The organism is Bradyrhizobium sp. LA6.1, assembly GCF_040547805.1.
GTDB classification, from domain to species: domain Bacteria; phylum Pseudomonadota; class Alphaproteobacteria; order Rhizobiales; family Xanthobacteraceae; genus Bradyrhizobium; species Bradyrhizobium barranii.
Map to the genome: position 1 here is coordinate 277659 of NZ_JBEPQK010000004.1, position 57121 is coordinate 334779.

General features: G+C 64.9%; 54 protein-coding genes and 1 pseudogene (2 of these 55 only partly in view). 20 read left to right on the top strand and 35 right to left on the bottom strand.

The features are described 5' to 3' along the window. Positions 1 to 38, bottom strand: partial view of a DUF1192 domain-containing protein gene (locus ABIB99_RS11905; protein WP_028148424.1) — the 5' portion only. 154 nt of this gene lie to the left of the window's left edge; the window shows 38 of its 192 coding nt (coding positions 1–38); its start codon is at positions 36 to 38; the stop codon falls past the left edge of the window. A gap of 275 nt (positions 39 to 313) precedes the next feature. Here ABIB99_RS11905 and metG point away from each other — a divergent pair, with 275 nt between their 5' ends. The 3 genes from metG to ABIB99_RS11920 all read left to right on the top strand — a co-directional run bounded on the left by metG (position 314) and on the right by ABIB99_RS11920 (position 6090). Beyond that, complete coding sequence (gene metG / locus ABIB99_RS11910; protein ID WP_354175907.1) at positions 314 to 1993, top strand: methionine--tRNA ligase; 1680 nt, start codon at positions 314 to 316, stop codon at positions 1991 to 1993. 67 nt (positions 1994 to 2060) lie between these two features. Further along, entirely contained in the window at positions 2061 to 3059 is a 999-nt protein-coding gene (locus tag ABIB99_RS11915) for an NAD(P)H-quinone oxidoreductase (protein WP_063981012.1), read from the top strand. Between the two features lie 154 nt (positions 3060 to 3213). Next, a complete protein-coding gene (locus ABIB99_RS11920) occupies positions 3214 to 6090 on the top strand; it encodes an EAL domain-containing protein (RefSeq protein WP_071916666.1) in 2877 nt (958 codons plus the stop codon). Between the two features lie 548 nt (positions 6091 to 6638). Here ABIB99_RS11920 and ABIB99_RS11925 read toward each other — a convergent pair. Together ABIB99_RS11925 and ABIB99_RS11930 are read right to left on the bottom strand one after the other, a co-directional pair. Continuing rightward, positions 6639 to 6887 (bottom strand): hypothetical protein, encoded by a 249-nt coding sequence (locus ABIB99_RS11925; protein ID WP_063981010.1) that lies wholly within the window; start codon positions 6885 to 6887, stop codon positions 6639 to 6641. A gap of 11 nt (positions 6888 to 6898) precedes the next feature. Further along, a complete protein-coding gene (locus ABIB99_RS11930; protein WP_028148420.1) occupies positions 6899 to 7156 on the bottom strand; it encodes a DUF7662 domain-containing protein in 258 nt (85 codons plus the stop codon). A 137-nt stretch (positions 7157 to 7293) separates the two neighbouring features. Here ABIB99_RS11930 and ABIB99_RS11935 point away from each other — a divergent pair. Next, positions 7294 to 8789 (top strand): annotated as a pseudogene (locus tag ABIB99_RS11935) (sensor domain-containing diguanylate cyclase). 106 nt (positions 8790 to 8895) lie between these two features. Here the strand turns inward: ABIB99_RS11935 and ABIB99_RS11940 are convergent. Next, positions 8896 to 9771 (bottom strand): UTP--glucose-1-phosphate uridylyltransferase, encoded by an 876-nt coding sequence (locus ABIB99_RS11940; protein ID WP_354175909.1) that lies wholly within the window; start codon positions 9769 to 9771, stop codon positions 8896 to 8898. Positions 9772 to 9971: 200 nt separating this feature from the next. Here ABIB99_RS11940 and ABIB99_RS11945 point away from each other — a divergent pair, with 200 nt between their 5' ends. Both ABIB99_RS11945 and ABIB99_RS11950 read left to right on the top strand, forming a co-directional pair. Continuing rightward, a complete protein-coding gene (locus ABIB99_RS11945) occupies positions 9972 to 11357 on the top strand; it encodes a lytic murein transglycosylase (protein WP_354175911.1) in 1386 nt (461 codons plus the stop codon). 171 nt (positions 11358 to 11528) lie between these two features. Then, entirely contained in the window at positions 11529 to 13208 is a 1680-nt protein-coding gene (locus ABIB99_RS11950) for an SGNH/GDSL hydrolase family protein (protein ID WP_354175912.1), read from the top strand. Positions 13209 to 13396: 188 nt separating this feature from the next. Here ABIB99_RS11950 and ABIB99_RS11955 read toward each other — a convergent pair whose 3' ends face one another. Both ABIB99_RS11955 and ABIB99_RS11960 read right to left on the bottom strand, forming a co-directional pair. Next, positions 13397 to 13771: a CsbD family protein gene (locus tag ABIB99_RS11955; protein WP_063981006.1), complete on the bottom strand. Its 375-nt coding sequence runs from the start codon at positions 13769 to 13771 to the stop codon at positions 13397 to 13399. A 138-nt stretch (positions 13772 to 13909) separates the two neighbouring features. Then, positions 13910 to 14647: an SDR family NAD(P)-dependent oxidoreductase gene (locus ABIB99_RS11960; protein ID WP_354175914.1), complete on the bottom strand. Its 738-nt coding sequence runs from the start codon at positions 14645 to 14647 to the stop codon at positions 13910 to 13912. Between the two features lie 98 nt (positions 14648 to 14745). Here ABIB99_RS11960 and ABIB99_RS11965 point away from each other — a divergent pair, with 98 nt between their 5' ends. After that, the gene (locus ABIB99_RS11965; RefSeq protein ID WP_354175915.1) at positions 14746 to 15525 is read left to right on the top strand and encodes an SDR family NAD(P)-dependent oxidoreductase; all 780 of its coding nucleotides are present in this window, start codon (positions 14746 to 14748) and stop codon (positions 15523 to 15525) included. Positions 15526 to 15638: 113 nt separating this feature from the next. After that, positions 15639 to 16526, top strand: coding sequence for a TauD/TfdA dioxygenase family protein (locus tag ABIB99_RS11970; RefSeq protein ID WP_354175916.1), 888 nt, complete (start codon positions 15639 to 15641; stop codon positions 16524 to 16526). Positions 16527 to 16701: 175 nt separating this feature from the next. On the opposite strand, the gene ABIB99_RS11975 is transcribed toward ABIB99_RS11970, so the two are convergent. After that, complete coding sequence (locus tag ABIB99_RS11975; protein WP_063981003.1) at positions 16702 to 17346, bottom strand: YqgE/AlgH family protein; 645 nt, start codon at positions 17344 to 17346, stop codon at positions 16702 to 16704. A 142-nt stretch (positions 17347 to 17488) separates the two neighbouring features. Between ABIB99_RS11975 and ABIB99_RS11980 the strand changes: the two genes are divergently transcribed. From ABIB99_RS11980 to ABIB99_RS11990, 3 genes are all read left to right on the top strand, one after another. After that, positions 17489 to 18328: a protein-disulfide reductase DsbD domain-containing protein gene (locus ABIB99_RS11980; protein ID WP_208088814.1), complete on the top strand. Its 840-nt coding sequence runs from the start codon at positions 17489 to 17491 to the stop codon at positions 18326 to 18328. 357 nt (positions 18329 to 18685) lie between these two features. Beyond that, complete coding sequence (locus tag ABIB99_RS11985) at positions 18686 to 20053, top strand: flippase (RefSeq protein WP_502917495.1); 1368 nt, start codon at positions 18686 to 18688, stop codon at positions 20051 to 20053. Positions 20054 to 20242: 189 nt separating this feature from the next. Continuing rightward, a complete protein-coding gene (locus tag ABIB99_RS11990) occupies positions 20243 to 21067 on the top strand; it encodes a sulfite exporter TauE/SafE family protein (protein WP_354175918.1) in 825 nt (274 codons plus the stop codon). Positions 21068 to 21209: 142 nt separating this feature from the next. Here ABIB99_RS11990 and ABIB99_RS11995 read toward each other — a convergent pair whose 3' ends face one another. The 12 genes from ABIB99_RS11995 to cysG form a co-directional block, all read right to left on the bottom strand. After that, positions 21210 to 21998 carry a 3-hydroxybutyrate dehydrogenase gene (locus ABIB99_RS11995; protein WP_028148408.1) on the bottom strand — a complete coding sequence of 263 codons (789 nt, stop codon included), beginning with the start codon at positions 21996 to 21998 and terminating at the stop codon, positions 21210 to 21212. A 1-nt stretch (position 21999) separates the two neighbouring features. Continuing rightward, the gene (locus ABIB99_RS12000) at positions 22000 to 23175 is read right to left on the bottom strand and encodes a DUF3734 domain-containing protein (protein ID WP_063980999.1); all 1176 of its coding nucleotides are present in this window, start codon (positions 23173 to 23175) and stop codon (positions 22000 to 22002) included. 78 nt (positions 23176 to 23253) lie between these two features. Continuing rightward, entirely contained in the window at positions 23254 to 23757 is a 504-nt protein-coding gene (locus ABIB99_RS12005) for a CAP domain-containing protein (RefSeq protein ID WP_063980998.1), read from the bottom strand. A gap of 96 nt (positions 23758 to 23853) precedes the next feature. Continuing rightward, positions 23854 to 24888 (bottom strand): sulfate/molybdate ABC transporter ATP-binding protein, encoded by a 1035-nt coding sequence (locus ABIB99_RS12010; RefSeq protein ID WP_354175920.1) that lies wholly within the window; start codon positions 24886 to 24888, stop codon positions 23854 to 23856. Continuing rightward, positions 24878 to 25789 (bottom strand): sulfate ABC transporter permease subunit CysW, encoded by a 912-nt coding sequence (gene cysW / locus ABIB99_RS12015; RefSeq protein WP_354175922.1) that lies wholly within the window; start codon positions 25787 to 25789, stop codon positions 24878 to 24880. The genes ABIB99_RS12010 and cysW overlap by 11 nt, the downstream gene beginning before the upstream one ends. Before the next feature lie 9 nt (positions 25790 to 25798). After that, positions 25799 to 26635: a sulfate ABC transporter permease subunit CysT gene (cysT, locus tag ABIB99_RS12020; RefSeq protein ID WP_071916676.1), complete on the bottom strand. Its 837-nt coding sequence runs from the start codon at positions 26633 to 26635 to the stop codon at positions 25799 to 25801. 33 nt (positions 26636 to 26668) lie between these two features. Continuing rightward, positions 26669 to 27670, bottom strand: a complete 1002-nt coding sequence (locus ABIB99_RS12025) for a sulfate ABC transporter substrate-binding protein (protein WP_028148402.1) — start codon at positions 27668 to 27670, stop codon at positions 26669 to 26671. A 124-nt stretch (positions 27671 to 27794) separates the two neighbouring features. Continuing rightward, positions 27795 to 28526, bottom strand: a complete 732-nt coding sequence (locus ABIB99_RS12030) for a phosphoadenylyl-sulfate reductase (RefSeq protein ID WP_231143916.1) — start codon at positions 28524 to 28526, stop codon at positions 27795 to 27797. After that, on the bottom strand, positions 28523 to 29038 hold the full coding sequence (locus ABIB99_RS12035) for a DUF934 domain-containing protein (protein ID WP_354175924.1): 516 nt from the start codon (positions 29036 to 29038) through the stop codon (positions 28523 to 28525). The genes ABIB99_RS12030 and ABIB99_RS12035 overlap by 4 nt, the downstream gene beginning before the upstream one ends. Further along, positions 29025 to 30680: a nitrite/sulfite reductase gene (locus ABIB99_RS12040; protein WP_063980993.1), complete on the bottom strand. Its 1656-nt coding sequence runs from the start codon at positions 30678 to 30680 to the stop codon at positions 29025 to 29027. Before ABIB99_RS12040 ends, ABIB99_RS12035 begins: the two co-directional genes overlap by 14 nt. Positions 30681 to 30710: 30 nt before the next feature. Further along, positions 30711 to 31019 carry a DUF2849 domain-containing protein gene (locus ABIB99_RS12045; protein ID WP_071916679.1) on the bottom strand — a complete coding sequence of 103 codons (309 nt, stop codon included), beginning with the start codon at positions 31017 to 31019 and terminating at the stop codon, positions 30711 to 30713. After that, complete coding sequence (gene cysG / locus ABIB99_RS12050) at positions 31016 to 32440, bottom strand: siroheme synthase CysG (protein ID WP_354175926.1); 1425 nt, start codon at positions 32438 to 32440, stop codon at positions 31016 to 31018. The genes ABIB99_RS12045 and cysG overlap by 4 nt, the downstream gene beginning before the upstream one ends. A gap of 236 nt (positions 32441 to 32676) precedes the next feature. Here cysG and cysD point away from each other — a divergent pair, with 236 nt between their 5' ends. The 3 genes from cysD to ABIB99_RS12065 all read left to right on the top strand — a co-directional run bounded on the left by cysD (position 32677) and on the right by ABIB99_RS12065 (position 37989). Continuing rightward, entirely contained in the window at positions 32677 to 33471 is a 795-nt protein-coding gene (gene cysD / locus ABIB99_RS12055; RefSeq protein ID WP_354175928.1) for a sulfate adenylyltransferase subunit CysD, read from the top strand. Between the two features lie 20 nt (positions 33472 to 33491). Beyond that, complete coding sequence (gene cysC, locus ABIB99_RS12060; protein WP_354175930.1) at positions 33492 to 35408, top strand: adenylyl-sulfate kinase; 1917 nt, start codon at positions 33492 to 33494, stop codon at positions 35406 to 35408. Between the two features lie 415 nt (positions 35409 to 35823). Next, entirely contained in the window at positions 35824 to 37989 is a 2166-nt protein-coding gene (locus ABIB99_RS12065) for a malate synthase G (protein WP_063980988.1), read from the top strand. A gap of 158 nt (positions 37990 to 38147) precedes the next feature. Here ABIB99_RS12065 and ABIB99_RS12070 read toward each other — a convergent pair whose 3' ends face one another. Next, positions 38148 to 38303 carry a Thivi_2564 family membrane protein gene (locus ABIB99_RS12070; RefSeq protein WP_011084288.1) on the bottom strand — a complete coding sequence of 52 codons (156 nt, stop codon included), beginning with the start codon at positions 38301 to 38303 and terminating at the stop codon, positions 38148 to 38150. Positions 38304 to 38575: 272 nt separating this feature from the next. On the opposite strand from ABIB99_RS12070, the gene ABIB99_RS12075 reads away from it, so the two are divergent. After that, positions 38576 to 40669, top strand: a complete 2094-nt coding sequence (locus tag ABIB99_RS12075; RefSeq protein WP_063980987.1) for a methyl-accepting chemotaxis protein — start codon at positions 38576 to 38578, stop codon at positions 40667 to 40669. 222 nt (positions 40670 to 40891) lie between these two features. Here the strand turns inward: ABIB99_RS12075 and ABIB99_RS12080 are convergent, their stop codons facing one another. Both ABIB99_RS12080 and ABIB99_RS12085 read right to left on the bottom strand, forming a co-directional pair. After that, entirely contained in the window at positions 40892 to 41545 is a 654-nt protein-coding gene (locus ABIB99_RS12080; protein ID WP_063980986.1) for a DUF2865 domain-containing protein, read from the bottom strand. 17 nt (positions 41546 to 41562) lie between these two features. After that, complete coding sequence (locus tag ABIB99_RS12085) at positions 41563 to 42345, bottom strand: L,D-transpeptidase (RefSeq protein ID WP_063986079.1); 783 nt, start codon at positions 42343 to 42345, stop codon at positions 41563 to 41565. A gap of 204 nt (positions 42346 to 42549) precedes the next feature. Here ABIB99_RS12085 and ABIB99_RS12090 point away from each other — a divergent pair, with 204 nt between their 5' ends. The 5 genes from ABIB99_RS12090 (at position 42550) to ABIB99_RS12110 (ending at position 46758) form a co-directional block, all read left to right on the top strand. Continuing rightward, complete coding sequence (locus ABIB99_RS12090) at positions 42550 to 43662, top strand: AI-2E family transporter (protein WP_063980985.1); 1113 nt, start codon at positions 42550 to 42552, stop codon at positions 43660 to 43662. Between the two features lie 75 nt (positions 43663 to 43737). Next, positions 43738 to 44109, top strand: coding sequence for an ElaB/YgaM/YqjD family protein (locus tag ABIB99_RS12095; protein ID WP_028148389.1), 372 nt, complete (start codon positions 43738 to 43740; stop codon positions 44107 to 44109). 82 nt (positions 44110 to 44191) lie between these two features. Further along, positions 44192 to 44647, top strand: a complete 456-nt coding sequence (locus tag ABIB99_RS12100; RefSeq protein ID WP_028148388.1) for a hypothetical protein — start codon at positions 44192 to 44194, stop codon at positions 44645 to 44647. A 187-nt stretch (positions 44648 to 44834) separates the two neighbouring features. Next, positions 44835 to 45977 (top strand): OpgC domain-containing protein, encoded by a 1143-nt coding sequence (locus ABIB99_RS12105; RefSeq protein ID WP_063980984.1) that lies wholly within the window; start codon positions 44835 to 44837, stop codon positions 45975 to 45977. 172 nt (positions 45978 to 46149) lie between these two features. After that, positions 46150 to 46758 (top strand): TetR/AcrR family transcriptional regulator, encoded by a 609-nt coding sequence (locus ABIB99_RS12110; protein WP_063980983.1) that lies wholly within the window; start codon positions 46150 to 46152, stop codon positions 46756 to 46758. 73 nt (positions 46759 to 46831) lie between these two features. On the opposite strand, the gene ABIB99_RS12115 is transcribed toward ABIB99_RS12110, so the two are convergent. From ABIB99_RS12115 to urtC, 13 genes are all read right to left on the bottom strand, one after another. Next, a complete protein-coding gene (locus ABIB99_RS12115) occupies positions 46832 to 48490 on the bottom strand; it encodes a CHASE domain-containing protein (RefSeq protein ID WP_063980982.1) in 1659 nt (552 codons plus the stop codon). A gap of 299 nt (positions 48491 to 48789) precedes the next feature. Beyond that, positions 48790 to 49413, bottom strand: coding sequence for an urease accessory protein UreG (gene ureG / locus ABIB99_RS12120; RefSeq protein ID WP_063980981.1), 624 nt, complete (start codon positions 49411 to 49413; stop codon positions 48790 to 48792). 39 nt (positions 49414 to 49452) lie between these two features. Then, positions 49453 to 50181: an urease accessory protein UreF gene (locus ABIB99_RS12125; RefSeq protein ID WP_084794959.1), complete on the bottom strand. Its 729-nt coding sequence runs from the start codon at positions 50179 to 50181 to the stop codon at positions 49453 to 49455. Further along, positions 50162 to 50782 (bottom strand): urease accessory protein UreE, encoded by a 621-nt coding sequence (locus ABIB99_RS12130; RefSeq protein WP_063980980.1) that lies wholly within the window; start codon positions 50780 to 50782, stop codon positions 50162 to 50164. Before ABIB99_RS12130 ends, ABIB99_RS12125 begins: the two co-directional genes overlap by 20 nt. A gap of 12 nt (positions 50783 to 50794) precedes the next feature. Next, complete coding sequence (locus ABIB99_RS12135) at positions 50795 to 51094, bottom strand: putative quinol monooxygenase (protein WP_014498210.1); 300 nt, start codon at positions 51092 to 51094, stop codon at positions 50795 to 50797. Between the two features lie 152 nt (positions 51095 to 51246). Next, entirely contained in the window at positions 51247 to 52962 is a 1716-nt protein-coding gene (gene ureC, locus ABIB99_RS12140) for an urease subunit alpha (RefSeq protein WP_071916691.1), read from the bottom strand. Positions 52963 to 52996: 34 nt separating this feature from the next. Then, positions 52997 to 53536, bottom strand: coding sequence for an HD domain-containing protein (locus tag ABIB99_RS12145; protein WP_354175932.1), 540 nt, complete (start codon positions 53534 to 53536; stop codon positions 52997 to 52999). 4 nt (positions 53537 to 53540) lie between these two features. Next, entirely contained in the window at positions 53541 to 53846 is a 306-nt protein-coding gene (locus ABIB99_RS12150; protein ID WP_007599812.1) for an urease subunit beta, read from the bottom strand. Positions 53847 to 53856: 10 nt separating this feature from the next. After that, positions 53857 to 54159, bottom strand: a complete 303-nt coding sequence (locus ABIB99_RS12155; RefSeq protein WP_007605424.1) for an urease subunit gamma — start codon at positions 54157 to 54159, stop codon at positions 53857 to 53859. A gap of 39 nt (positions 54160 to 54198) precedes the next feature. Beyond that, a complete protein-coding gene (locus ABIB99_RS12160; protein WP_063980978.1) occupies positions 54199 to 55029 on the bottom strand; it encodes an urease accessory protein UreD in 831 nt (276 codons plus the stop codon). A gap of 36 nt (positions 55030 to 55065) precedes the next feature. Further along, positions 55066 to 55761 (bottom strand): urea ABC transporter ATP-binding subunit UrtE, encoded by a 696-nt coding sequence (gene urtE, locus ABIB99_RS12165; RefSeq protein ID WP_014498215.1) that lies wholly within the window; start codon positions 55759 to 55761, stop codon positions 55066 to 55068. Between the two features lie 3 nt (positions 55762 to 55764). Continuing rightward, on the bottom strand, positions 55765 to 56526 hold the full coding sequence (gene urtD / locus ABIB99_RS12170; protein WP_014498216.1) for an urea ABC transporter ATP-binding protein UrtD: 762 nt from the start codon (positions 56524 to 56526) through the stop codon (positions 55765 to 55767). A 5-nt stretch (positions 56527 to 56531) separates the two neighbouring features. Further along, positions 56532 to 57121, bottom strand: partial view of an urea ABC transporter permease subunit UrtC gene (gene urtC, locus ABIB99_RS12175; RefSeq protein WP_063980977.1) — the 3' portion only. It continues 577 nt past the right edge of the window; 590 of the gene's 1167 nt are visible here — the last part of the coding sequence; its start codon lies off the right edge, out of view; its stop codon occupies positions 56532 to 56534.

Sequence of the window (57121 nt, forward strand, 5' to 3'; positions counted from 1 at the left end):
ACCTTCTTGCGCGGCTTGTCGTCGTCCTCGATGGCCATGTGTCCTCCCGGGCAGTCCTGTCCTGAAAGACGCCGATCTGGCGTTTTCCGAGCCGAAATGGTACCGCTCCTGCACAAGGAGAATTTGCAGTGACTTTCGCGAGCGCGCAACACCTGACGCGAATGCCCCGGCCCGACCGCAAGGAGGCTGATCGGACGGGATAAGCGCGCGTCCACGCGCGTGAGGCATGAGCCGACCCCAAGCCCTTCCGATCATGCGGGAGGGCTTTTGATTTTTCGTCGGTCGGCATCACCAAACGCGAAAGACCGCAGTCATGACCAAAATTCTCATCACCAGCGCCCTTCCCTACGTGAACGGCGTCAAGCATCTCGGCAATCTCATAGGCTCGCTCCTCCCCGCCGATGTCCATGCCCGCTTCAGGCGACAGATCGGCGACGACGTGCTCTTCATCTGCGCCACCGACGAGCACGGCACGCCGGCTGAGCTCGGCGCCGTTCGCGCCGGACAGGATGTCCGCACTTTCTGCGATGCGCAGCACGCAATCCAGGCCGACATCTACCGACGCTTCGGCCTCTCCTTCGACCATTTCGGGCGAACCAGCTCGCCACAGAACAGCGCTCTGACGCAGCACTTCTATCGCAGGCTCGACGATGCCGGATTGATCGAGGAACGTAAGTTGCCGCAGGTCTGGTCACCCACGGACGGCCGTTTCTTGCCGGACCGCTACGTGCTCGGCACCTGCCCGCATTGCGGCGACCCGTCCGCGCGCGGTGATCAATGTGACCAGTGTGGCGCGCTGCTCGATCCGCCCGAACTGATCGACCCGCGATCCGCGCTGTCGGGCGACCGGGCGCTGGAGGTCCGCGAAAGCCGCCATCTGTTCCTGCGCCAGTCGCAGCTTGTCGAAGCGTTGAGCGCGTGGATCAATAACCGTTCCGGCTGGCCCTCCTTCGTGGTGTCGACCGCGAAAGGCTGGCTGACAGCCGATCTGCGCGATCGCTGTATCACGCGCGATCTGGCCTGGGGTATCCCGGTTCCGCGACAGGGATTCGCCGACAAGGTCTTCTATGTCTGGTTCGACGCGCCGATCGGTTACATCGCCGCCACCCAGGAATGGGCCGCCGCCGCGCCGGGCCGCGACTGGCGAAAATGGTGGTGGCAGGCCGATGACGTCCGCTACGTCCAGTTCCTCGGCAAGGACAACATCCCATTCCACACCGTGAGCTTCCCGGCGACGCTGATCGGCTCGAACGAGCCCTGGAAGAGCGTGGACGTGATCAAGGGATTCCACTGGCTCAATTACGAGGGCGGCAAGTTCTCGACCAGCCGCAATCGGGGCATCTTTACCGACCAGGCTCTGGAGGAATTGCCCGCCGATCTCTGGCGCTGGTGGCTGATCGCCAACGCGCCCGAAAGCGCCGACACCGATTTCAACGTTGCCAGGTTCGTCGCCGACGTGAACAAGGATCTCGCCGACATCTTCGGCAACCTCGTCAATCGCATTGTCAGCTTCGCCCATCGGGCCTTCGACGGCCGGATTCCGGAAGGCGGCGCTCCTGACGAGGCCGAGCACCTGCTCGCACGGGAACTGGAGCAGCGTATCGCGACGCTGCGACGCCATCACGAGGCGCTCGAGTTTCGTACCGCGGCCGCCGCAACGCGTGCGATCTGGGATGTGGCGAACGCTTACCTGCAGCATGCCGCGCCGTGGACAGCCATCAAGTCCGATCGGCTTCGCGCGGCGATCGTGACGCGAACAGCCCTCAATCTGGTCCGCACCTGCGCCGTGCTGGCGTGGAGTATCGTGCCCAGCCTGTCGGAAAATGTGCTGCACGCCTTCGGTAGCGAAGATGCCGCGCCACGCTGGCCCGGTGGCCAAATCGCGGACTTGCTCGACGGCGGCGCCGGCACAGCGGTCGCGCCGATCGGTCCACTGGTCGAAAAAATCTCTCCCGAAAGAGCAAGCCATCTGGCGGCGCGGTTCGGGCCTTAATGTCGTTTCACTTCGGCGGAAAAAGGCGATATGCCATCCGCCGAATTCATTCATCCAAGGACACATCATGGACAAGCTGCCCGCGCAAATGACCGTGGTTGCCATCTCCAAGCCCGGTGGACCGGAGGTGCTGGTGCCGGAACAACGTGCCGTTCCGCAGCCCGGTCCCGACGAGATCCTGGTCAAGGTGCAGGCCGCGGGCGTCAACCGGCCCGACGTGGCGCAGCGCTCCGGCGCCTATCCGCCGCCGCCCGGCGCCAGCGACCTGCCGGGGCTCGAGATCGCGGGCGAAGTGGTGGCGGTCGGCAGCAACGCCAAACGGCACAAGATCGGCGACAAGGTGATGTCGCTGGTCGCCGGCGGCGGCTATGCGCAGTACTGCATCGCGCAGGACGCCCAGGCGATGAGCGTGCCGCCGGCGCTGTCGATCAGGGAAGCCGGCGCGCTGCCGGAAACCCTGATGACGGTCTGGCACAATGTGTTCGAGCGCGGCGGCCTGAAGGCCGGCGAGACGCTGCTGATCCATGGCGGCTCGTCCGGCATCGGCACCATGGCGATCCAGCTCGCGAAAGCGTTCGGCGCGAAAGTGTTCGTCACCGTCGGCTCGCAGGACAAGATCGATGCCTGCCTCAAGCTCGGGGCCGACCGCGCCATCAACTACAAGACCGAGGACTTCGTCGCCGTGGTCAAGGAAGAGACCGACAAGGCCGGCGTCAACCTGATCCTCGACATGGTGGCCGGCGAGTATGTCGACCGCAACTATGATGCCGCGGCGGTCGACGGCCGCATCGTGCAGATCGCAACCCTCAACGGCCCCAAGGTCAGCGTCAACATCGCCAAGGTGATGGTGAAGCGCCTGACCCATACCGGCTCGACCCTGCGCCCCCGTAGTAATGCGGACAAGGCGGCCATGGTGGCCGCAATCGAGGCGAAAGTGATGCCGCTGTTGCGCGAAGGCCGCGTCAAGCCGCTGATGGACAGCAGTTTCCCGCTGGAAAAGGCATCCGATGCGCACCGGCGCATGGAGACCTCGGCACATATTGGCAAAATTGTGTTGGAGGTCTAGGCCAACGGCCCATCAGGCAAGGCGGAAACCCTTTGATTTTCCTCGCTTTCGTGGCATCTATCGCGACGCGCCGAACCATCTTGTTCCGTTCGGAAAACGCCTTGCACTGACCATCTTGCACTGAAGAGTTTGCGTCGAACGCGGAGAACCGACCTTGCGTCTGATCAGGTGCCTCGCGCCCATAGCGCTGGGCCTCATGATTCTCGTCGCCGCATCCCAGGCGCGCGCGCTGGATGCCGTCAGCGTCCGCGGCGACGCGCCCGCGATCGACCTCACCGGCGTGCTCGAGCATCAGCGCAGTGACGCCGATCGCATCCAGGTCTCCACCGCACCCGGCACCGACGGCATCGTCCGCCGCATCGAGGTGCGCGCCCGCGAGGGCGGCCAGAACTGGGTGGTGTTCGCGCTCGCCAACAACACCGACGACCAGCTCGACCGCCTGATCGTCGCCCCGCATTACCGCATCGTCTCGTCGGGCCTGCTGTGGCCCGACCTCGGGCTGTCGCGCATCGCGACCATCACGCCCTCGATCGGCGACCGCCCGGAGCGCCAGGAGAGCGCGACGGCCGACGTGTTCCGCATCACGCTCGATCCCGGCGCCGTCGTCACCTTTGTCGCGGAACTGCGCACCGACAAGCTGCCGCAGCTCTATCTGTGGGAGCCCGAGTCCTACAAGGACAAGGTCAACTCCTTCACGCTGTACCAGGGCATCGTGATCGGCATCTCCGGGCTTTTGGCGCTCGTGCTCACCATCCTGTTCGTGGTGAAGGGCAGCATCATGTTCCCGGCCGCCGCGGCGCTGGCCTGGGCGGTGCTGGTCTATATCGGCGTCGATTTCGGCTTCTGGGGCAAGGTGCTCGACATGTCGAACAACGCCGAGCGCATCTGGCGCGCGGCGGGCGAAGCGATATTGGCGGCGACGCTGCTGGTGTTCCTGTTCGCCTATCTCAACCTCAGTCGATGGCACGTGCGCTATTCGCACATTACGGTGCTCTGGCTCGCCTTCCTGGGTTCGCTGGTGGCGCTCGCCTTGTTCGACCCGGCGGTGGCTTCCGGCATCGCCCGCATGTCGCTGGTGCTGATCGCCTTTGCTGGCTTTGCGCTGATCGTCTACCTCTCCACCCACGGCTTCGACCGCGCGGTGCTCTTGATCCCGACCTGGTTCCTGCTGGTGGTCTGGGTGGTCGCGGCCGGCATGACGGTCGCGGGCTCCGTCACCAACGACATCGTCGGCCCGGCTCTGCTCGGCGGCCTCGTGCTGATCGTGATGCTGATCGGCTTTACGGTGATGCAGCACGCCTTTGCCGGCGGCAGCGCCACCACCGGCGTCGTCTCCGACATCGAGCGGCGCGCGCTGGCGCTGGCCGGCTCCGGCGATCTGATCTGGGACTGGGACGTCTCCGCCGACAAGGTGTTCACCAGCCCCGAGACCGAAGCCCTGCTCGGCCTCAAGCGCGGCACGCTGGAAGGCCCGGCCGCCTCATGGCTTGAGGTGCTGCATCCGCTCGACCAGGACCGGTTCCGCGCCGCGCTCGACAGCGTGCTCGACCAGCGCCGCGGCCGCCTGGTGCAGGATTTCCGGCTGCGCACGCCGGACGGTCATTTCATGTGGTTCGCGCTGAAGGCGCGCCCGGTGGTCGGCTCGGACGGCGAGGTCTCGCGCGTGGTCGGCACGCTGACCGACGTCACCGAGCTGCGCAACGCGGAGGAGCGTCTGCTGCACGATTCCGTGCATGACAACCTCACCGGCCTGCCCAACCGCAAACTGTTCATGGACCGGCTCGGCGCGGTCGCGCATTTCGCCAAGACCATGCCGACGCTGCGGCCGACGCTGATGGTGATCGACCTCGACCGCTTCAAGCAGGTCAACGATTCCGTCGGCATCGCGGTCGGCGACTCGATCCTGCTGACGCTGGCCCGCCGCCTCACCCGCATCCTGAAGCCGCAGGACACGCTGGCGCGGCTTGCCGGCGACCAGTTCGGCCTGATCCTGCTCTCGGAGCAGGACCCTGCCCGCATCACCGCCTTCGCCGAGACCATCCGCAAGACCATCCGCGCCCCGATCGCCTTCAACGACCGCGAGATTTTTCTCACCGCCTCGATCGGGCTCGCGCTGTCCGATCCGCAGACCCAGTTGACGGACGAGATCATCAAGGACGCCGAGCTTGCGATGTATCATTCCAAGCGGATCGGCGGCGACCGCATCGACGTCTACAAGCCGGCGATGCGCGCGCGAAAGACCGACCGCCTGACGCTGGAGAGCGAGCTGCGCCGCGCCATCGAGCGGCAGGAGCTCACGATCCTGTACCAGCCGATCGTGCGGCTGGAGGATCGTTCGATCGCCGGCTTCGAGGCGCTGGTGCGCTGGGATCATCCGAAGCTCGGACGCATGGCGCCGTCGGAATTCATCAGCATCGCGGAAGAGACCGGCCTGATCGTCGACCTCGGCATGTTCGTGCTCGACCAGACCGCAAAGCAGCTTTCGGTGTGGCAACGCGCGATGCGCTCGCGCGAGCCGATCTTCGCCTCCGTCAACGTCTCCTCGCGGCAATTGCTGCGCCACGATCTTATCCACGACATCCGCACCGTGCTGTCGCGCTCCTCGGTGGCGCGCGGCACGCTGAAGCTGGAATTGACGGAATCGCTGGTGATGGAGAACCCGGAGCACGCAGCCCAGATGCTGACGCGCATCCGCGAGCTCGGCACCGGGCTGTCGCTCGACGATTTCGGCACCGGCCATTCGTCGCTGGCCTATCTCCAGCGCTTCCCGTTCGACACCATCAAGATCGACCAGTCGTTCGTGCGCACCACCAACCGCGGCACCCGTCCGGTGATCCTGAAGTCGATCATCGCGCTCGCGCATGATCTCGGCATGGACGTGGTCGCGGAAGGCGCCGAGACCGATTCCGACGCGGTCGAGCTCTACCAGATGGGCTGCGAATACGCGCAGGGCTTCGCCTTCGGCGAGCCCATGGACGCGGACGCGGCGATGCGTCTGCTCACGGAAGTGCGGCTGGAAGCGGCGAGCTAGCGCTTATCTTCTTCCGCTCTCCTCCCGGAAAGGGTCGCTCGCAAAGCGAGCGGGGTGCCGCACCGGCGCGCTTAGCCCGGGCTTGATCCAGATCAATGGGCCCTGCTCGACCACCATGAAAGATGGCACGCAGCATTCGATCCAGAACGGCTTCGTCATCGAGGTCACTGGGCTCGCAGCTGTCGTTCTCAGAATGAGCAGACCACGCGTCTTTCTCAGGAGTCACGGATGACTCGGCACCTTTTCTACGCGATCACTCTCATCGGCACCGGAGTGTTCCTCGCCTCATCGGCCGAAGCAGTGACAGCCGCACGATGCGAGGATCGAGGCGCAAATTGCCTCGGCACATGTGCCGACTACACCGGCGGGGCCGGTGACGTTCGAGGGCGCCAGAACACATGCGTGCGCGTCTGCGACCGGCAGACGACCAGATGCCTGATACGAGCCCATGACGAACGCTGGCCCCATAATCGCCAATGAAGGCCGTGGTTCTACACTTGGGCTAACGCCCCCCGTCTCGCGCTTGCGGCGCACCGCGTCCAGCTGACCTACCCTGGCTTGCGTCGTAGCCCCGCGACCAAACAAAACCCCACCACCAGCGAGATCGCGGCAAGACCGCCCCAGACCATTCCCGCCTGTTCGAGATAAACATCCTGCGTTACCGGGTCGTAGCAGCGGCCGAGCTCGTTGAAGCAGTCGCGCCAGCGCCAGTAGCGGGCCTCGAAGGCGAGCGCGAACAGCACGCCTGTTGCAATCAGGGCTGCGCCAAAAATCCCCCTTAGCCAGCGCAGAATCATGCAGCGTCAGCTCACCTGCGCTGCTTCTTCTTGGTGAAGCGCACGCTCTGGCCGTCGGGCATCCGCGTCGCGACGAACCCCGCGGCGAGGCAGGCTTCGCGCTGGGGCATCTGGATGTCGGGGCTGCGGAGGCTGTCCCACCATGAGGCGCGATTCGCCGCCCGCGGCAGGGCCGAGCCGATGATCTCCTCGATCTGCTCGAAACTCAGCACGAATTCCGTTTGCTTCTGCCGCATCAGGTAATCCCGCAGCGCGTCGTAATCGTTCACAATCGTCCTCTCGTCCCAGCTCCGCTGCCCAAAAGCGATGCCCGCGGAAACCAATTCTTAACTCATTGTGGCAGCGCCGTCCCGGCTTAAACACTACGCAAGATTTCGGGCGCATCCACTAGTGTCGGGAGCACTCGATGCAGTCTGGATGGCGCGACGTCACGACCCGCCGGCCGTGGCGGATTTCGGCGAAGCTGCTGATCATATCGTCCGTCGTGACGGTGATCGGCTTTTCCGCCATTTGCGTCAACGTCATGCTGGACATGCGCCGCGGCGAGGAGGCCCTCGCGCGCCAGACGCTGGACAATCTGGCCACCTCCATCGAAGCAGATATCAGCCGCAACATCGAGATCTACGATCTCTCCCTGAAGGCGGTCGCCAGCAACATGCTGCTGCCGGAGATCAACGCGGTCTCGAAGCCGATCCGTCACCTGATCCTGTTCGATCACGCCACCACGGCGCGGCACTTCGGCGCCATCCAGGTGTTCGATGCCGAGGGCAGGCTGACGATCGACGCCTCCACGCTCGATCCCCTGCCGGAGAACCGGAGCGAGGAGGACTACTTCAGGGTTCATCGCGACGATCCCGACGCCGGCCTCTTCATCAGCCGTCCGATGCTTTTCCGCGGCGCCTATTCCATCGTGCTGAGCCGGCGCATCAGCGATACCGACGGCGGCTTCTTGGGGGTCGTCACCGGCTCGATCCGTTTCAGCTATTTCCACGAATTGTTCGAGCGCCTGAACCTCGATCCCGACGATACCATCACCGTGCTGACGCGCGATCGCACCATCATGATGCGGCGGCCGTTCGATCTCGACGTCATCGGCAAGAATCTCGGGACGCAGCAGAGCTGGAAGGCCGACAATCTGAAGGCCGGCGGGTCCTATGCGGGCCAGGGCCCGGTGGACGCGACGCCGCGCCTCTACGTCCGCAGCACCGGCCCGGGTCCGCTGTTCGTGGTGGCAGGCAAGCCGCTCGCCGCCGTGTTCGAGCTCTGGCAGAAGGAAGCCTACCGCATCGGCGCGGTAGTCCTGGCGCTCATCCTGTTCATGCTGGCCTCGACGCTGGTGCTCGCCCGCGAGATCGGCCGACGCGCCGATGCCGAGCGCAAGCTCGAGGAGATGGCGACGACGGATGCGCTCACCGGCCTGAAGAACCGCCGCAAGTTCGACCAGGTCATCGACGTCGAATGGCGCCGCGCGATGCGCCAGAAGACGCCGGTCGCGCTGCTGATGATCGATGCAGATCACTTCAAGGCTTACAACGACACGTTCGGCCATCAGGCCGGCGACCAGGTGCTGGTCGGCATCGCGATCTGCATTTCCGATTCGGTGCGGCGGTCCGGCGACTGCGCCGCGCCTATGGCGGCGAGGAATTCGCGGTGCTGCTGCCGAACACTTCGGCCGCCGAGGCCTTCAAGGTCGCCGAGACGATCCGCGGCAAGGTGCAGGGCTGGTCCGACGACCAGGCGGCATCGACGGTCTCCTGCGGGATTGCGGGCTTGGTTCCTACCACCGGCCTGGACTGGCCGGTCCTGGTCGCCGCCGCCGACAAGGCGCTCTATGCGGCGAAAGCCGGCGGCCGCAACCAGTCCGTGGTCGCGAGCCTTCCGAAGCTGTCGCTGGTGGCGTGAGGGGCCCCCTCCGTCATTGCGAGCGAAGCGAAGCAATCCAGACTGTCTCCGCGGAGGCAGCCTGGATTGCTTCGTCGCTTCGCTCCTCGCAATGACGAGTGGAGCGCTACTGCCCCAGATATTTCTTCATCTCCGCAATCAGCCCATCGCGCAGTTCCGGCCGCTTCAGGCCGTAGGCGATGTTGGCGCGGAGGAAGCCGGGCTTGGAGCCGCAATCATGGCGCTCGCCCTCGAACTCGACGCCGTAGAATTTCTGCGACCTGGCGAGGCCGATCATGGCGTCGGTGAGCTGGATCTCGCCGCCGGCGCCGCGCTCCTGGGTCTCCAGGATCTTGAATATCTCCGGCTGGAGGATGTAGCGGCCGGTGATGGAGAGGTTGGAGGGCGCGGTGCCCTTGGCCGGCTTCTCGATCATGCCGTCGACCTCGAACATCTTGCCGGTGCGCTTGCCGACGCCGCAGATGCCGTATTGATGGGTGAGATGGTCGGGCACCGCCTCGACCGCGATGACGTTGGATTTTTCGCCGAGCGTTGAAGCCGTCTCGATCATCTGCTTCAGGCAGCCGGTCGTGTTGAGCACGAGCTCATCGGGCAGCACCACCGCGAACGGCTCGTTGCCGACGATGTCGCGCGCGCACCAGACCGCGTGGCCGAGACCGAGCGGCGCCTGCTGGCGGGTGAAGCTGACGGCGCCGGCCTCCGGCTGGTTCTGCGCCAGGATGTCCTGCTCGGCCTTCTTGCCGCGCGCGGCGAGCGTAGCGTCGAGCTCGAACATCTTGTCGAAATGATCTTCGATGACATTTTTGTTGCGGCCGGTGACGAAGATGAAGTGCTCGATGCCGGCTTCCCTCGCCTCATCATAGACGTACTGGATCAGCGGCTTGTCGACGATGGTCAGCATTTCCTTCGGCATCGCCTTGGTGGCGGGCAGGACGCGGGTGCCGAGGCCGGCGACGGGGAATACGGCTTTGCGAATTTTCATGGGACAGATCGAATACCTGAGGACGTGAAGGGAGCAATGGTATCTTGCTAGCTTGTTTGCAGCCGCTAACAAAGGCGGATGTGGGGCCTCGCGCTCACAGAGTTGAGAAAAAGGCCGACACCAAAATTTCACCTTTGTTAAGCTATTGGCAACCGGTACCGGGCCTCCTGAAGGCGGATTTTCGGCCGGACAGGTAGGGTATGATGCAATCAGTGGCAGCGCTGGCGAAACGTGCTGGATTTGTGACCGGCGCAATCATGCTTGCGGCCGCTGTGCTGCTGCCTGTAAGCGCGCACGCCCAGGCGCAGAACGGCTTGTCGAACCTGTTCGGCGGTATTTTCTCCGGCTCGAATCCGGCGCCCTCGCAAGCCCCGCCCGGCCCCGGCGGCGCCTTGCCATGGACCGGCGAGGACGGCGCCTCCGGCCACCCGTTGATGACGGCCGCCGCGATCCGCGAGGCCGCCTCCAACTTCAACAATTGCGTCGCGGGGATGTGGCCCGATGCCGCACGGCGCAACATCACGCAGGAGAACTTCCAGCGCTTCACGGCCGGGCTGTCGCCTGATCTGCGCATCATGGATCTGATGGATTCGCAGCCGGAGTTCACCAAGTCGATCTGGGACTATCTCGACATCCTCGTGAACGACAACCGCCTCGCCAAGGGCCGCGAGGTCCTCGCCAAATACAAGGCGCAGTTCGACGCCACCGAAAAGGCCACCGGCGTCGACCGCTACATCATCGCCTCGATCTGGGGCATCGAGTCCAATTACTCGACGCAGATGGGCGACCGCAGCGTGCTGCAATCGACCGCGACGCTCGCCTGCATCGGCCGCCGCCAAGCCTATTTCAGGGACGAGTTTCTCTCCGCGCTGGAGATCCTCAACCGCGGCGATCTGAGGCCGGAGCAGATGCGCGGCTCCTGGGCCGGCGCCTTCGGCCCGACCCAGTTCATGCCGACCGCGTTCAAGCGCTTTGCCGTGGATGGCGATGGCGACGGACGGCGCGACGTCGTCGACAATCCCACCGATTTGATCGCCTCGACCGCCAACAATCTGAAGAAGGACGGCTGGCAGGCCGGCCAGACCTGGGGCTACGAGGTCGTGGTGCCGCAGGGCTTCAACTACATGCTGGCCGATCGCGCCAAGGCGATGACGATCCCGCAGTGGGAGAAGCTCGGCCTCAAGCGCCCGGCCAACCAGCCCTTCCCGCATCCGGCCGAGAAAGCCTATCTGCTGGCGCCCGCCGGGGCGCAGGGCCCGGGCTTCCTGATGCTGCAGAATTACCGCGTCATCATGAAGTACAATCCGGCCGAGGCTTATGCGCTGGCAATCGGCCATTTCGCCGACCGCCTGCGCGGCGGCCAGCCCTTCGTGCAGCCCTGGCCGCGGCAGGAGCGCGAGCTGTCCCGCACCGAACGGCTGGAACTCCAGCAGCTGCTGGTCCAGCGCGGCTTCTACAAGGGCACCCCGGACGGCCAGTTCGGCGGCCAGACCCGGGAGGCGCTGCGCAATTTCCAGGCCTCGATCGGGGTCCCCGCCGACGGATTTGCCTCCTCGGACGTGCTGGATCGCCTCCGCGGGCGGTAAAACCGCCCCGAAAGTAACCCTGAACAGGGATTTTGCCCGATCGCCTTGACGGGGACGGCTGTTCCCCGGTGTATGGCAGAAGAATCTGCAAAGAGAATCTGCCCGTTTGGCGCCTGATTCCGCTATTATATCCAGCCTGTCCCAATCCCCATTGCGCGTGCCTGAGATCGCATGTCGAAAAAGTCCCTGTTCAAGGCGCTGACCGAGACCGGCCCGCTGATCGCGCTGGGGACGGCGCTTGCGATCCTGGTCTCCGTTGCGGGACCCGCCTCGGCGCAGTTCTTCAACTTCCCCGGCTTCGGCGGCCCGCCGCAGCGGCAGGCCCCGCCACCGCGGAACGGTGGAGGCGGCGGCTGGTTCGGTGGCGACTTCTTCGCGCCATTCCAGCAGCAACAGCCGCAGGCGCCGCGCCAAGATTTTTCGCGTGCGCCGGCACCAGCCAAGCGCGACACCACGCCCGACAAGAACGTGCTGGTGATCGGCGACGCCATGGCCGACTGGCTCGCCTACGGCCTCGAAGACGCCTACACCGAGCAGCCCGACATGGGCGTGATCCGCAAGCACAAGACCACGTCCGGCCTGATCAAGTACCAGCCGAAGGGTGAGCCCGCGGACTGGGCGGCGGCAGCGAAGGGCATCCTCGAGACCGAGAAGCCTGATGTGATCGTCGTCATGCTCGGCCTCAATGACCGCATCTCGATCCGCGAGGCCGCGCCCGACAAGGCGACGGACAAGGACAAGAAGAACGACAAGGGCGCGCGCGCCAAGCCACCGGCCAAGCCGGGCGATGCTAAACCCGACACGGCCGCCAAGCCGGACGACAAGCCCGCCGACGCCGACCTGCCGCAGGACGATGCCGACAACGCCGACACGCCGGCGGTCGCAGCGCCGGAGAAGACCGCGCGCAACCCGAACGGCCTCTACGAATTCCGCGACGAGCGCTGGGTCGAACTCTACGGCAAGAAGATCGAGGAGTTGGCCAACGTCCTCAAGTCCAAGGGCGTGCCGGTGCTCTGGGTCGGCCTGCCCGCGATCCGCGGCCCCAAGGGCACTGCGGACATGCTGTTCCTGGATTCGCTCTATCGCGAAGGCGCGGCCAAGGCCGGCATCACCTATGTCGATGTCTGGGACGGCTTTGTCGACGAAGCCGGCCGCTTCCTCCAGAAGGGCCCGGACTTCGAGGGCCAGATCCGCCAGCTCCGCAGCTATGACGGCGTCTATTTCACGAAACCCGGCGCACGCAAGCTCGCCCACTATGTCGAGCGCGAGATCACGCGCCTGCTCGCCGGACGCTCCGGCCCGATTGCGCTGCCGAGCGAGCCTGCGACCCCCGACACCAGCGCCGAGCCCGGCAAGCCCGCGCCGCGGCCGCTAGCGGGACCGATCGTGCCGCTGGTTGCGGCCTCGATCTCGGCCGATCAATTGCTGGGCGGACCGGGTTCGCGTCCCGCTGCCGTGGATGCGCTCGCCGCGAAGACGATGGTGAAGGGTGAGCCGCTGGCCGCGCCCGCCGGCCGTGCCGATGATTATGCCTGGCCGCGCCGCGAAGTCGGCCGCGAGCAGGCCAAGGGTGATACGCCGATGGCTGCGACGACGCCCGACGGCAGCGCCACTCCCAGCACACCGGGTGCAGCCGCCGCGATCGCGCCGCCAAGGCTCGCGCCGAAGAAACCGCCGGTACAGCAGCAGCCGCAGCAGCCGGCCCAGGCAACGCCGGCATTCCGCGATTTCTTCGGCTTCGGCTCTCCGCAGCCACCGCCGCGTCAATTCGCACCGGCGCCGCGTAATCCCAATCCCGCGATCCCGCGCCCGCCTGGTAACGTCGGGCGATCGGCGGAGATGTTCCGGTAGTTTTTCTGAATTGAGATCTGGTGTCCCGGACGCGCTGCAGCGTGTAACGCTGCTGCGCAGAGCCGGGACCCGGCACTGCGACATTCACCAAAGAATGGGCCCCGGCTCAGCAAAGCGGCGTTACCGGACGATGCTACGCATCGCCTAGGCCGCATTGCGTCCGGGGCACGAAAAATTCGGGCGGTGGCTCAGCCGTAATAGCGCCAGCGCGGCGGCGGGCGACGGGCGGGACGCGACATCAGGAGCGCGAGTGCGAAGCCGATACCGCCGGCGATCAGCAGCGCACCGAGCGGATTGTCCTGAACCTTCTTGGCAATCGCCTGCGAACCGTCGCGCAAGGTCTCGGCCGGCTTGTCGTAGGCGTCCTTGGCGTAGCCGGCCGCAGTCTCACCGGCGTCGCGCACGGCATCCTTGGCCTGGCCGTAGAGATTCTGCACGGTGCCGGCGGCTTCCCGCGCCTTGCCTGACGCCTGTGTCTGCGCATCGCCAGCGAGATCACCGACGGCGCCTTCTGCGCGCCCAGCGAATTCCTTGGCCGATCCGACGATCCGATCCTTGTCCATGTTGCTCCTCCTCGGGGGTCAACCCAAGTAACCGATCAGGAGCAGCGCAGTTCCAAGCTTCCGCGAAAGTGTGTAGGCCGCGGATTACGCTCCCGCCTGCGCTCTTCGGGTTACGGCGGGCCAGTCGCTCCATCCGGGCTACAGGATGAGCCCGCCATCGACGACCAGCGTCTGGCCAATGATGTAGGACGACAGCGGCGAGGCCAGGAACAGCGCCGCGCCCGCCATGTCAGCCGGCGTGCCCAATCGCCGCAGCGGAATGCGTGACAGCGCGCCTTCGAGCCGCTTGGGATTGTCGGTGGTCACCTTCGTCATCTTGGTGTCGACGAGGCCGGGCGCGATACCGTTGACGCGGATACCATCCTCGGCCCAGGCCTCGCCCAGCGTCCGCGTCAATCCGACTGCGCCGGTCTTCGAGGCGTTGTAGGCGGGATTGCCCATGGTGGAATGATAGGCTGCGGTCGAGGACACCATGATCAACGCACCCTTGCTATCGCGCAGCATGGAGTGAAACCGCGTCGCGCAGGCCATCAGGCTCATCAGATTGACCTCGACGACCTTGCGGAAGCCGGCCATCTCGAACTCGCCGCGGCGATAGAGCACCGCACCCTGCGCGAGCACGAGCACATCGAGACGATCGAAGGACGGCGTGAACGCTTCCACCGCGCCGGCGTTGCCGACGTCGAGCTGCGCATAGGAAAGACCCGTGAGATCGGAGCCTTCTTGCGCCGAATATTCCGCAGGATGAGCACGCGTGCCGCAGACTGCAACTTGCGCGCCCCTGGTGCGAAAGGCTTGCGCGATGCCGTTGCCGATACCGCTGGAACCGCCGACCACCAGCACCTGCTTGCCTGAGAAATCGAGCTCGCTCGCCATCGCGGCCTCCCCTTTTGTTTTGCTTGTTTGACCTGTCTGCGGATCGATGCCAGCCTTGTCCATCTCATAACAAGAAACAAGAGACGCGAGGAAACGGCATGTCCGAATTCAAGGAGCTCAGCCGGTCAGTGAAGGGCCTGACCGTTCTCGTCACGGGTGCGGCGAGCGGCATGGGGCGCGCGACCGCGCGCGTGTTCGCCGCTGAAGGCGCGAACGTTGCCGTCACCGACTTTGACGAGCAGGGCGCGCTGTCCGTTGCCAAGGAGATTGCCGCGAACGCCGGATCCGCGAAGGCGTGGAAGCTCGATGTCGCCGATGGCGGCGAGATCAAGCGCGTGGTTGGCGATGTCGCGGCGCATTTCAGCGGGCTCGACATCATCGTCAACAATGCCGGCATCTCCGTGCGCGTCGCGATCGACGACGAGGCTTACGAAGACGCCTGGGCCAGGGGCATCGCGGTGATGCTGACGGCGCATCCGCGCATCATCCGCGCCGCGCTGCCGCACCTGCGCAAGTCGAAGAGCCCGCGCGTCGTCAACATCGCCTCGACCGAGGCGCTCGGCGCCACCGCATTGCACAGCCCCTATTCGGCGGCGAAGGGCGGCGTGGCGAGCCTCACGCGCTCGCTCGCCGTCGAGCTCGGCCGCGAGGGCATCACCGTCAACTGCATCTGCCCGGGCCCGATCCGCACCGCCATCACCGACCGCATCTCCGAAGAGCACAAGACCATCTACGCCAAGCGCCGCACTGCACTGGGTCGCTACGGCGACCCCGAGGAGGTCGCGCATATGACGCTGAGCCTGTGCCTGCCGGCTGCGTCTTTCCTCACCGGCGCGGTGATCCCTGTCGACGGCGGCTTGATGGCGCGCAACGCGTGAGAGCCATGACGCTTAAGAGATATGCGCGCCGAGCGTTGACAACGCCGGTCGCGGGAGTAGCTTTTTCACCGGCAGAGCGGGACCAACCGCTCGCGGTTCGCGGGAGAAACACCATGACGATCGCCATCCGGCAGCTTCAAAAACATTTTGTCGGCGAGGTTTCCGGCCTCGACCTGCGAAAGCCTCTCACCGAGGCCGAGGCGCGCGAGATCGAGGCAGCCATGGACAAATATGCGGTGCTGGTCTTCCACGACCAGGACATCACCGACGAGCAGCAGATGACCTTCGCGCTGAATTTCGGCCAGCGCGAGGACGCGCGCGGCGGCACCGTGACCAAGGAAAAGGACTACCGGCTCCAATCGGGCCTCAACGACGTCTCCAATCTCGGCAAGGACGGCAAGCCGCTGGCGAAGGACAGTCGCGCGCATCTGTTCAACCTCGGCAACTGCCTGTGGCATTCCGACAGCTCGTTTCGCCCGATCCCCGCAAAATTCTCGCTGCTGTCGGCGCGGGTGGTGAACCCGAAGGGCGGCAATACCGAGTTCGCCGACATGCGCGCGGCCTATGACGCGCTCGATGACGACACCAAGGCCGAGATCGAGGATCTCGTCTGCGAGCACTCGCTGATGTATTCGCGCGGATCGCTCGGCTTCACCGAGTACACCGACGACGAAAAGCAGATGTTCAAGCCGGTGCTGCAACGCCTGGTGCGCACCCATCCGGTGCATCGCCGCAAGTCGCTGTACCTCTCATCGCATGCCGGCAAGATCGTCAGCATGAGCGTCCCCGAAGGCCGGCTGCTGCTGCGCGATCTGAACGAGCATGCGACGCAAGGCGAGTTCGTCTACGTCCACAAATGGAAGCTGCATGATCTCGTGATGTGGGACAACCGCCAGACCATGCATCGCGTCCGCCGCTACGACCAGTCCCAGCCCCGCGACATGCGCCGCGCGACGGTGGCGGGGACAGAGCCGACGGTACAGCAGCAGGCGGCGGAGTAGGCGTCACACCCCGCTGGACGTGGTCATCGCCCGGCTTGACCGGGCGATCCAGTACTCCGAGACGGTTGTGATGGAATCGATAGGCCGCGGCGTACTGGATGCCCCGGTCAAGCCGGGGCACGACAGCGGAGGGTGGCGCGGGACACCGCAAACCGTCGCAGCAGCTGCTACACAGCTACGCGTGTCCCGCATCGTTCGAGAGCATGCCGGGATCGATGCCGATCTTGCGCAGCGCGCGTCCGTACTTCTCGTCGACATCGTCGCCGAAGATCAAATCCGAATCCGCATCGCAATGCAGCCAGCCATTGCTCTGGATTTCGGTCTCGAGCTGGCCCGGCGCCCAGCCGGCATAACCAAGCGCGAGGATGGCGTGCTTCGGGCCGGAGCCGTTGGCGATCGCCCGCAGGATGTCGACGGTCGCGGTGAGGCAGACGCCGTCGTCGATCCGGAGCGTCGCGTTCTCGATGTAGAAATCGCTGGAATGCAGCACGAAGCCGCGGCCGGTATCGACCGGCCCGCCACGCAGCACCTTCATGCTTTCGGCGTTCTCCGGCAGCTTGATGTGCTCGCCCTTCTTGATGATGCCGAGCTGCTGCAACAGCTCGGGGAAGTCGATGCTGCCGGCGGGATGATTGACGATGATGCCCATCGCGCCCTCGGCGGAATGCGCACAGAGATAGATCACCGAGCGCTCGAAGCGCTCATCGCCCATCACGGGCATCGCGATCAGGAGCTGGCCGTCGAGATAGCCGGCCGAGCTGGGAAGCGCGGGGGCCGCGCTGCGGGTGCTTTCGCCCGTCCTTTTGCCTGTGGGAGCCATCGGTGAAGCACTCCGGTTTCGATTCCTATCCTGATGTCGGGCCGGGCTGCTGTCAAATCAAGGCTTGCATAGACTGGATTCAGGTGCATCCATCACAAGCAATTCAATGGTTTGCCCAGGGGCGACCCTGTAAAGACGTGCCATGCTGACAAGAGTTCCCCTGCATGCGGCGTTTGGCGTCGCAACAACCCTGCTTGCGTCGTCGGTGACGCTCGCAGCCCGCGCCGACGACGCTTCGCCCTGGCAGCGCGACGGCCATTCCGCAGTGCGATTGCTGGCGGGATCGCGCAGCGGCGCCGTCCTGCTCGGCGGTATCGCCTTCCAGCTCCAGCAGGGATGGAAGACCTACTGGCGCATCCCCGGCGATTCCGGCGTTCCGCCGCGGTTCGATTTCTCCAAATCGGACAATGTCGAAGCGGTGACGGTGATGTGGCCGGCGCCGCTGAAATTCGATGACGGCGCGGGCGGGCATTCGATCGGCTATCACGGCCAGATCGTGCTGCCTCTGCGCATCGTGCCCAAGGCGCCCGACAAGCCGGTGACGCTGCGTGCCGAGATCAACTACGCCGTGTGCGAGAAGCTCTGCGTTCCCGTCGAGGCCAATGTCGAGCTCGGCTTCAACAACGTCGCCTCGACCGAGGACGCCAATCTGCGTGCCGCGCTCGACACCGTGCCGAAGCCTGCCACGATCGGTGATCCCAATCCGCTGACCATCCGCGACGTCAAACGTGACGGGCCCAAGAATGTGGTGGTCGACGTGGTCGTGCCTGACAGCCGCGGCGTCAATTTGTTCGTGGAAGGGCCAACGCTCGATTGGGCGTTGCCGATTCCGGCGCCGGTCGAGCGCAGCCCACCCGGCGTGCAGCGATTTTCCTTCGAACTCGACGGACTGCCGCCGGGCGCCAAGCCCGACGGGGCGGCGCTGAAGTTCACGCTCGTCGCGCCCGAGAAGTCGTACGAGTTCAATACGAATTTGGAGTGAGCCGGAGCTGTCGTCCCAGCGATAGTCGGTACAACGGCAAGTGAGTTGCTCTGCTGGCGCCCCACATTCCGCTGTCGTCCCAGGCGCGCGCAGCGCGAGCCCGGGACCCATAGCCACAGGGAGTGGTTTGGCGAAGACTCGGAGTTACCAGCCAGCGCAACAACTTCTCCCTGGGGTTATGGGTCCCCGCCCCCCGTGCGCAATTGCGCACTAGGCGGGGACGACGCCGGTGGCTGGAGCGGCAGCATGCCTCACCCAACCCAATCTTAACGAATGGTTGCTAATCCCCAAGGGCTACCGCATCAGGCCTGCCGCAGCATGCGGGACGCCTGATACGGACGCCCTGGGGATCTCGAATTGGCCGTGATGGATGCAGAACCCGCTACGACCGGACCTGCCGGCCTCATCGCGCGGCTGCGCGCGAAGCTGACGGGCGGGTCGAACGAAGCGTCGCTGACGCGGCGGCTGGCCGGCACCATCTTCATCATCCGGGTGATCAGCGCGGGACTTGCCTATTTCTCGCAGGTTCTGCTCGCGCGCTGGATGGGGACGTCCGACTACGGCATCTATGTCTATGTCTGGACCTGGGTGCTGCTGCTCGGCAGCATGATGGATTTCGGCATCTCCGCTTCAGCGCAAAAGATCATTCCGGAGTATCGCACCAGCGGCGAGCATGCGCTGCTGCGCGGCTTTCTCTCCGGCAGCCGCTGGCTGACCTTTGCCGCGTCCACGCTGGTGTCGCTGGCGCTCGCCGGTATCGTCAAGCTGCTCTCGCCCTGGATCGATCCAGCCGAGGTGCTGCCGCTCTATATCGGCTGCATGACGCTGCCCGCCTTCGTCGTCGCCAACACCCAAGACGGCATCGCGCGCTCGCATGACTGGATGCAGCTCGGCCTGATGCCGCAATTCATCATCCGCCAGGCGCTGATCATCGGCATCACGGCCGCTGCCTTCCTGCTCGGCTATCACCTCGGCGCGGTCGCCGCGATGGTCGCGAGCGCCGGCGCGGTGTGGATCGCGATGACCGGGCAGATGGTGGTGCTGAACCGCAAGCTCGCCGATCACATCGAGCCGGGCCCCAAGACCTACGACATCGGCGGCTGGCTCGCCGTCTCGCTGCCGATCCTGCTGGTCGAGAGCTTTTACCTGCTGCTGTCCTATACCGACGTGCTGGTGCTTCAGCAGTTCCGCCCATCGGACGAGGTCGGTGTCTATTTCGCGGTGGTGAAGACGCTCGCCCTGGTCTCGTTCATCCACTACGCGATGTCGGCGACCACAGCGCATCGCTTCGCCGAGTACAACGCGCTCGGCGACAAGGCGCGCCTGTCGGCCTATGTCGCGCATGCCATCAATTGGACGTTCTGGCCGTCGCTGGCAGCGACCATCGTGTTGCTTGCGCTCGGCAAGCCGCTGCTCTGGCTGTTCGGCCCGCAATTCACGGTCGGCTACGACATCATGTTCGTCGCCGCGATCGGCCTCGTGGTGCGCGCCGCGATTGGACCGGTCGAGCGCCTGCTCAACATGCTCGGCCAGCAGAAGATCTGCGCGCTGGCCTACGCGCTGGCCTTCGTGATGAACCTCGTACTCTGCATCGCGCTGGTGCCACGCTTCGGCGGTCACGGCGCCGCGGCCGCGACCTCGATCTCGCTGACATTCGAGACGGTGCTGCTGTTCTGGATCGTGCGCCAGCGGCTCGGCCTGCACGTGCTGGCGTTTGGCAAATAGGCGCTGCCACCCGGGTTGCCGGCCTGGAGAATGGCTGTTTCGCGCCTTGCGCGGCGGCGACTGAAACCCCCTCCCCGCCCGCCGCCTGTAGCAAGATTTTTCTTATTCAACCGAAGCGATTGCACTTCAGGGAAATTTTATTCTACGTCGTATTGCCCAACCGACGAGATAAACCTAAGATTCCCAGACATGATTGATCCGCTCTATGTCGTCTCCGGATTTGGCGTCGGCCTGCTTGTCGGGATGACCGGCGTGGGTGGCGGCTCGCTGATGACGCCGCTGCTGATCCTGCTGTTCGGCATCCACCCCTCCACCGCCGTCGGCACCGACCTGCTCTATGCCGCCGCCACCAAGACCGGCGGCAGCGTGGTGCATGGCTGGTCGCGGAGCGTGCACTGGCCCGCGGTGCTGCGGCTCGCCTGCGGCAGCATCCCGGCGAGTGCGCTAACGCTGCTCCTGCTGTGGAAGCTCGACCTCAGGAGCGATTCCGAGCGCAGCCTGGTCAACCTGGTGCTGTGCTTTGCACTGCTGCTGACCGCGACCTCGCTGATCTTCCGCAAGGCCCTCATGGAGCGCTATCGCGGCCGGCTGGAGCGTGTCGACGATCGCACCACGGCGATCGCGACCGTCGTCACCGGCATCGTGCTCGGCGTTCTGGTGTCGATCTCGTCCGTCGGTGCCGGCGCGGTCGGCGTCACCGTGCTGCTGCTGCTCTATCCGCGCCTGCCGATGGCGACCATCGTCGGCTCGGACATCGCGCATGCGGTGCCGCTGACGCTGGTCGCGGGCATCGGACATTGGGCGCTTGGCGATGTGGATTGGGCCCTGATGGGCGTGCTGCTGCTGGGCTCGCTGCCCGGCATCATCGTCGGCTGTCTCAGTGCGACGCGCGTCCCCGAGACGGTGCTGCGCCTGACGCTTGCCTGCGTGCTGTTCGTGGTCGCAGGCAAGATCATGTTCGCGGAGCTGAACCTGTCGTCCGCGATCGTGACGGCGCTGGCCTGGACGCATTAGGCCGGCCACCCGCCCTAGCTGTCATCGCCCGGCTTGACCGGGCGATCCAGTACTCCAGAGCCTAACGTTGGCGAACTCGCTCTTGCAACTTCCGCCGCGGCGTACTGGATGCCCCGGTCAAGCCGGGGCATGACACCGGTCGTTACTCCGCCGTCCAGCCGCCGTCGATCGACAGGTTGGTGCCGGTGATCTGCGCGGCATCGTCGCCGCACAGGAACAGCGCGAGCGCTGCGACCTGCTCGGAGGTGACGAACTCCTTGGTCGGCTGCGCGTCGAGCAGTACGTCGTTGATGACCTGCTCGCGCGTGAGGTTGCGCGCCTTCATCGTGTCGGGGATCTGCTTCTCCACCAGCGGCGTCCAGACATAGCCGGGGCTGATGCAGTTACAGGTGATCTTGTGGGTCGCGACCTCGAGCGCCACGGTCTTGGTCAGTCCGGCGATGCCGTGCTTGGCCGACACATACGCGGACTTGAAGGGCGAGGCGACCAGCGAGTGCGCCGACGCCGTGTTGATGATGCGGCCCCAACCCTTCTTCTTCATGCCGGGCACCGCGGCGCGGATGGCGTGGAAAGCCGAGGACAGGTTGATCGCGATGATCTGGTCCCACTTCTCGACCGGGAACTCCTCGATCGGCGAGACGAACTGGATGCCGGCATTGTTGACGAGGACGTCGACGGAGCCGAACGACTTCTCGCCGAGTGCGATCATCCCGGCGATCTCGGCGGGCTTGGTCATGTCGGCCGGCGAATACACCGCCTTCACGCCGAAGTCGGACTCGATCTTGGCGCGCTCCTTCTCGATGTCCTCCGGCGAGCCGAAGCCGTTGATGACGACATTGGCGCCGGCGGCGGCGAAGGCGCGCGCATAGGCGAGCCCGATGCCGCTGGTCGAACCGGTCACGACGGCGTTCTTGCCTGACAGACTACCCATGTTATTCGCTCCTTTTTGGCGGGGGCGCGGTGACGTCCCCCGTGAGATCGTAGGTCACCATGGTCTCGCCGGACTGCGGCCGCTCGAGCCAGTCCTTATGGCGCATCGACAGATGCACGTCGCGCACGCCGGCTTCCCAATGCTCGACCATGGCGACATGCGAGAAGTCGTAATCCTTCGACGAGGATTCGTAGTTCTTGCTGCGATAGATCAGATGCACCACGGTGACGGTGCTTTCGCGCGATACCTTCGCGAGGAATTCCACGGAAGGATCATTCTTCAGATAATCGGGCAATTTGGAAATCAGATCGCGCACGGCCCGGCGCGCATTATGGATCTGCTTGTTCTTGTCGGTGTTCATCCGCGTTCGGCTGGAGAAGCGGATGTCCTTCTCGCGCTCGGTCGCCTCGAGCAGCGAATTCGGCAGATCGCCGCGGGCGCTGAACAGATCGACCTGGAAGATCAGCATGTCGCGAGCGACCTCGGCATCGAGTACGTAGTCGAGCGGCGTGTTGGAGGCGATGCCGCCGTCCCAGTAATGCTCGCCTTCGATCACGACGGACGGAAATCCCGGCGGCAGCGCGCCGGAGGCCATGATGTGCTCGGGGCCGATGGTCTTGCCGAGCTTCTTGAACTCGTAATTGTCGAAATATTTGAAGTTGCCCGAGGTGACGCCGACGGCGCCGACCGACAGGCGCGTCTTCAGATCGTTGATGCGGTCAAAATCGACCAGGCGCTCCAGCGTCTTCTTCAGCGGCGCGGTGTCGTAATAACTCTCGGCCTGCTTGGTGCCGGGCGGCCAGAGCGGCGCGGGCGGAATGCGCGGCGTGAAGAAACCGGGCACGCCGAAGGTCGCGATCAATGCGGCACTGGTCGAATTGAACAGCTCGCGGCTGTGATCGCTCTTGCCGATCGGCTTCCACGGCACCGGCGCCGACACCATCTCCCAGAATTCCTTGAGCCGCTTGACGCGGGTCTGTCCCTCGTTGCCGGCGATGATGGCGGCGTTGACCGCGCCGATCGAGATGCCGGCGACCCATTCCGGCTCGAAGTCGAAATGGCACAGCGACTGGTAGGCGCCGGCCTGATAGGAGCCGAGCGCACCGCCGCCCTGGAGGACCAGGACGCGCTGCGCCTTCGCGGGGACTGTTGCGACTTCCGGGCTATGATCTGTCATCTGGGAACAATAGCAAAAGGCGAGCCACCGTGGCGACAGTCCGCCGCGGCGTCAATGCATCCCGGGATCAAGTCTGGCTTATCGGGGGTCCGTCGAGGCCAGAATCATGGTCCAGAACACCTTGTATTTGGTGCCGGGAGCATAGCCCGCCGCGATGCCCAGTTTTGTGACACCGCTCTTGAGCATGTTGGCCCGGTGCGGAGGCGAGTCGCGCCAGCCGGAAAACGCTTCCGCCAGCGTATGATAGCCCGCCGAAACGTTCTCGACCGCCACCGTCGCCGGATAGCCGCCCGCGCTGAGGCGCTTGGCCAGCGGGGCGCGGACGTCATGGTCCATCTTGTTGGCCGCCGCCATGGCCTGGGACTGGGATTCGGCGAGCCGCATCAGATCGGGGTCGATCACGACGGTGCCGAGGGCGTTATTCTGGCGGTATTGCGAGATCATGATCGCTGCCGCCTGCGCATCGAGCTTGGTGCCCGGGACCGACATGTCGGCATACATCGACGGCTGCTGGACCGGTGCTTCGTTGCCGGCGCAGCCGGCGAGAAGCAAAGTGATGAGTATTGCGGCCGCAGCGCGCATGTTCAGGGGCCCCCAAATGAGGGGCCGTTGTTGCATACCAACCGTGGCTGAAAGGTGAATATTGAGGAAGATTTGAGCTTTCGGCCGAGGCGCCTACTAGCCCGCAAATATCCGGTAGCGGCGCGGTTCGAGGCCGATCGTGTCGCCGGCGCGCAGTTCCCTGTCGCGGGGGGCGTCGATCTCGATGGTCTCGCCGCCGGATAGCGTCACCTCGGCCCGCTGCACGGGGCCGAAATTCCGGACGTGCTGCACAGCGCCCTCGAAGGCACCGCTTCCGGGCGGGCCGACCAGCATATCATGTCGCCGCACGAACAGTTTTGAGGCGCCAGACACCAAGCCGTCTGCTGCAAGATTGAGTGGGCGGTCGCCGAGCCTGATGACGCCGCCTTCGACCTGGACCGGCAGCTCGATGGATTCGCCGATGAAGCCGTGGACGAAGGCGGTCGCCGGGCTTTCATAGACGTCGTCGGGCGAGCCGATCTGTTCGATCCTGCCCTTGTCCATCACCACGACGCGGTTGGCGACTTCGAGCGCCTCCTCCTGGTCGTGGGTGACGAAGATCGAGGTGACATTGATCTCCTGGTGCAGCGAGCGCAGCCATCGGCGCAGCTCCTTGCGCACCTTGGCATCGAGCGCGCCGAAGGGCTCGTCGAGCAGGAGGATGCGCGGCTCGATCGCGAGCGCGCGGGCGAGTGCGATGCGCTGGCGCTGGCCGCCGGAGAGCTGGCTCGGATAGCGGTCGGCGAGCCAGTCGAGCTGCACGAGATCGAGCAGCTCCTTGACGCGCGCACGAATGGTGGACTCGTCCTTACGGCTGGCGCGCGGCTGCACGCGCAGGCCGAAGGCGACGTTCTCGAACACCGTCATGTGGCGGAACAGCGCGTAGTGCTGGAACACGAAGCCGACGTTCCGTTCGCGCGCGCCCCGCGCCAGCGCATCCTCGCCATTGAAGGAAACCTCGCCGGAATCGGGCCAGTCGAGGCCGGCGATGATGCGCAGCAGCGTGGTCTTGCCGGAGCCGGACGGACCGAGCAGCGCCAGCAGCTCGCCATTGTCGACCTTGAGATCGACGCCATCGAGGGCTTTGAAGCTACCGAACTGCTTGACGAGATTCCTGACTTCAATGGTCACTTGCGTCGTGTCCTTCGTCGAGGTGACGTTCGAGAACGGTCTTGGCGATCAACGTGATCAGGGCCAGCATCGCCAGCAGCGAGGCGATCGCAAACGCTGCGACGAACTGGTACTCGTTGTAGAGAATCTCGACCAGCAGCGGCATGGTGTTGGTCTCGCCGCGGATGTGTCCGGATACCACCGATACGGCGCCGAATTCGCCCATCGCGCGCGCGTTGCAGAGCAGGACGCCGTAGAGCATGCCCCATTTGATGTTGGGCAGGGTGACGCGGAAGAAGGTTTGCAGGCCGGAGGCGCCGAGCGAGATCGCGGCCTCCTCCTCCTGCGTGCCCTGCTCCTGCATCAGGGGGATCAGCGCGCGCGCCACGAACGGGAAGGTCACGAAGGTGGTGGCGAGCGCGATGCCGGGCACCGCGAACAGGATCTGGATATCGTGATCCCTAAGCCAGCTGCCGAAATAGCCCTGCGCGCCGAACAGCAGCACGAAGACGAGGCCCGAGATCACCGGGCTCACCGAGAACGGCAGGTCGATCAGCGTGATCAGAAAGGTCTTGCCGCGAAACTCGAACTTGGCGATGGCCCATGCCGCGACGAGGCCGAATACGAGATTGAGGCCGACCGAGATCGCCGCCACGATCAACGTCAGCTTGATCGCAGCCAGCGCTTCAGGCTCGGCAAGCGCAGAGAAATAAGCGAGAACGCCTTTCGAAAAGGCCTGCGCGAACACCAGAACCAGCGGCAGCACGACGAAGACGCTGAGGAAGATCACCGCCAGCGTGATGATGGCGATACGTATTGCGGGCGGCTCGGTGCGGAGGCTGTCGCGTGCCGCAGCGGCGTGCGCACGTGCGCGCGCATCGGTCGAAGGCAGCGAGACGGAATCTGCGATCTGCATCGTCATGATCTGCCCTCAGCGCGCCGGGATCCGGCTCTGCGCCCAGCGCTGGAGCCGGTTGACGGCGAAGATGATGACGAAGGAGACGACGAGCATGACCACGGCGATGGCGGTCGCGTCGGCATAGCGGAATTCGGACAGCCGGATCACGATCAGGAGCGGCGCGATCTCGGAGACATTAGGCAGATTGCCGGCGATGAAGATCACCGAGCCGTATTCGCCGACCGCGCGGGCGAAGGCGAGCGCGAGGCCAGTGAGCAGCGCCGGTCCGAGCGAGGGCAGGATCACGCGGATGATGGTCTGCCAGCGGCTGGCGCCGAGGCTGCCCGCGGCTTCCTCGATCTCGGGGTCGAGGTCCTGGAGCACCGGCTGCACGGTGCGCACCACGAAGGGGATGCCGATGAAGATCATGGCGACGAAGATGCCGATCGGCGTGAATGCCACCTTGATGCCGAGTGCGGCGAGCGGCGCACCCAGCCAGCCCGTCTCGGCAAACAGCGCGGTCAGCGCGACGCCGGCGACCGCCGTCGGCAGCGCGAACGGCACGTCGACGATAGCGTCGAACAACCGGCGCCCGGGGAAGCGGTAACGCACCAGCGCCCAGACGATGATGCTGCCCATGACGAGATTGACGCAGGCCGCCGCAAAGGCGAGGCCGAAGGAGACGCGCAAGGCGTTGAGGGTGCGGCGGCTGGACAGGATGTTCCAGAATTGCTCGGGGCTAAGCTCCAGCGATTTCAGGAACAGCCCGGCGAGCGGAATCAGGATGATGATGGAGAGCCAGGAAAGCGTCAGTCCCATCGTGAGACCGAAGCCCGGCAATGTCCGTCGTCGTGCTGCAACTGCGCTCACCAGGCCCCCTGCTACTCCTAAGACGGCGCCCGATCAGTTCTTGTAGATCTGATCAAAGACGCCGCCGTCGGCAAAATGTTCCTTCTGCGCCTTGGTCCAGCCGCCGAAAACGTCGTCGATCGTGAACAGTTCGACCTTGGCGAAGGAGTTTTCGTACTTCTTGGCAATCTCAGCGTCGCGCGGACGGTAGAAATTGCGCGCGGCGATTTCTTGACCTTCCTTGGTATACCAATACTGGAGGTAGGCATCGGCCGCGTTGCGGGTGCCTTTTTTATCGGCAACCTTGTCGACGATCGCGACCGGCGGCTCGGCGAGGATCGATTGCGGCGGCGCCACGATCTCGAACTTCTGCGCACCAAACTCCTTCAGGGCGAGATAGGCCTCGTTCTCCCAGGCCAGCAGCACGTCGCCGACGCCGCGCTCGACGAAGGTCACGGTGGCGCCGCGCGCACCGGTATCGAGCACCGGCACCTGCTGGTAGAGCTTTCCGATGAAGTCCTTGGCCTTGTCGGCCGAGCCGTATTTCTTTTGGGCAAAGCCCCAGGCGGCGAGATAATTCCAGCGCGCCCCGCCGGAGGTCTTCGGGTTCGGCGTGATCACCGAGACACCGGTCTTGAGCAGATCGTCCCAGTCCTTGATGCCCTTCGGATTGCCCTTGCGCACCAGAAACACGATGGTCGAGGTATAGGGCGATGAATTCTGCGGCAGACGCTTCTGCCAGTCGGTCGCGGTGAGGCCCTTGTTCGCGACGGCGTCGATGTCATAGGCGAGCGCGAGCGTCACCACATCGGCCTGCAATCCGTCGATCACGGCACGCGCCTGCGAGCCGCTGCCGCCATGCGACTGCTTAATCTCGACGCTCTTGCCGGTTTCCTTCTGATAGGCATTCGCGAACGCCTTGTTGAACTCGGCATAGAGCTCACGCGTCGGATCGTACGACACGTTCAAGAGATTGATGTCAGCGGCGAGAGCCGAGCTTGCCAACAATCCAGTCAAGAGCAGCCCTGCCGCGAGCGGAACGATACGGCGCATCATGTCCATCTCCATTTACCTCGACGACGTCATCGTCATCGATGGCACGCGGGCATAACTCGGGGCGAAACGCTCTCAAGTCAACGGAACCGGATTTTCTTGTTCGTAGCCGGACAGCTCGACTGTGCTACGAAGTCTTCATCGTGTGGATGCCGCATTCTGTCTTGGCTCGGCCGCGCCAGCGACCGGCGCGTGCATCCTCGCCCTCGGCCGTTCTGCTGGTGCAAGGCATACACCCAACCGACAGGAAACCGGACTCCACCAGCGGATGACGCGGCAATTTGGCGCGGACGAAAATGGCTTCGAGTTCCTCGCGCGAGACATTGGCGAAGGGGTTGAATTTCAACCGCGCGCCATCGTCCTCGACCACCGGAATGTCGGTGCGCGCATTGCCCTGAAAGCGCTTGCGGCCATTGAGCCACGCATCGAACGGCTTCAGCGCACGCGCCAGCGGCTCGACCTTGCGGATGCGGCAGCAGGCGTCTGGATCGGAGAACCAGAGGTCGCGGTCGGGATCTTCGCGCGACAGCGTCTCCTCGGCAGGCCTGATCGAGCGGACGTCCTTCAAGCCGAGTTCCGCGATCAGCGTGTCACGATAGGCCAGCGTCTCCTCGAACAGCCAGCCGGTGTCGAGGAAGATCACGGGGATCGCCGGATCGACGTCGGCCATGACCTTCAGCAGCGTCGCCGATTCCGTGCCGAAGGACGACACCAGCGCAAGCTTCTCGCGCCCGACCGCCTTCAACGCCGCGGCGATGACTTCCGCAGGCGAAGCATCGCGCAGCGCGCGATCGAGCTCCTCCGCCGAGGGCAGCGCAGACGCGGACACCGAAGCGACCTGGGGCGCGATTGCGTTCACCTGCCGACACCCTCGGAGTGACGCAGCTGCATGCGTCGGTGCAGCGCCGTGATGCGGCCGTCGCCGGTCGGCTGATAGAACACCGAATAGCGCTTCGCCGTCTGCATGAAGGCTTCCGCGTCGGCCTGCTTCTTGACCTCGAAGGAATCGAAGCCGGCACGCAGCATGAACACGAACTGATCGCGCAACACCTGGCCGGTGGCACGCAAATCGCCGCGATAATTATAGCGCTCGCGCAGCAGGCGCGCCTGGCTGTAGGCGCGGCCATCGCGGAAGCTCGGGAACACCAATGCGACGACGGCGATCTTGCCGAGATAGGGCACGAGCTCGGCGATATCGCGATTATTCGGCCAGATCACGCCGACCTTGCCGCCGCGCTTGAGCAGCGCGTCCGCATCGCTGAGGAAGCGCTCGGCCGGCACCAGGATGTCGCCGCCCTCGGGCAGCGGCGTGTCGACGGCAAGCTTGACGAAGCTGTCGTCGGCGATTTTTCCGCCGTTAACGAGTGGCATAGACGCGCTCCTTGAAGGGTTCGACGCCGAGGCGCTTCACCGTGTCGACGAACAGCTCCTCCGGCCGCTCGCGCAGCGCCAGATAGGCTTCCACGATGTCCTCGACGACGTCAGCGACCTCGTCAAACTTGACGCCGGGGCCGATCAGATTGCCAAGCGCGGCGCTCTCGTCGGCACGGCCGCCGATGGTGATCTGGTAGACCTCCTCGCCGTTCTTCTCGACACCGAGAATGCCGATATGGCCAACATGATGATGGCCGCAGGCATTGATGCAGCCGGAGATGTTGATATGCAGCCGCCCGATCAGATTGGCGAGCTCATGGTTGGCAAAGCGCCGCGTCAGCTCCTGCGCGATCGGGATCGAGCGCGCATTGGCCAACGAGCAATAGTCGAGCCCCGGGCAGGCGATGATGTCGGTGATCAGGTTGACGTTCGGCGTCGCCAGCCCAAGCTTGTCGAGCGCCTTCCACAGCGCCGGCAGGTCGCGCTTGGCAACATGCGGCAGCGCCAAATTCTGCTCATGACCGACGCGGATCTCGCCGAAGGAATATTTGTCGGCGAGATCGGCCAGCGCATCCATCTGCTCGGCGGTGGCATCGCCCGGAGGCGCGCCGATCGGCTTCAGCGAGATCGTGACGATGGAGTAGCCCGGGTTCTTGTGCGCGGCGACCGAGTTCTTGCGCCACGCCTCGAAATCGGGATCGGCCGCGGCCTGGCGCAGCTCGTCCGGCATGTGCGGCAGCTTCTCATAAGCCGGATAGATGAAGCGCGAGCGGATGTCCTCGATCACCTCGTCGTCGATCTGAAGCGAGGAGTTGCGGATATGCTGCCACTCCTCCTCGACCTCGCGGGAGAACTTCTCGATGCCGAGCTCGTGCACCAGGATCTTGATGCGCGCCTTGTAGATATTGTCGCGGCGTCCGTACTGGTTGTAGACGCGCAGGATCGCCTCGATATAGCTCAGGAGATCGCGGCCGTGGACGAAGTGCTTGATGGTCTTGCCGATGAACGGCGTGCGGCCGAGACCGCCGCCGACGAGCACCTCGAAGCCGGTTTCGCCCTTCTCGTTCTTGATCAGCCGCAGGCCGATGTCGTGGACCTTGATCGCAGCGCGGTCGTGATCCGACGCGGTGATCGCGATCTTGAACTTGCGCGGCAGGAACGAGAATTCCGGATGCAACGTAGTGTGCTGGCGGATCAGCTCCGACCAGATGCGGGGATCCTCGATCTCGCCCGGCGCGACGCCGGCCCACTGATCCGAGGTGACGTTGCGCATGTTGTTGCCGGAGGTCTGCATCGCGTGGATGCCGACCTCGGCAAGATCGGCCAGCGCATCCGGCAGGTCCGAAAGCTTGATCCAGTTGAACTGGATGTTCTGGCGCGTGGTGAAATGGCCGTAGCCGCGGTCATATTTGCGCGCGACATGGGCAAGCTGCCGCAACTGGTTCGACGCCAGCGTTCCGTAGGGAATCGCGACGCGGAACATGTAGGCGTGCAGTTGCAGATAGACGCCGTTCTGCAAGCGCAGCATCTTGAATTCGTCCTCGGTCAACTCGCCCGAGAGACGGCGTTGCACCTGGTCGCGGAATTCCGAGACGCGCTCGTTGACCAGCGTGCGATCGATTTCGTCGTAAGCGTACATGATTAAAGTGCCTTACAGCCCGACCTGCGATTAAACCGGCAAGTCGATGGTCACGCCATCGCGGCGGATCTGCTCGCGCAGATTTCCGGGCACGATCTTGCCGTCCTCGCCGATCTGGACCGGAGCGATATAGGGACCAATCGCGCCGACGTCATCGGCCACGGCCTCGGCGAGCAACGCTTTCGCCTCATCGGAGTTTCGCACGATCGCGGCGTCTGCGAGGTCAGCCGACCAGCCCTTGGCAGCGGTGCGGTAGACGACGACGCCATCCCAGGTACGGTTGGCGGTCACGACGGAGGAATCGCTGATTTTAAGTTTCTTTTGCAAGGGAGAGGTCATTCGGCAGCATCCAGGAGGTCAGAGATGATTTGTTTGGGTGTTTCGCGACGAAGCGAGCCGGCATGCCGGACCACGTCGCCGATGATGAGGATGGCGGGACCGCCATGGGTCCGCCGCACGAGTTCGGGCAGGTCGCGCAGCGTGCCGATCGCACCTTGTGCGTCCGGCCGCGTGACGCGGGCGAACACGCCGACCGGCGTCTCCGGCGAACGGCCGGCCGCGAACAAACCTTCGCGGATCGCGGGGGCAGCGGTCATGCCCATGTAGACCACGACGGTCATTTTGGTGTCGGTCAGCGTCGACCAGTCCACGTTCTCGGCATCGCGCGCCTTGTGCGCGGTGAGGAAGGTGATGCGGGTCGCCTCATGACGATAGGTGAGCGGCACCTCGAAATCGGCGGCGCCGCCGAGCCCGGCAGTGATGCCGGGAATGATCGAATAGGCGATACCAGCCGCGCGCAGCGCTTCCACCTCTTCGCCGCCGCGGCCGAACACGAAGGGGTCGCCGCCCTTCAGCCGCACCACGCGCTGGCCGGATTGCGCGGCCTCGATCATGCGCTTGTTGATGGCGTCCTGGCCGATGCCGGGCTTGCCGACGCGCCGGCCGACCGGAACGCGCGTGGTGTCGCGGCGGATGCGGTCGAGAATTTCGCCCGAGACCAGTTCGTCATGAAAGACGATGTCGGCATCCTGGAGCGCGCGCAGCGCCTTGATGGTGAGAAGGTCGGGGTCGCCGGGCCCGGCGCCGACCAGCGCGACCGAGCCTTCCGGCTTGTCGGCACGCGCGAATGCGGACGGATCGGAGATCGCCCTGATCGCGGCGTCGGCCTCGCCCTTGCGGCCCGCGAGCACAGACGCGCCGATCGGACCGTCGATGACGCGCTCCCAGAAGCGGCGGCGCAGCGGAAACTCGGCGATGCGCTCGTTGATGGATTTGCGGAAGCCGCCGATGAACTCGGCAAGCTCGCCGATGCGGGCCGGCAGCAGCGCCTCGATCTTCTCGCGCACGCGCCGCGCCACCACGGGCGAGGTGCCGCCGGTGCCGACCGCGACCACCACGTCGCCGCGATCGACGATCGCCGGAAAGATGAAGCTGGAATGTTCGAGATCGTCCATGACGTTGACGGGCAGGCCGAGCGCCTTGGCGCGCGCCGACATGGCAACGCCGACATCGCCCGCGCCGGCGCAAACGATGGCAATGACGCCCGAGAGATCGGCGGTGAGCGGATCGCCAGTGGCGATTTCAACCCGCGCAGCGTCTTCGGAACTGAGGCTCAGGTCCTGATTGCCGTCGATCGCATGCACGCGGATGCGCGCACCGGCAGCAGCGAGCACGCGCAGTTTGGCGCGCAAAAGCTCACCCGCGCCGATGAGGATCACCGGACCGGCCTTGAGATCGAGGAACACCGGCAAGAACCGCATGCGATACTCGCTTCCCCCACATCCGGGGTTGACTGGAATTATTTTCTATATATGTGTCGTTTCGAGCGCGCAAAGAGAAAATTTTTTCTTCTCTTCTGCACCGCAACTATAGAAAATTCGCCTCCAAACGCAAAGTGGCAGAGATGCATCTTCTCAGGACCGATTCCGGTGCAGATGGACGGGACTTCCGGGCTCCCGTTTCCGAGCAAATTCCCGTCGGGCTGACCGCCCCCAGCATGGACCATTTGGACCAGCTCGAGGCGCAGAGCATCTACATTTTTCGCGAGGCCTTTGGCCGCCTGAAGAAGATCGCCCTGCTGTGGTCGCTCGGCAAGGACTCCAACGTCATGATCTGGCTGGCGCGCAAGGCGTTCTTCGGCCGGCTGCCGTTCCCTGCCCTCCACGTCGATACCGGCAAGAAGTTTCCGGAGATGTACCGCTTCCGCGACCACTACGGAAAAGAGTGGGATCTCGATTTGCGCGTCGAGCCCTGCCCGCCGATCGATGCCGTCGATCCAACACTGCCGCCGGCCGCCCGTTCCGCCGCGCGCAAGACCGAGGGCCTCAAGATGGCACTCGGCAAATACGGTTTTGACGGCCTGATCGCCGGCATCCGCCGCGACGAAGAGGCGACGCGCGCCAAGGAGCGCGTGTTCTCGCCGCGCGGGCTCGAAGGCAATTGGGACGTGCGCGATCAGCCGCCGGAGTTCTGGGACCATTTCAACGCCTCGCCGCCGCAAGGCGCGCATTTGCGCATCCATCCGATCCTGCATTGGACCGAGGCCGACATCTGGGCCTACACCAAGCGCGAGAACATTCCGATCATCCCGCTGTATCTTGCCAAGGACGGCAAGCGCTATCGCTCGCTGGGCGATCAGGACATCACCAATCCGGTCGCGTCAACCGCGTCGACCATCGACGAGATCCTGGCCGAGCTCGAGCAGACCAAGGTGCCGGAACGCGCCGGCCGTGCGCTCGACCACGAGACCGAGGACGCCTTCGAGCGTCTGCGCGTCGCCGGCTATCTCTGATTCAAGGACGCAACGCGGCTATGAACATGATCGTCACCCCCGCTTCGCCCGCAACTCCGAACGGCACCACGCGTCCGCAGGTCCGCATCGTCATCGTCGGCCATGTCGACCACGGCAAGTCGACGCTGGTCGGGCGCCTGCTGCACGAGACCGGCAGCCTGCCCGACGGCAAGCTCGAGATGCTGAAAGCCGTCAGCGCGCGGCGCGGCATGCCGTTCGAATGGTCGTTCCTGCTCGACGCGCTCCAGACCGAGCGCGACCAGGGCATCACCATCGACACCACGCAGATCCGCTTCCGCACCAATTCGCGCGACATCGTGCTGATCGACGCGCCCGGCCATGCCGAATTCCTGCGCAACATGATCACCGGCGCCTCGCAGGCCGACGGCGCCGTGCTGATCATCGACGCGCTCGAAGGCGTGCGTGACCAGACCCGTCGGCACGGCTATCTCCTGCACCTGCTCGGCGTGAAGCAGGTCGCGATCGTCGTCAACAAGATGGACCGCGTCGATTTCTCCGCGGATCGCTTCAAGGAAATCAGCGACGAGATCTCGGCGCATCTGCAGGGCCTCGGCGTGACGCCGACGGCGGTGATCCCGATCTCGGCCCGCGACGGCGACGGCGTCGCGGAGCGCACCGACCGCATCCGCTGGTACAAGGGTCCGACCGTGGTCGAGGCGCTGGACCAGCTCGAGCCGGCGCGTCCGCTGGAAGCCCTCGCCCTGCGCCTGCCGGTGCAGGCGATCTACAAGTTCGACGACCGCCGCATCGTCGCGGGCCGCATCGAATCCGGCAGCCTCATTGCCGGCGACGAGATCGTGATCATGCCGGCCGGCAAGATCGCCAGGATCAAGACGGTTGAAAGCTGGCCGGTAACGCCGGTCGCGGGACGGCAGGGCGCGGGGCGCTCGGTCGGCATCACGCTCGATCGCGAATTGTTCATCGAGCGCGGCGACATCGTCGCGCATGTCGGCTCCGCACCGCGCGAGACCCGCCGTCTGCGCGCGCGGATCTTCTGGCTGCACGACAAGCCGCTCGCCAAGGGCGACCAGCTGCTGGTCCGCTGCGGCCCGAAGGAAAGCCGCGCCACCGTCGTCGCCATCGAGAAGGCGGTCGATCCCGGCGAGCTGTCGAGCGTCGAGAACAAGGCGATCGGCCGCAACCATGTCGGCGAGATCGACATTTCCCTTTCGAGCCCGATTGCCGCCGATCCCTACACCGAGAATCCGCGCACCGGTCGTCTCGTGATCGAAGTCTCGGGGCGCATCGCCGGCGGTGGTCTCGTGCTGTCGGTCGATGCCGGCCAGCGCGCCGTGCCGGTCGACATCGTGCCGGTGGAATCGGCGCTGCGGCCCGACGAACGCTCCGCGCGCTACCGCCACAACGGCGCCGTGGTCTGGCTCACCGGCCTGCCGGCGTCCGGCAAGTCGACGCTGGCGAAGGCGCTGGAACGTCGGCTGTTCACCAATGGCGGCTCGCCGATCCTGCTCGACGGCGACACGTTGCGCGCCGGGCTCAACAACGATCTCGGATTCTCCGCCGCCGACCGCAGCGAGAACATCCGCCGCCTCGCCGAGGTCGCGACCCATCTCGCCCGCAACGGCCACATCGCGATCGTCGCCGCCGTCTCGCCGGCCCGCGAGGACCGCGCGACCGCGCGCCGCATCGCCGACACCGCGTTCCGCGAGATCCACGTCGCGACGCCGGCAGAGGTCTGCGAGGATCGCGATCCCAAGGGCCATTACAAGAAGGCCCGCGCCGGCGCGCTGGCGTCGTTCACCGGCATCGGCAACGACTACGAGCGACCCGAGGCTGCCGAGCTCGTGATCGACACGTCGGCCCGCACGGTTGCGGACGCTGCTGACGAGATCGAACGGATGCTGAAGACCACCGGCGTGCTGTTCGACGAGCTCGTGGACCTCGCCGCGAATATTTGAGCGCGCGCTCTTTCGAGCTGGTGTGCCCACTGCCACCGCGTATGCATTGCGTTCCCTCCCCCCTTGCGGGGGAGGGTTAGGGAGAGGGTCCACACGGGGACTCTCTCCATCACTAAGAGCATTCCGCTCCGTCGAATTCAGGCACACCTTTTCCTGGGCTACCCCTCTCCCCCGCCCTCCCCCGCAAGGGGGGGAGGGAGCGCAGTTGTGCGCGTGGCGCTAAGCCGGGCTCAAGCGCTTGTAAAACGAGCTGCCTCCCACACCTCGCCTTGACATTTTGACAACTTTTGGAGGCCTTCTCACGGCCCCGATTTTGGGGCTAATAGGCCCTGAAAGCCGCCCCTTATGGGCGCATTTTGCTGCTGTCGGGTCAAAAGCAGCCAAAAAACAGCCATTTCCAACAAGAAAGCCCATCATGAAACGCGTCGACGCCCACGGATTGAAGATCGCTCCCGTCCTGTTTGACTTCATCGCCAAGGAAGCGGCCCCGAAAACGGGGATCGCGCCGGATGCGTTCTGGGCCGGGGTCGCCGCCATCATCAAGGATCTGGGGCCGAAGAACCGCGCGCTGCTGGCGGTGCGCGACACGCTGCAGGCCAAGATCGACGACTGGCACCGCGCCAACAAGGGCAAGGCGTTCGACCTCGATGCCTATACCGCGTTCCTGAAGGAGATCGGCTATCTCGTCCCGGAGCCGGCGACGCAGAAGGTCGAGACCGCCAATGTCGATGAAGAAATCGGCAAGATCTGCGGCCCGCAGCTCGTCGTGCCTCTCACCAACGCACGCTATGCGCTGAACGCGGCGAACGCGCGCTGGGGCTCGCTCTATGATGCCTTCTACGGCACCGACGCGATCCCGCACGACGCTGCCGAGAGCGGCAAAGGTTACAACAAGGCGCGCGGCGACAAGGTGATCGCCAAGGCCAAGGCGTTCCTCGATGCCGCCGTGCCGCTGGCGACCGGCAGCCACACCGACGTCACCGCCTATAGCGTCGTCGCGGGCCAGCTCGCGGTGAAGCTGAAGAGCGGCAATGCCACCGCGCTGAAGAACGCCGCGCAATTCGCGGGCTTCCAGGGTGATGCCGCCGCGCCGTCCGCGGTGCTGCTCGCCAACAACGGCCTGCACGTCGAGGTCAAGATCGACCGCAGCAGCGTGATCGGCAAGGACGATCCCGCCGGCGTCGCCGATATGATCATGGAGTCCGCGGTCTCGACCATCCTCGACATGGAAGACTCGGTCGCCGCGGTCGATGCCGAGGACAAGGTGCTGGTCTATCGCAACACGCTTGGCCTGATGAACGGCACGCTCTCGGCCGATTTCGAGAAGGGCGGCAAGACGCTGACCCGTTCGCTCAACAGTGACCGCAGCTACAAGACGCCGGACGGCAAGGGCGAAGTGAAGCTGCATGGCCGCAGCCTGCTGCTGATGCGCAATTGCGGTCACCACATGTTCACCGACGCGGTGCTGGACGAGAAGGACGAGGAAATTCCGGAAGGCCTGCTCGACGCCGCCGTCTCGGGGCTTCTTGCGATTCACGACATCAAGGGCAACTCCAAGGTCAAGAACAGCCGCACCGGATCTGCCTATATCGTCAAGCCGAAGATGCACGGCCCGGATGAGGTGTCGCTGACCTGCGAGATTTTTGACCGCGTCGAGAAGATGCTGTCGCTGCCCGAGAACACGCTCAAGGTCGGCATCATGGACGAGGAGCGGCGCACCACCGTCAACCTCAAGGCCTGCATCCAACGCGCCTCCAAGCGCATCATGTTCATCAACACCGGCTTCCTCGACCGCACCGGCGACGAGATCCACACCTCGATGGAAGCGGGTCCGATGATCCGCAAGAACGAGATGAAGGCGCAGGCCTGGATCAAGGCCTATGAGGACTGGAACGTCGACATGGGCCTGATCGACGGCCTGCCCGGCCATGCCCAGATCGGCAAGGGCATGTGGGCCGCGCCCGACAAGATGGCGGACATGCTGCAACAGAAGCTGGCGCATCCGCAGGCCGGCGCCACCACCGCCTGGGTGCCCTCGCCGACGGCGGCAACGCTGCACGCCCTGCACTATCACCAGGTCAACGTCACCGCGCGTCAGCAGGAGCTGACCAAGGGCGGTCCGCGCGCGAAGCTGTCCGACATCCTCACCATTCCGGTGTCGAAGTCGAACTGGGCGCCCGACGACGTCAAGCAGGAGATCGACAACAACTGCCAGGGCATCCTCGGCTATGTCGTGCGCTGGATCGACCAGGGCGTCGGCTGCTCCAAGGTGCCTGATATCCACGATGTCGGCCTGATGGAAGACCGCGCCACCTTGCGCATCTCCAGCCAGCATCTCGCCAACTGGCTGCATCAGGGCGTGATCACCGAGGCGCAGGTGATGGAATCGCTCAAGCGCATGGCCGTCGTGGTCGACAAGCAGAACGCCGGCGATGCGATCTACAAGCCGATGGCGCCCGCCTTCGACGGTGTCGCGTTCAAGGCGGCCTGCGACCTGATCTTCAAGGGGCGCGAGCAGCCGAACGGCTACACCGAGTACATCCTCACCGCCCGCCGCCGCGAGGCCAAGGCTGCGGGCTAGAGCCCGGTCATTCAAACACCAAAGCCCCGGCTCGCGCCGGGGCTTTTTTGTTTTCGGGCCGTAGCCCGGATGGAGCGAAGCGCAATCCGGGACCGGCGTTGCTTGGGGCAGGCCCCCGGATTTCGCTGCGCTCCATCCGGGCTACACGCCCTACCCCGCTAAAACACCGTCAGATATTTCAGCAGCGACACGACGCCGATGATGATGACGACCACACGCGCGATTTGCTTGGCGCGACCGTCCATGGGCAGCATGTTGATGAGATAGAGCACGAGAATGACGACGAGAAAGGTGACGAGTACGCCGACCAGCATCGCAAGGACCCCCCTTCAGGCAAATTGCTACGGTGTTCTAACGCCTATCTCCCGCGCAGGTTCCATCACGGCAACCCACTGCAACTTCTAGTAAATACGTACTTCTACGATCAGCCGGCCTGCCTAAAACTTTACCCTTTTCGTTTCAGATGCAGAAACCGTTTGGGTGATGCGCCGCAAACGGCATGCGATTGCCGATCTGCCTGCCCCTCCGTTTTGATGTTGCCGGGGCGTCTCGACGAACTTTGCAATGGGAATTTTAGGGGGCTTCGATGCTGAATCGTCTGACCGTGTCCGCGCTGCTGAAGGCGGTGATCGCCATCACCTCGGTCTGCGTGGTGATTGCGCTCTCGCTCACCGCCTACGCCTCCTGGGACCGCCTCAAGACCGCTAACCGCATCTCGCAGATCGCCGACGCCTCCGCCGATCTGTTCAAGGCGATGCACAATCTGCGCACCGACCGCTCGACCACGTCCCGGCTGCTGAACGCGACCGAGCCGATGGACTCCGAGATCGAGAGATATCTGCGCGCGCTGCGCGATGCCCAGATGCCGGCGATGGCCCGCGCGCTCGAGCTGCTGCCGAGCATCGACTTCCCGCAATCGGGCGCGCTGGTGCCTGAGCTCGCGCGGCTCTACAAGCTGCTGGGCGAAGAGCAGAAGCAGTTCTGGGAGGATGTTGCCAAACCGAAGGACCAGCGCCGCGCCGGCCTGACCAAGGAATACATGGAGACGACGCAGGGGCTGCTCGACGTGCTCGACAAGCTCTCGGGCGTCCTCGCCGCCACCGTCAACCACCAGGATGCCGTGATCGACCAGCTGCTGTCGATCAAGCAGAGCGCCTGGCTGCTCCGCAACACCGCGGGCGAGGCCTCACTGATCGTCTCGACCGGACTTGCGGCCGGCAAGATCTCGCCGGAGGGCCGCTACAACTATACCCAATTTGTCGGCGGTACGGCCGCGATGTGGAAAGCGCTGGAATTGTCGACCTCGGGCATGCAATTGCCGCCCGCGCTCGCCTCGGCCATGACCACGGCCAAGACCGCTTATTTCGAGCCGCAATATCTCACCCTGCGCGACCGTCTCGCGGACACCCTGGTCAAGGGTGAGAAGGCCGAGCTGACGGCCAACCAGTGGAGCCCGCTCACGGTCGGCCGTATGGCCAGTGCGGTCGCGGTGGCCGAAGCCGCGCTCGACGCCGCCCGGAGCTACACGCAGGAGCAGCGCAGTACCGCACAGCGCGCGCTGATCGTGCAGCTTGCACTCCTGGCGCTCGCCATCGGCCTCGCCGTCGGCGCGGTCATGCTGGTCAGCCGCCGCGTCATCCATCCCCTCAACACCATCCGCGACGCCATGCTCAAGGTCGCCGGCGGCGACCTCGCCGTCGACAGCGGCTATCTCGACCGCCAGGACGAGATCGGCGCGCTTGCCGGCGCGCTGGAAACCTTCAAGCAGCAGGCGACCGAGAAGCTCAAGATCGAGGCGCAGGAGCGCGAGCGCAATGTCGGCGCGGCCGCGCGCCAGCGCGCCGTCGAGACCTATGTCGGCGAGTTCGAGGGCGCGGTGCGCAAGACGCTCGGCGAACTGAGCGAGGCGTCCGGCGAGATGCGCAAGACCTCGGGTGATCTCTCCGCGGTGTCGCGCCAGACCAACGACCGCGTCCAGGTCGCCGGCAAGGCCTCCAACGACGCCTCCATGAGCGTCGACAGCGTCGCCGCCGCCGCCGAGGAGCTCTCCGCCTCGATCAACGACATCAGCCAGCAGGCGGCGCACGCCGCGGGCATTGCCAGCCGCGCCGTCAACCAGGCCCGCGAGACCGACGGCACGGTGCAAGGGCTGGCGCAGTCCGCAGGACGCATCGGCGAGGTCGTCGGCCTGATCAACACCATCGCGGCGCAGACCAATCTGCTCGCGCTCAACGCGACGATCGAGGCCGCACGTGCGGGCGAAGCCGGGCGCGGTTTCGCGGTCGTGGCCTCCGAGGTGAAATCGCTGGCGAGCCAGACCGCCAAAGCCACCGAGGAAATCTCCGGGCAGATCGCCGACATCCAGAGGGTGGCGAGCGACGCCATCAACGCGATCCAGACCATCGGTGGCATCATCGGCGAAGTGAACGAGGTCGCCACCGCGATCGCCGCCGCCGTACAGGAGCAGGGCGCGGCGACCCAGGAGATCACGCGCAGCACGCAATTTGCGGCGCAGGGCACCAGGAACGTGTCGGACAACATCACCGGCGTGAAGGCCGACGCGGATGCTGCCGCCGGTGCGGCGGACAACGTCAAGCAGGCCTCGGAAACGCTGGAAACCCAGAGCCGCCAGCTCGGCCAGCAGGTCAGCGACTTCCTGGGGAAAATCCGCGCGGCGTAGGACTGCGGATTGGATAGAAAGCTGCCGCTACACCTTCAGTGTCGTCCCGGCGAACGCCGGGACCCATAACCACAGGGAGAAGTTGTCGCGCGAGCTGCTAACCACGTGCCTTCGTCAAACCGCTTCCTGTAGTTATGGATCCCGGATCTGCGCTCCGCTTGTCCGGGACGACAGTGGAGATCGAGGCGCTAGCGCCGCAACCCACTTGAGGCCGCACCGCCCCTACTCCTTCGCGACCACCGGCACCTGGCGGAACCTGGCGCGCACCGACTCCGGCAGCGGCGAAAAATTCATCGCGACGCCACGGCGGTCGTTGGCGTTGCGGTTGGCGACCACCAGGCCATCGCTGCCCGCGACGATGTCACCCTTGCGCAAGGTCGGATCGTCCTCGACCTTGACCTGGGCAAGTCCGACCGGATCCTTGCCGTTGCACGTGCAGCCCGCGACGATCTCGTTGCGGAAGCGGAACGCGTTGGGCAGGTCGGAATAGGATTTTCCCTTGTCCGTCGTGGCGTCGTCGATGTTGCTGCCATAGACCAGCGAGGTTTCGGACGTCGGGCAGAAGCTTTTGCAGGATTTCGCCTTGCTTTCGGCGTCGTTTCCTTGCGCCGGGAAGTAGCGGCCATCGCAACCGCGCACGCAATAGGCGATGCCGCCGCCATAAGAGGCCCGCTGGCGCGGCGTGTCGTAGCGCGGCATGTCATCGGTCGGGAACGGCATGCGGATCTCCGGCGCGGAGCGCGCGCGGAAGCCGCCGAACAGCGCCGAGAAGAAGTCTTCCGCATGCGCCGACGGCGTCAACGCGAGGCCGAGCGAGGCGACGGCGAAGCACGCCGCCGCGCCACCGGCCAGTTTGCCGATCGAACGTCTCTTCATATGACCTCGCTCAACTCTCAGTTCACTGCCGACGTCGTGATGTTCAGCGCCTGCCGTCCCGAAGGCAGCGTCGTCACCGGCGGGCGCTTGCGTACGGGGTCGCCGCCCTTGTCGTATCCCTTGGCCATCAGCGGCGCGTTCTTCGGCAGCACCACCACCTTGGCGCCGACATTGACGCGGCTGAACAGGTCCGTGACGTCCTCGTTGGTCATGCGAATGCAACCGGAGGACACGAACTTGCCGATCGTGGTGGGATCGTTCGTGCCATGGATGCGGTATTCGCTCGAGCCGAGATACATCGCGCGAGCGCCGAGCGGATTGCCGGGACCGCCGGCGACGAAGCGCGGCAGATAAGGCTGACGCGCGATCATCTCGGCCGGCGGATGCCAGTCCGGCCACTCGGCCTTGCGACTGACGCTCTGCACGCCGGCCCAGGTGAAACCTTGTCGGCCGACGCCGACGCCGTAACGGATCGCGCGGCCATTGCCGAGCACGTAATAGAGGTAAGTGTTGCCGGTATCGATGACGATGGTCCCGGCCGGCTCGTTCCGGTCGAAGCTGACGATCTGCTTGCGCAGCCGGTCGGGCAGCGCGGCATCCTCGTCGGCGGCCTGCGGCGCCGCGTTGACATAACCCCGCGAATAGCTCGGGTCCTGCGGATATCCCTGCGGCTGCATCGGCGCGTAGCCGAGCGTCTGGGCCTGTGCCGCGAAGGGCACGGTCAGCAATGCTGTCGCGAAGGCAATGGCGGTGGTGGCGCGCAGCGAGAAGCGGCGACGGACTGGAGAGAACCTTGTCATGTGCTGCCCCATTGGATGTGCATCAGGTGATGCGGCTCCCAACAAACGCAGCTGGACCGACTCAAGTTCCACCGCTCGCTGCGGCGGCGAGGTCACAGTCAAGCGAGCAAAACTTCACGAAACCGCGATGGAACCGGAACGTCCGCCCGGACGTTCTACTGCCAACAATGGGCGCGCGGAGGCTTCCGTGCGGGAGGAGATATTGTGCGCGTCCTTCCCACTGAACGTCTGATTTCCGGCAATAACGAGGGCGCCCCGCTTCCCGACAGCCATGTCGAGCTGCCGCCGGTGATCCGCCGCACCGAGTTCGTCGCCTTTGCGCTCGCCGGTCTGTTCCTGATTGCCGTGGTCGCCGTGCTCTACGTCGCCAGGGCATTCTTCCTCCCGGTCGTGATGGCGGTCGTCGCCGGCACCATGTTGTCGCCGGCCGCGAGCTTTCTCGAGCGGCGGCATGTGCCGCGCGCCTTCGGCGCCGTGCTGATCGTGATCGCGGTGACGACGGTGGTCGCCTTCGTCGTCGCGCTGATTGCCGTGCCAGCGATGGAGTGGAGCTCGCGCCTGCCGGAATTGGGCGCGCAGTTGAAGGAGAAGATGCACGTCTTCGACCGGCCGCTGGCGCTGTGGAAGGAATTGCAGACGATGGTGGGCGGCTCGGAGGGGCTGCCTAGCCTTCCGCTGCCGAAAACCGAATGGGTGCAACCGACGCTGGAATTCCTGTCGCCGACCTTCGCCGAATTCCTGCTGTTCTTCGCCACGCTGATCCTGTTCATCGCGAGCTGGCGCGACCTGCGGCGGGCGCTGATCATGAATTTCGGCGATCGCGATTCGCGGCTGCGCACGCTGCGGATCCTCAACGAGATCGAGGTCCATCTCGGCAACTATCTTTTGACGGTGACGCTGATCAATGTCGGCGTGGGTATCGCAACCGGTCTCATCTGCGCCGTCACCGGCATGCCCAATCCGGCCGGGCTCGGCGCGCTTGCGGCGGCGCTCAACTTCATCCCGATCATCGGACCGGTCGCGATGTTCGTCATCCTGGTCGTGGTGGGGCTCGTCGCCTTCCCGACCATCGGCGGCGGACTGATGGCGGGGCTCGCCTTCGGCGGCATCACCTTCCTGGAAGGACACTTCGTCACGCCGACCATCATCGGGCGCAGGCTTTCCCTGAACGCGCTTGCCGTCTTCATCGCGCTGGCCTTCTGGACCTGGCTGTGGGGGCCGATGGGCGCATTCCTGTCGTCGCCGCTCCTGATCGTCGGGCTGATCCTGAAGGAGCATCTGCTGCCGGAGAATTCGCCGCAGCTGCCGCAGGCATGACCGGTTTCCCGAACGGAACTTACCCGGGCACGAAACGTTTTCCGGCTATCTCAGCCGCCAACAGCTTTGGAGCTCCTGATGTCAACCAATGGCGAAACCGGGATGAGAGACTGGACCGACAAAGCCACCAGAGAACGCCTCGAGAAGGATGTAGCAGCCGTGAAAAGCGATATCGCCGCCCTCACCGATCAGATCACCGACGCGCTCAACACCTTTGCCAATTCCACCAGCAAGCAGGCCCGCCGCGGCTATCGCCAGGCCCGCGAGAGCGTGGATTCCGCGGTCGACGACATGTCGGATCGCGGCAGCGCCATGATGGAAGCTGCGCAAGACGCCTACGGCTCGATCGAGGAAACGCTGGAAGATGCCATCACGCAGCGGCCGCTCGCGACCGTCGGACTCGCGCTCGGCATCGGCTTCCTGATCGGTGTCGCCTGGCGCCGGTAGCGTGGGCGCAGGACCTTGACGTTGTTACGGCGGCGCTGTCGCGCCGTCGCTGCCGGCTTGCGGGGATCTGAGGAGCAAGGCCATGTTACAGCGCATCATCGACGGCATCAGCGCATCGACGGGCGCGACCGTCCGCCTGACATCGCTCGCCGCGGGCGCGGCACTCGCGCTCTTCATCACCACGGGCTTTCTCTGCGCGGCCGCCTTCATCTCGGTCCTTCAGACCTACGGACCGGTGCAGGCCTGCCTCGCCGGCGCCGGCATCTTCTTCCTGCTGACGCTTGCCGCGGCGGGGAGCTATTGGGGCTACAAGCGGGAGATGCGGAAGCGCGCCCGGATCGCCGCCGAGCGCGCCGCGAAGTCGGCCGCTTCGAGCATGCTCGCCGACCCCATGCTGCTCGCGACGGGCCTCCAGATCGTTCGCGCCATCGGAATCAAGCGGCTGCTGCCGATCCTGGCGATCGGCGGCGTCGCCCTCGGAATCATGGCGAGCCGCGCCGGCGCATCCGACGAAGCCTCGGCTGAACCGGCCGAATAGCGGTCGAAGCGCTAAGATAATTTCGTCGTCGGCAGAACGGGCGAGCTTGCGGGAATTCCATCCGGCGATCATGCGCAATTTTGCGCCAGATTGGACAATTCCAGCCCCCCTCACGCAAACGCTACTCGGATAGGCGGGCGGTTGCCGCTAAAAGCAGCGCCCGTGATTCCAAAAGTCATTTTCCGCGATGAAACCGTCCGTCAAGGCGAACCTCGCCGCATTCCATCACGATGCCAGATTGTATTTGACGCTCGGCATTGCCAACTGGTCGGTGTTCGTCGACCACATCCCGAACAACGTCGTTAATCTCCTGACGCTGCGAAATTTCGGCTTCAGCGGCGCCGCTGACCTGTTCGTGTTCGTGGTGGGTTATGGCGTCGCCATCATTCACGGCAGGATGGCGCTGGAGCGCGGCTACGTCGTCGCGGCGACGCGCATCTTCCGCCGCGTCTGGCGGCTCTACGCTGCCTATGTCGTGCTCTTCGTGATCTATATCGACACCATCGCCTATGTCGCCTCGCAATCGATGGCGCCGGAGATCATCCACGAATACAACATCTCGGGCATTCTCGATCATCCGCTGCGCATCCTGGTCCGCGGCCTCGTGCTCCAGGAAGAGCCGCTGAACCTCGACCTCCTGCAACTGATGATCCCGCTGATGGCGTTCTTTCCGTTTGCGCTATGGGGTTTGTTGCGGCGGCCGAACCTGACGCTGGCGGCATCGGTCGCGCTGTACGTTGCGGCGCGCTGGTTCGACTGGAATTTCCGGGTCTATCCGGACCAGGACTGGACCTTCAATCCGCTGTGCTGGCAGATGCTGATGGTCCTCGGCGGCTGGTTCGCCGTAACAGGCGCCTCCGGACGCGCGTTGCACGGCATGTCCTGGCTGCGGATCCTCGCGGGTGCCTATCTCATCTTCGCGATGGCGGTCACCTTGATGCGGCATTCGCCCGCGCTGGCCGTCTATTTGCCGGACGTCGTCGTCAACAGCATCGCGCCGACAGACAAGGAAAACCTCGCGCCCTATCGCGTGATCCATTTCCTCGCGCTCGCCTTCCTCGCGACCCATCTCATTCCGGCCGACCACCCCGGCCTGAAGTTGCGGCCGCTTCAGGCGGTGATCACATGCGGCGAGGAATGGCTCGCGGTGTTCTGCGTTGCCGTGTTCCTGTCCTTCGCCGGCCATCTCATCCTGATCACCGGACCGAACCTCGTGGTGATGCAGATCGCGGTAAGCCTCGTTGGCTTCGCGGCGATGACGGCTGTGGCCTATTACATCTCGTGGTCGAGGCGGCAGGACCTTCCGGCCGCCCTGCGGCAGCAGGCCTAGAGCTCCGTTCCGATCTAATCGGAACGGAGCTCTAGATTCCTGTCTTGACGCGTTTTCTTCACGCGAACCGGTACCCACTTCGCTCGAGCCAAATAATCGTGCGATTCTGCTAGGCCGAGACCTGTGGCTGCGCTATGCGGGGAGCCTCTGCGTGAGGGGACCGGGCGTGGCGATGGCAAAGGGCGGGGGTGATGAGGCTGACAGCGCGCCCCGGCGCGGCCGGCCGCGATCGATCGAGACCACCAACGCCATTCTCGAAAGCGCCTATGCGCTGATGGCCGCCACCGGCCTTGCCGCCACCTCCATCGACGCCGTCGCACGCCACTCCAGCGTCTCCAAGATGACGATCTACAAATGGTGGCCGTCGCGGGAAGCGCTGCTGATCGACGCCTTCCTTCATCATGCCGCGCAGATGCTGCCGCTGCCGCCTGCGAGCTCCGGCAGCCCCGCGGCGCGCGCACGCCGCCATGCCGCGGCCTATGCCGAGGCGCTCCAGGGCGAGTTCGGCAAGGTGCAGCTCGCCGTCGTCTCCGAATGCATTTCCAAGACCGGCTCGGCGGAGCTGTTCTATGCCCGCTACCTGCAATTCCGCCGCGACGCACTGGTCGAGATGATCGCCGCTGGCCAGACGGATGGCAGCATCCTGGCGGAGGGAGCGCCCGAGTATCTCTACGACGCCATCTATGGCAGCCTGTTCTACCGCTACGTCTTCGGCATTGCACCGATCACGCCGGCCTACGCGCGCAATCTGGTCGACCTGGTGCTGCGGCCGAAGGGTTAGAGCATGATCCGGAAAAGTGCGAAGCGGTTTTCCGAAAAGATCATGCTCAAAGCAACAATCTGAAGCTCGACCTCTATCGCACCGGCCTGACCGGCGCCGAGATCTTGTCCGTGCGGTCGCGCTCGGACATGTCGACCACCGTCTCCATCGGCGCCGTCAATTCATAGACGTAGGAGGCGTCGGTGAAGTAGCGCTTGGCGGTGCCGCCGAGCGCTTCGGGCGCGACACGGTCGAGCAGGATCAGACCGAAATCGGAATCCGGGCGGCGCGTCGCCTCGCTGGTGTTGAACTCCTCCCAGCGGAAATGGAAGACCTCGTCGGTCCCCTCGCCCGTCACCGTCCAATTCGCGGTGATGTGCGGATGCTTTCCGACCAGCGACAGACCTTCGTCGGAGTGCGAGGCGAGCTCGAAGAACAGGAGCGACAGGCTCTGCGCGGCGCGCGCGCTGACCGCGATGTCGGGGCCGGTGACGGCGATGCGATCGGCATGCGGGATGGCGCGCGCCTCGAACAGGCCCTTCAGCTTGACGCCCTGCCACTGGCTCTCGCTGAGCAGCGAGACCACGTTGGACATGGCGTGGATGCGGCCGATCAGCAGTTCACGCGCAACGTCGATGTCCGAGCCGTGGCGCAGCGTGCGCGTCACGATCGACTGGATCACCGCCAGGATGTTCTTGACCCGGTGGTTGAGCTCGTCGATGACGGCGGTCAGCCGGCGCTCGAAGCCGATCCGCACCTGGATTTCCCGGCTGAGCCGCAGATTGTTGTAGGCGACATAGCCGAACAGGCCGCACACCATCGCGGTGATGGCAAAACCGATCGCCGCCACGATGATCGCCGTCTGCTCAGCGCGCCGCGCCGAATTGGTCTTGGCGTAGTAGCCGAGATGCCAGTCGCGGCCGCCAAAGCTCACCGTGCGCGTCGCCGACGGCGCCGGCCCGTCCGCTGCCGTCATGCGTGACGAGACCACGCCCTGGTCGTTGGCAACGAGCTCGCCACCTTCCCTGCGCGGATCCTTCAGCGCGACCGAGAACAACGACATGTCGTCATTGGTCAGCATCAGGGAGGCGAGCTCGTAGGAAAACGTGACGAAGCCGGCCGGCTCGGTCGCGCCCTCGGGAATGACGGGCGCGGCCACGATGATGCCGATGGGCCCGCCGCCACGCAGCAACTGAACCGGGTCCGAGGCGACCGACCTCTTCTCGACACGCGCACGCGTCAGCATGGCGCTGCGCACCTGATCCTGCTCGTAGCTGCGGCCGGGCAGCGCCTTGGTCTCGTTGCTGCGCGGTTCGAGGTCCATCAGCACGTCGATCGGCTGGGTGACCTTCGCAAGATCGATCGGCTTGTCGTCATACGTGCGAATCTGCGGATTGGGGAAGCCGGCGCTCGCGATCGCGTCCTCCGCCGGGAGAAGCTCGTTCGGCTTCAGCCGGGCGACCCACCCGGCGACCACGAAATCGGTCTTGAAGGCGTAGATGGCCGAGCGCAGCGGCTCCAGCATGTTCGGCTTGATGACCGACGGCGCACGGAACAAGCCTGAGGCGACACGCGCGAGCAGCTCGCGCTCGGTCAGCCGGTCCTGGACCAGGCTCGCGTGGACGTCGATCGCGCGCGCCAGCGCGATCCGGTCCAGTGCCAGCTCCTGGTCGTGGACGCGATAGGCCGCGAGCCCGGAGAGCAGGGCTCCGAGCAGGGCGATGAAACCGATGATAAAACCCAGCCGGACCACTTCGACTACTCAGGCGAAAACAGCAGGTCGGCAATAAACACGGAGCATATCAACGCCGCTCGAACGGCCATGTGCCGAAACAGAGTGGACCCCAGTAACGGAGATAATGAAGGAGGAGGCATCAGTACGCAACTTCGGTCGCCTGAAAAGCTTAATTCGCCCGGCCGATGGTCTGGCCATGAAGGCTTTGCTCCGGGCACCGGAGGTAGTTAATCGCCGTGTCCGAAATTTGTTCCGCGGATGCGGCTTTTGCCCCAGACGTTAACGGCGGAAAACGCCTGCGCCACGTCGTCGCGCCGTCAGCCCGCCCGTTTCAGGCCGCCTTTGGCCTCGATGAAGCCGACGATCTGGTCGAGCCCCTCGCTCTTTTTCAGGTTGGTCATGACGAAGGGGCGCGCGCCGCGCATGCGCCTGGCGTCCGTCTCCATCTTCTCCAGGGAGGCGCCGACATGGGGCGCGAGGTCGATCTTGTTGATGACCAGGAGGTCGGAGCGGGTGATACCGGGGCCGCCCTTGGACGGGATCTTGTCGCCGGCCGCCACGTCGATGACGTAGATGGTGAGGTCGGCGAGCTCCGGAGAAAAAGTGGCAGCCAGATTGTCGCCGCCGGACTCGATCAGCACGAGGTCGAGCCCGGGGAATTTTGCGCGCATGTCGGCGACCGCGGCCAGGTTCATCGAAGCGTCCTCGCGGATCGCGGTGTGCGGGCAGCCGCCGGTCTCGACGCCGGCGATGCGGTCCGGCGTCAGCGAGCCCGAGCGCACCAGGAATTCCGCATCCCATTTGGTGTAGATGTCGTTGGTGATCGCCGCAATGTCATAGCGCTCGCGCATGGTCTTGCAGAGCAGGTCCATCAGCGCGGTCTTGCCCGATCCGACCGGGCCGCCTATTCCGACGCGCAAGGGGCCGTGAGATTTCGACATGTCACTCGCTCTCTCTCGATGGATTAAAGGCCGCACCGCTCACGAGCGAAACAGCCGCGTATATTGCGTCTCGTGCCGCAGGCTGGCGAGATCGGCGCGGAAGGTCGCGCTGCCGAGGTCATCCAAGTTCGCATTCAACGCACGATTGGCGGTCGCGGCAACGGCGGCTTCCAGCTTCACCAGCACCCGCTGGCTGTCGGTCTGGCCGAGCGGAATGAGGCGGCTCGCCGCCGAAATCCAGTTCGAGACCAGCGCATGCAGGAAGGCGTGCAGCGTCGGCGCCAGCGGCACGCCGTGCACCGCGGCAACCACGCCGACGGCGACAGGATAGATCAGTGCCGTGCGACATGCCGCCACCATGGCATTCAGCCCGTCGGCATCCCACGCGGCGCGGGAGATGTCGATGAAGGCGCGGCCCTGCGAGGTCGTCTCGAGCTGCCGCTCGCGCGACGGCACGAAGGCGGCGGCGAGCTCCGCGATATCGTTCAAGGTGGTGTCCTCGCCCAATTCAGTGGCGCGATAGGCGTGGACCAGGAACGTCGCATCGCAAAAGCCGGAACCATCGCCCAGCATGGCGTCGAGCCAGTCGGCCAGCGTCGCGGTGTCAGCGATGTCGCCCGCCTCGACCGCCCATTCGATGCCGCTGGAATAGGAGAAGCCGCCGACCGGAAAGGCTGGCGACAGCCACGTCATCAGCCGGTACAGCGCCGCCGCCTCGCGCTCGGCGAGGTCACCGGCACTCACCGGCTCATTTGTGGTCATGAGCATGCTTGTGGCCGTGGTGGTGGTCGGGGTGGTCGCAATGCTCGTCGTGGTGATGGTCGTGGCCATGGTCATGCGCGGCATGATCATGGTGGTCGTGGTGATCGTGACCATGATCATGGTGATGATGGTCGTGATCGTGATGCCCGTGATCATCGTGACCATGTGCGTGGCCGCCGTCGGCGTAAGCGCCGCCCTCGGGATCGAACGGCGCCTCGATCTCGATCACGCGCGCGCCGAGACCCTTCACCATGGCCTCGATGACATGGTCGCGGCGGATGCGCAGGCTCTTGGCCATGATCTGCGTCGGCAAATGGCGATTGCCGAGATGCCAGCCGACGCGAATGAGGTGGTGCGGATCGCGGCCGCGGATCTCCAGCAGCGGCTCGGGCGCCGCGACCACTTCGACCAGCCTGCCGTCCTCCAGCACCAACGCATCACCGCCGCGCAGTGCGACGGCATTCTCCAGGTCGAGCAGGAATTCGAGGCCCCGCGTCCCCGTCATCGCCATGCGGCGGCGGTGCCGGTCGTCGAAATCGAGCACCACCGTATCCGCCGGCGTCTCCGTGAAGCCGTGCTGTCCCTTAACCTGCGTCGCCCGGATCATGCTTTTACCCCGTTACCGTGTCTCGACCTTCTCGGGCGTGATCACTTCAATCTTCGGCGGCGCCGTAAAACACTTCACCGCGACGCGGCCGAACGTCTTCATGTGCTCCATGGCGCGATGCGGCACCAGCGCCTCGGCGCTCTCCCACTGCTCGACGAACACCATCTTGGCGGGATCGGTGACGCTCTCGTGCAAATCATAGGCGATGTTGCCGGGCTCCTTCCGCGTCTCCTTGATGCAGGCGGTGGCGGCCGCAATGAATTCGGCGCGCGTCTCGGGCTTGATGGTCAAGGTGGCAACGACGTAAATCACGAGAAATCCTCCCGGCTTTTCTTCTAAGGTAAGATACCGGGCGGGACCTTAGACCAGGCGGGGTCGAACGCAAAACCGGAAAAGCCGCCCCAGGACATGCAACAAGACATGCAATCGGGACATGCGCCGGGGACATGCGTCCAGACGCTATTTCAGTACATGAAATATCGCTGCGCCATCGGCAGCACCTCGGCGGGCGCGCAGGTCAGCAGTTCGCCGTCGGCGCGCACCTCGTAGGTCTCGGGATCGACCTCGATATTGGGCGTGGCGTCGTTGTGGATCATGCTCTTCTTCGAGATCTTTCCGCGGGTGTTCTGCACCGCATAGAGCTTCTTGTCGATGCCGAGCTTTCGCGCGAGGCCGCCGGTGACCGCCGCCTTCGAGGTGAACACCACGGACGACGCGGTGCGCGCCTTGCCGAAGGCACCGAACATCGGCTGATAGTGCACCGGCTGCGGCGTCGGGATCGAGGCGTTGGGATCGCCCATGGGGGCGGCGACGATCGAGCCGCCCTTGATGATACAGTCCGGCTTGACGCCGAAGAAGGCCGGCGACCACAGCACGAGGTCGGCGAGCTTGCCCTTCTCGACCGATCCGATCAGCTTCGACACGCCGTGCGCGATCGCAGGATTGATCGTGTACTTGGCGATGTAGCGCTTGACGCGGAAGTTGTCGTTGTCCTTGCCTTTGTCCTGGTCGAGCGACCCGCGCTGCTTCTTCATCTTGTCCGCGGTCTGCCACGTCCGGATGATGACCTCGCCGAGTCGGCCCATGGCCTGCGAGTCCGAGGACATCATCGAGAGCGCGCCGAGATCGTGCAGGATATCCTCGGCCGCGATGGTCTCCTTGCGGATGCGGCTCTCCGCAAACGCGAGGTCTTCCGCGATCGAGGGATCGAGATGGTGGCACACCATCAGCATGTCCAGATGCTCGTCGATGGTGTTGCGGGTGAAGGGCCGCGTCGGGTTGGTCGAGGACGGCAGCACATTCTTCAGCCCCGCGACCTTGATGATGTCGGGGGCGTGACCGCCGCCGGCGCCCTCGGTGTGGAAGGCGTGGATGGTACGGCCCTTGAAGGCCTTGATCGTATCCTCGACGAAGCCGGATTCGTTCAGCGTGTCGGAATGCAGCATGACCTGGACGTCGTAATCGTCGGCCACCGACAGGCAGTTGTCGATCGCAGCCGGCGTGGTGCCCCAGTCCTCGTGCAGCTTCAGCGCGCAGGCGCCGCCCTTGATCATCTCGACCAGGGCAGCGGGCCGCGACGCGTTACCCTTGCCGGAGATGCCGAGATTGACCGGGAAGGCGTCGAACGACTGGATCATCCGCCCCATGTGCCACGGTCCCGGCGTGCAGGTGGTGGCGAACGTGCCGTGCGAGGGACCGGTGCCGCCGCCGAGCATCGAGGTGACGCCAGACATCAGCGCGTGCTCGATCTGCTGCGGACAGATGAAATGGATGTGGCTGTCGAAGCCGCCGGCGGTGAGGATTTTTCCTTCGCCCGCGATCACGTCGGTGCCGGGGCCGACGATGATGGTGACGCCCGGCTGGATGTCGGGATTACCAGCCTTGCCGATCGCCGAAATCATGCCGTCCTTGATCGCAACGTCGGCCTTCACGATGCCCCAGTGGTCGACGATCAGGGCATTGGTGATGACGGTGTCGGCCGCACCCTGCTTGTTGGTGACCTGCGACTGGCCCATGCCGTCGCGGATCACCTTGCCGCCGCCGAACTTCACCTCCTCGCCGTAGGTGGTGAAATCCTTCTCGACCTCGATGATGAGATCGGTGTCGGCCAACCGCACCTTGTCGCCGGTGGTCGGGCCGAACATGTCGGCATAGACGGAACGCTTTATTTTGACGGACATCACAAGCCCCGTTTGCGTTTGAATTTTTGGTTGTTCACAGCGAAGCCGTCGCTGCGCTTACGGCATCGTCGAATTTTGCATCGAGCCACGAATTGCCGCCACGGCATCCGGCGACGACCTGCTCAGCCCAGCCCGTGTAGTCGGCGAGATCGTCGCGCTCTTCGGCGGACGGGTCGGAATGAATGCGCGCGCCGATGTTGCTGATCTTGTCGGCGATCTTGATGAGTTTTGCTCCGGCAGATTTCTTCGGCGCATCGACGATCTGCCGGCGTCGCCGCTCTGGTTTGGGCAGGCTCATGTCGTCAGTGCATTCAACGACGAGAGAGGCGACGCGATCAGAGAATTTCTGTGCGAGCTCCTCGCGAGTGGTGTCGGTGTCCTCGATCACGTCGTGCAGCCACCCGGCCGCGACCAGCTCGGCATCCGCGCCATCGGTCGCCGTCGCCAGCAGGTTCGCGACCTCCGCGAGATGGTTGATGTAAGGCTCGTTCCCCCGCCCCTTGCGCGCCATGCCGTTGTGCCGGCGCGCGGCCAGCTCAGCAGCTTCGGAGACGAGGCGGACGGCGGGGAGCATGGACTCACAGCTTCCCCATCACGTCGCCGCGAAAACCGTAGATGGTCTTCTTGCCGGCCACGGCGACGAGCTGGACGTCGCGGGTCTGGCCGGGCTCGAAGCGGACGGCGGTGCCGGCGGCGATGTCGAGGCGCATGCCGCGGGCTTTCTTGCGGTCGAATTTCAGCGCCGGGTTGGTCTCGAAGAAATGGTAGTGCGAGCCGACCTGGATCGGGCGGTCGCCGGTGTTGGCCACCGTCAGCGTCACGGTCTTGCGGCCGGCATTGAGCTCGATCTCGCCGTCCTGGATGAAGAGTTCGCCGGGAATCATGCTCTCGCTCCTACCTGATCGGCTCGTGCACGGTGACGAGCTTGGTGCCGTCCGGAAAGGTCGCCTCGACCTGGATGTCGTGGATCATTTCGGGAATGCCCGGCATCACCTGGTCGCGGGTGAGAACCTGCGCGCCGGATTGCATCAGCTCGGCGACGGTACGGCCGTCGCGCGCGCCTTCGAGGATGAAGTCGGAGATGATCGCGATCGCCTCGGGATGGTTGAGCTTGACGCCGCGATCCAGCCGGCGGCGGGCGACGATCGCCGCCATCGAGATCAGGAGCTTGTCCTTTTCGCGGGGAGACAGGTTCATGCAGCATCTCTTCCGTTCAATGCATCAATTCAGCAGCCATCAACTCAGCCACAGCCGCGGCAGCGCCGCGCCGGTCCGCGCCAGCACCGCCATCATATCGGCGCGCAAGCGCGCGGCATCTTGGGCACAGAACCGCGCCATTGCAAAGCCATTCCAGGCGGAGATTCCGACCTCGCCGGCGAATGACTCCGAGGCCTCGCGGATACGCTCGATCAGCGGCTCGTCGCCGGGAACGATCAGCGCCGTGCCGATCGCGGCACCGCCCTTGGCCACCGCCGATCGCCCTAGTTTTGCACCGATATTGCCGTCGAGCCTGACGGTTTCGGCGAACACCAGCTTGCCACCACGACGCAGCCGCCAGCGATCAATGAACTCGCCCTGCTCCATCCGCTCGCCCATGGCGGTGCGGCCAAACACGACGATTTCGCAAAGCAGAAGCGAGGCGGCCTCGTCCAGCTCGATGTCGAAGCGACGATGGACCCGGGCACGATCGAACAGGATCGTCTCCTGGGGCAACCAGCCGAGGTGCGCGCCCGCGGCGACCTTCAAGGCGATATTGAGCTGCGCCGCCGCCCCGGGCGCACGATAGACCTTCTCGGCCGCAGCGGTGGTCAATGTCAGGCGCGAGCCCTGACCTGCCGCGATCTCGATGTCAAAACTGTCTCCGCCGGCAACGCCGCCAGCCGTGTTGACGAACACGCCGGAGAGCCCCTCGCCCTCCGGCGAGGGAAAGCGCACGCGCAGGGAGCCGGACTCATGCAAGACGCCCCGCCGCGTCACCCCATCGCGGGCATGGACGTCGAAGCGCACCGCGCCGCGGGCGCGGTTCGCCTCGAATACCGAAGATGTCGTCAAAGCGTCGCTGCGCATCCGTCTCCCCAGCCGGCCGCGGCAGAAATTTTCGGATTACAGCGCCATCTGGCGGCTGATTTCGGCCGGATCGAGATTGGATCGGTCGCAGGAGAATTTCACCGCGCCGCGATCCATCACCGCGAAACTGTCGCCGAGTTCGCAGGCAAAGTCGAGATATTGTTCGACCAGTACGATGGCGATGTTGCCGAGGTTACGCAGATACGAGATGGCGCGACCGATGTCCTTGATGATCGACGGCTGGATGCCTTCGGTCGGCTCGTCGAGCAGCAGCAATTTCGGCCGCATCACCAGCGCGCGGCCGATCGCGAGCTGCTGCTGTTGGCCGCCGGAGAGGTCGCCGCCGCGCCGGCCGAGCATCGATTGCAGCACCGGGAACAGCGAGAACACGTCGTCCGGAATGTGCCTGTCCTCGCGCTTGAGCGGACCGAAGCCGGTCTTGAGGTTCTCCTCGACCGTCAGCAGCGGAAATATCTCGCGGCCCTGCGGCACGAAGCCGATGCCCTTGCGCGCCCGCTCATAGGGCTTGAGGCCCGTGATGTCGCTGCCGTCGAGCACGATCGCGCCCGAAGAGATCGGGTACTGCCCGACCATGGCGCGCAGGAGCGAGGTCTTGCCGACGCCGTTGCGCCCGAGCACGCAGGTGACCTTGCCGGGCTCCGCGGCGATGGAGACGCCGCGCAGCGCCTGCGCCGCGCCGTAGAACAGGTTGATGTCCTTGACCTCAAGCATCGCTCAGCGCCCCAGATAGACTTCGATGACCCGCTCGTTGGACGAGACCTGGTCGATGGTTCCTTCCGCAAGCACGGTGCCTTCATGCAGGCAGGTGACCTTGACGCCGAGCTCGCGCACGAACGTCATGTCGTGCTCGACGACCATCACGGTGTGGGTCTTGTTGATTTCTTTCAGCAGCTCGGCGGTGAGATGGGTCTCGACGTCAGTCATGCCCGCGACGGGCTCGTCGACGAGCAGCAGCTTCGGATCCTGCGCCAGCAGCATGCCGATCTCGAGCCACTGCTTCTGACCGTGGCTGAGGCTGCCGGCGAGCCGGTTGCGGGCATCGGTGAGGCGGATCGTCTCCAGCACCTTGTCGATGCGCTCGGACTCCGCCCTGCTGCCGCGCCAGAACAGCGTGCCCTTGACGCTGTGGTCGACATTGAGCGCGAGCAGGAGGTTGTCCTGCACGGTCTGGCTCTCGAACACGGTCGGCTTCTGGAATTTGCGGCCGATGCCGAGCTCGGCGATGCGGGTCTCGTCCAGACGCGTCAAATCGGTGACGCCGTCGAACAGCACCGTGCCCTCGTCGGGCTTGGTCTTGCCGGTGATGATGTCCATCATCGTGGTCTTGCCGGCACCGTTCGGGCCGATGATGGCGCGCATCTCGCCGGGCGCGAGCGTCAGCGACAGATTGTTGATGGCGTGGAAGCCGTCGAACGAGACGTGCACGCCGTCGAGATAGAGCATCGCGGAGGTCGCGCGTGTATCCATCACGTTCATTGCGCCTACTCCGCCATCTTGGGTTCGGTGACGCCATCTTCGGCCGCGGCGCTCGCGCTGGCTGCGGTGCGTTTTTCTTTGGACGACTCCCACCAGGCATTGAAGGTGCCGACGATGCCCTTCGGCAGCAGCAGCGTCACCAGGATGAACAGCGCGCCCAGCATGAACAGCCAGTAGGGCGCGAGCATGCCCGAGGTGAAGAACGTTTTTGCATAGTTAACGACGACGGCGCCGAGTGCCGCGCCGATCAGCGTACCGCGCCCGCCGACCGCAACCCAGATCACCGCCTCGATCGAATTGCCGGGTGCGAATTCGCTCGGGTTGATGATGCCGACCTGGGGCACGTAGAGCGCACCGGCAACGCCGGCCATGCAGGCCGACAACGTGAACACGAACAGCTTGTAGGATTCGACGCGGTACCCGAGGAACCGGCTGCGCGATTCCGCGTCGCGAATTGCGATCAGAACCTTGCCGAGCTTGGAGGACACGACGGAGCGGCAGATCAGGAAGCTCAGGATGAGCGCCAGGCAGCTCAGCGCAAACAGCGCGGCACGGGTGCCCTCGGCCTGGACGTTGAAGCCGAGGATGTCCTTGA

Bases quoted from the DNA above. Each gene is read 5' to 3' on its own strand.
- ABIB99_RS11990 (WP_354175918.1), top strand. From the start codon at position 20,243: ATGATTGATCCGCTCTATGTCGTCTCCGGATTTGGCGTCGGCCTGCTT.
- ABIB99_RS11980 (WP_208088814.1), top strand. From the start codon at position 17,489: ATGCTGACAAGAGTTCCCCTGCATGCGGCGTTTGGCGTCGCAACAACC.
- ureG (WP_063980981.1), bottom strand. From the start codon at position 49,413: ATGTCGAAATCTCACGGCCCCTTGCGCGTCGGAATAGGCGGCCCGGTC.
- cysW (WP_354175922.1), bottom strand. From the start codon at position 25,789: ATGACGATGCAGATCGCAGATTCCGTCTCGCTGCCTTCGACCGATGCG.
- ABIB99_RS12075 (WP_063980987.1), top strand. From the start codon at position 38,576: ATGCTGAATCGTCTGACCGTGTCCGCGCTGCTGAAGGCGGTGATCGCC.
- ABIB99_RS12035 (WP_354175924.1), bottom strand. From the start codon at position 29,038: ATGCCACTCGTTAACGGCGGAAAAATCGCCGACGACAGCTTCGTCAAG.
- ABIB99_RS12005 (WP_063980998.1), bottom strand. From the start codon at position 23,757: ATGCGCGCTGCGGCCGCAATACTCATCACTTTGCTTCTCGCCGGCTGC.
- ABIB99_RS12000 (WP_063980999.1), bottom strand. From the start codon at position 23,175: ATGACAGATCATAGCCCGGAAGTCGCAACAGTCCCCGCGAAGGCGCAG.
- ABIB99_RS12045 (WP_071916679.1), bottom strand. From the start codon at position 31,019: ATGACCTCTCCCTTGCAAAAGAAACTTAAAATCAGCGATTCCTCCGTC.
- ABIB99_RS12155 (WP_007605424.1), bottom strand. From the start codon at position 54,159: ATGAACCTGTCTCCCCGCGAAAAGGACAAGCTCCTGATCTCGATGGCG.
- ABIB99_RS11940 (WP_354175909.1), bottom strand. From the start codon at position 9,771: ATGAAAATTCGCAAAGCCGTATTCCCCGTCGCCGGCCTCGGCACCCGC.
- ABIB99_RS11960 (WP_354175914.1), bottom strand. From the start codon at position 14,647: ATGGCGAGCGAGCTCGATTTCTCAGGCAAGCAGGTGCTGGTGGTCGGC.
- ABIB99_RS12085 (WP_063986079.1), bottom strand. From the start codon at position 42,345: ATGACAAGGTTCTCTCCAGTCCGTCGCCGCTTCTCGCTGCGCGCCACC.
- ABIB99_RS12130 (WP_063980980.1), bottom strand. From the start codon at position 50,782: ATGATCCGGGCGACGCAGGTTAAGGGACAGCACGGCTTCACGGAGACG.
- ABIB99_RS12065 (WP_063980988.1), top strand. From the start codon at position 35,824: ATGAAACGCGTCGACGCCCACGGATTGAAGATCGCTCCCGTCCTGTTT.
- ABIB99_RS11975 (WP_063981003.1), bottom strand. From the start codon at position 17,346: ATGGCTCCCACAGGCAAAAGGACGGGCGAAAGCACCCGCAGCGCGGCC.
- ABIB99_RS12110 (WP_063980983.1), top strand. From the start codon at position 46,150: ATGGCAAAGGGCGGGGGTGATGAGGCTGACAGCGCGCCCCGGCGCGGC.
- urtD (WP_014498216.1), bottom strand. From the start codon at position 56,526: ATGAACGTGATGGATACACGCGCGACCTCCGCGATGCTCTATCTCGAC.
- ABIB99_RS12160 (WP_063980978.1), bottom strand. From the start codon at position 55,029: ATGCGCAGCGACGCTTTGACGACATCTTCGGTATTCGAGGCGAACCGC.
- ABIB99_RS12145 (WP_354175932.1), bottom strand. From the start codon at position 53,536: ATGCTCCCCGCCGTCCGCCTCGTCTCCGAAGCTGCTGAGCTGGCCGCG.
- ABIB99_RS12150 (WP_007599812.1), bottom strand. From the start codon at position 53,846: ATGATTCCCGGCGAACTCTTCATCCAGGACGGCGAGATCGAGCTCAAT.
- ABIB99_RS11965 (WP_354175915.1), top strand. From the start codon at position 14,746: ATGTCCGAATTCAAGGAGCTCAGCCGGTCAGTGAAGGGCCTGACCGTT.
- ABIB99_RS11950 (WP_354175912.1), top strand. From the start codon at position 11,529: ATGTCGAAAAAGTCCCTGTTCAAGGCGCTGACCGAGACCGGCCCGCTG.
- cysC (WP_354175930.1), top strand. From the start codon at position 33,492: ATGAACATGATCGTCACCCCCGCTTCGCCCGCAACTCCGAACGGCACC.
- ABIB99_RS12125 (WP_084794959.1), bottom strand. From the start codon at position 50,181: ATGCTCATGACCACAAATGAGCCGGTGAGTGCCGGTGACCTCGCCGAG.
- ABIB99_RS11925 (WP_063981010.1), bottom strand. From the start codon at position 6,887: ATGATTCTGCGCTGGCTAAGGGGGATTTTTGGCGCAGCCCTGATTGCA.
- ureC (WP_071916691.1), bottom strand. From the start codon at position 52,962: ATGTCCGTCAAAATAAAGCGTTCCGTCTATGCCGACATGTTCGGCCCG.
- cysG (WP_354175926.1), bottom strand. From the start codon at position 32,440: ATGCGGTTCTTGCCGGTGTTCCTCGATCTCAAGGCCGGTCCGGTGATC.
- urtE (WP_014498215.1), bottom strand. From the start codon at position 55,761: ATGCTTGAGGTCAAGGACATCAACCTGTTCTACGGCGCGGCGCAGGCG.
- cysD (WP_354175928.1), top strand. From the start codon at position 32,677: ATGGACCATTTGGACCAGCTCGAGGCGCAGAGCATCTACATTTTTCGC.
- ABIB99_RS12040 (WP_063980993.1), bottom strand. From the start codon at position 30,680: ATGTACGCTTACGACGAAATCGATCGCACGCTGGTCAACGAGCGCGTC.
- ABIB99_RS12025 (WP_028148402.1), bottom strand. From the start codon at position 27,670: ATGATGCGCCGTATCGTTCCGCTCGCGGCAGGGCTGCTCTTGACTGGA.
- ABIB99_RS11995 (WP_028148408.1), bottom strand. From the start codon at position 21,998: ATGGGTAGTCTGTCAGGCAAGAACGCCGTCGTGACCGGTTCGACCAGC.
- ABIB99_RS12105 (WP_063980984.1), top strand. From the start codon at position 44,835: ATGAAACCGTCCGTCAAGGCGAACCTCGCCGCATTCCATCACGATGCC.
- ABIB99_RS12100 (WP_028148388.1), top strand. From the start codon at position 44,192: ATGTTACAGCGCATCATCGACGGCATCAGCGCATCGACGGGCGCGACC.
- ABIB99_RS12070 (WP_011084288.1), bottom strand. From the start codon at position 38,303: ATGCTGGTCGGCGTACTCGTCACCTTTCTCGTCGTCATTCTCGTGCTC.
- ABIB99_RS12080 (WP_063980986.1), bottom strand. From the start codon at position 41,545: ATGAAGAGACGTTCGATCGGCAAACTGGCCGGTGGCGCGGCGGCGTGC.
- ABIB99_RS11955 (WP_063981006.1), bottom strand. From the start codon at position 13,771: ATGGACAAGGATCGGATCGTCGGATCGGCCAAGGAATTCGCTGGGCGC.
- ABIB99_RS11970 (WP_354175916.1), top strand. From the start codon at position 15,639: ATGACGATCGCCATCCGGCAGCTTCAAAAACATTTTGTCGGCGAGGTT.
- metG (WP_354175907.1), top strand. From the start codon at position 314: ATGACCAAAATTCTCATCACCAGCGCCCTTCCCTACGTGAACGGCGTC.
- ABIB99_RS11915 (WP_063981012.1), top strand. From the start codon at position 2,061: ATGGACAAGCTGCCCGCGCAAATGACCGTGGTTGCCATCTCCAAGCCC.
- ABIB99_RS11945 (WP_354175911.1), top strand. From the start codon at position 9,972: ATGATGCAATCAGTGGCAGCGCTGGCGAAACGTGCTGGATTTGTGACC.